Source organism: Arthrobacter sp. ISL-72, assembly GCF_018613755.1.
In the GTDB taxonomy this organism is placed as follows: Bacteria; Actinomycetota; Actinomycetes; order Actinomycetales; family Micrococcaceae; genus Arthrobacter.
In genome coordinates, this window is record NZ_JAGGPP010000004.1 from 168,867 (window position 1) to 224,084 (window position 55,218).

Sequence of the window (55,218 nt, forward strand, 5' to 3'; positions counted from 1 at the left end):
CTTGACTGCCTGCTCCGAGAAGTTCAGTGCAACATGCACGTTTCCGCGCCGGAACCGCAGCCAGCCGTCCTCCTCGCTGTAGTCGACGGCGGTGTCCGTGAACCCCAGCCCCGCGAGTTCGGGGGTGGCACGGCGCAGCGCGGTCAGCGCACGGTAGAGGTCCAGGAGGCGGGCGTGGTGCCCCTCTGCGGACTCGGCCCAGTCCAGTTTTGAACGGCGGAACGTCTCCGGATCCTGGGGATCGGGCACGACGGCGGGATCCCACCCCATGCGCTCGAACTCCTTGATGCGGCCTTCCGCCGTCGCCTTGCCCAGCTCCGGCTCGGGGTGGGACGTGAAGAACTGCCAGGGGCTGGTGGCCCCGTATTCCTCGCCCATGAAAAGCATCGGCGTGAACGGGGACGTCAGCGTGAGGACGGCCGCCACCGCCAGCTGGCCGTAGGACAACGACTGGGAGAGCCTGTCGCCGGTGGCGCGGTTGCCGATCTGGTCGTGGTTCTGGCTGCACACCACCAGGGCGGCCGGGTGCACCAGCCCGGTGTTGATGGGCCGGCCGTGGTGCCGGCCGCGGAAGCTGGAGTAGCTGCCGTCGTGGAAGAACCCGTCGCGCAGGACCTTGGCCAGGGCGCCCAGCGAGTCAAAGTCGCTGTAGTACCCCTCGGTTTCGCCGCTGATGTTCACGTGCACGGCATGGTGGTAGTCGTCGCTCCATTGCCCGGCAAGGCCGTACCCGTTGACGTCCCGTGGGTACAGCAGGCGGGGGTTGTTGAGGTCGGACTCCGCAATCAGGGTGACCGGCCGGCCGGTTTCCGCGGACACGGCGTCGCCCAACGCCCCGAAATCCTCCAGGAGATGGACCGCCCGCTCGTCCTTGAACGCGTGCACGGCGTCGAGCCGCAGCCCGTCCACGTGGTAGTCCCGGAGCCACATGGCCGCGTTGTCGAGGATGAAGCGCCGGACCTCGTCGGATCCGGGGCCGTCAAGGTTGACGGAGTCGCCCCAGGTGTTCCCCTCCCCTGACTTCAGGTAGGGCCCGAACCGGGGAAGATAGTTCCCGCTGGGGCCGAGGTGGTTGTACACCACGTCCTGGATGACACCCAGGCCTGCACCGTGGGCCGCATCCACGAAGCGCTGGTACGCCGCCGGCCCGCCGTATCCTTCGTGGACCGTGTACCAGAGCACGCCGTCGTAGCCCCAGTTGTGGGTGCCGTTGAAGCCGTTAACAGGCAGCAGCTCGATGAAGTCGACGCCCAGGTCCTTGAGGTAGCCCAGCTTTCCGGCCGCGGCCTCCAGTGTTCCCTCCGGCGTGAACGTGCCGATGTGCAGCTCGTAGATGACGGCGCCCTTGAGTTCGCGCCCCTGCCAGTTCCCGTCCGCCCACTGATGGGCGGACGGATCAAAAGTGCGGGAGAGCGAATGCACGCCGGCTGGCTGGCGCCGGGACCGGGGGTCCGGCAGCGGAGTGGTGTCCGTGCCCGGCAGGTAGCCGTAGTCCACTTCGCCGTCCGAGGGGGCATCCGGGGCGGTCCACCAGCCCTCGCCGCGCTGGCTCATCGCGTACTCGGCGCCGCCGGCCACCAGGGTGATGGAACTGACGTCGGGTGCCCAGATGTCGAAGCGCTTGCTTCCTTTGGAGGAATGCGTCATCCGTGGTTCTCCGTTCGCTGGGAAGTGGCAGTGGTGGGAACGAGCAGTGCAACGGGATAGCGTGCCAGGACGTCGGCCACCGCTACGGGACCGGGCCCGAAGCTGCTGCCCGTCAATTCATCGGTCATCGCCGCCGGGAGCGTCACCGACGTGTCCTGCCAGCCGCCGGACTGTTCCAGCCGGCGCGGCAGCCGGGTCGCCAGGGTCACGGCGCCCGGGGACTCACCTGTTCTGCGGCTGAAGCCAACCAGGTGCGCCGCGGCCGGGCCGGTGGCGGCTATCGCGGTGTACCCGGTAAAGAGCTCGGGCCGGTCGCGCCGGAGCCGGAGCGCCCGCGAGGTGACCAGCAGCTTGGCGGTGTCGTCCCGGTACGACGCCGGGCGCTCACCGCCGTCGAGGTCGGCCAGCGCTTTTTGCCGGGCAGCAAAATCAACCGGCCGGCGGTTGTCCGGGTCGGTCAGCGAACGGTCCCAGAACTCGGTGCCCTGGTACACGTCCGGAACCCCGGGCATGGTCAGCTGCACCAGTTTCGCGGACAGCGCGTTCGCGGCACCATAGGGCTCCAGGAGTGCCACGAAGGACTTCAGTTCCGCCCGGACCTCAGGGTTGTCGAAGCAGGAGTCGACGGCGGCGGCCAGCTTCTGCTCGAACGCTTCGTTCGGGTCCAGCCAGTCGGTGGAGTTCCCGGCCTCGCGGGCTGCCTTGGTGGCGTACTGCTGCAGCCGTTCCCGGGAGGCGGGCCATGCTCCGGCGATGGCCTGCCAGAGGAGGCTGGCCAACGGCCCGTCAGGCAGCGGGGCCAGTTCCTGCAGCCTGGTCAGGACCTTGTCCCATTCCGCCACGAACTCCGAGATCACCGAAATCCTGGCACGGGTGTCCTCGCTGCGCTTGGTGTCGTGCGTGCTGAGGGTGGTCATAGACAGCGGCAGTTCGGCTTGCCTGCGCATCATCCGGTGGTGGAACTCGGAAGGGTCGACGGCGAACTCGGTGGGGTCGGCGCCCACCTCGGTCAGGGTGCCCAGGCGGGTGTAGCGGAAGAAGGCCGTGTCCTCCACGCCCTTGGCCATCACCATGCCGGAGGTCTGCTGGAACCGCTGCGCCAGCAGCGACCCGGCGTCCAGGAGCAGGGGCTGCAGGAGGTCCACCGCCGGCGCCAGGTCCGGACGGTTACTTGCTGCCAGCGCACAGGCTTCCTTCAGCACTTCCTCCCCGTGCGGGAGGTAGGTCCGGTAGACCGGGAAGGCGGCGATGATTTCGGACAGCGCGTCCGCGGCCAGTTCGCCATCCAACCCCGTCCCGGCGGGGCCCGTTCCGGCCGGAATCAGCCGGGTCAGCCGCAGAATCTCCGAGTGCAGGATGCCGTCGGTGATGCGGCGCTTGGTTCCGCGGATCATCTCCGCGTAGTCGGCGGGTTCGCCGCCGCGAAGCCTGCCATCGAGCTGGTCGAGTGCCTGCTGCGCCTCGGGATCCACGAAGAGCCGGTCCACGTCCGCCAGTGCGTCGTAGCCGGTGGTTCCTTCGCATTCGAAGGATGCCGGAAGTTCCTCGCCCGGCTCCAGGATCTTCTCGATCAGCAGGTAGCTGCCGCCGGTCGCGCCGCGCAGGCGCCGGAGGTAGCCTTCCGGGTCGGCCAGCCCGTCCGGGTGGTCGATCCGGAGCCCGTCCGCCAGCCCTTCCCGGAACCAGCGGACCACTTCCTCGTGCGCCTCGCCGAACACCCGCGGGACTTCCACGCGCACGCCGGCCAGCGTGTTGACCGCGAAAAAGCGGCGGTAGTTCAGCTCGTTGTCGGCGCGGCGCCAGCCCACCAGTTCGTAGTTCTGGCGGGCGTGGACCTCGCGGGGGTCATCCCCTTCGGTGTAGCTGCCGTCCGCCAGCGGGAACCGGTGGTCGTAGTAGCGGAGTTCGCCGTCGCGGATTTCCAGTTTGTCGAGGTCGTCGTCGCTGCCCAGCACGGGGAGGCGGATCCGTCCGCCGGCGAAGTCCCAGTCGACGTCGAACGCCTCGGCGTAACGGGACTGCTTGCCTTCCTTGAGGAGGGACCACCACCAGGGGTTCTGGTACGGCGAGGCCACTCCCACGTGGTTCGGCACGATGTCCACGAGCACGCCCATGCCGGCGTCGCGGGCGGCGCGGGACACGGCTTCGAGGCCCTCCGGGCCGCCCCGGTCCGAGTCAACAGTGGACGGGTCGGTAACGTCGTAGCCGTGGTCCGAGCCCTTCTCCGCCGTCAGGATCGGGGACAGGTAGATCCAGTCCACGCCCAGCGACTTCAGGTAGGGCACTGTGGCGGCAGCATCCTGGAGCGTGAAGGAGGGGCGGATCTGGAGCCGGTACGTGGAGATGGGAGTCTTCATGAATCAGCCTTTCCCCTCGACCTGACCTTCCTAATCTGCGCCGGTTCCGCGACTGTCGGCGTGGTCAGTGCCGCGGTGTCGCTGGTGCTGGTCTGCGACAGTGCCGCGAGGGATGCTGCCACGGAGTGGTCCGGCTCGGTCTCCGGGACGCTGTGGGCACGAAGGACCACCAGGGACTTCGCGTCAACGGGCAGGACTCCGCCGGCTTCCACCGGTTCGGTGTCGGCGTTGTGTCCCGCGGTGTCGATGATGATGTCCCAGGCGGGAGCGTATTCGTCGGACGGCAGGGTGAACTTCACTTCGTCGTCGTGCGCGTTGAAGTAGAGCACGAAGTTGACGTCGGAGATCCGGCGGCCGCGTTCGTCGCGGCCGCGGATCCCGTCGCCGTTGAGGAACATGCCCACCGACCGGCCGAAGGCGCTGTCCCAGTCCTCCGGCTTCATGGTGGAGCCGTCAACGTCCAGCCATTCGATGTCCGGAAGCCGTTCGCCCTCGCCGCGCAGGACCGGCCTGCCATCGAAGAAGCGGCTGCGCCGGAAGGTGGGATGCTTGTGCCGCAGGGCGTTCACGGCGGCGGTGAATTCCACCAGCGGCTGATCGACGCTGTCCCAGTTGATCCAGGTCAGTTCCGAGTCCTGGCAGTAGCCGTTGTTGTTGCCCAGCTGGGTGCGGCCCAGTTCGTCGCCGTGAAGCAGCATGGGCACGCCCTGCGAGAGCAGCAGCGAGGCAATGAAGTTGCGTTGCTGCCGCGCCCGCAGTGCCAGGACCTTGGCATCATCGGTGGGGCCTTCGGCGCCGCAGTTCCAGGAGCGGTTGTGCGATTCGCCGTCGTTGTTGCCCTCGCCGTTGGCATCGTTGTGCTTCTCGTTGTAGGACACCAGGTCGGACAGGGTGAAGCCGTCGTGGGCGGTGACGAAGTTGATGGAGGCCACCGGGCGGCGGCCGGAGTGCTCATACAGGTCGGCGGAACCGGTGATCCGGGAGGCGAACTCGCCCAGGGTTGCCGGTTCGCCTCGCCAGAAATCGCGGACGGTGTCGCGGTATTTGCCGTTCCATTCCGTCCACTGCGGCGGGAAGTTGCCCACCTGGTAGCCGCCGGGACCAACGTCCCACGGCTCGGCGATCAGCTTGACCTGCGAGACCACCGGGTCCTGCTGGATCAGTTCGAAGAAGGTGGACAGCTTGTCCACGTCATAGAACTCGCGGGCCAGGGTGGAGGCGAGGTCGAACCGGAACCCGTCCACGTGCATCTCGGTGACCCAGTAGCGCAGGGAATCCATGAGGAGCTGCAGGGAGTGCGGGTGCCGGACGTTGAGCGAGTTGCCGGTGCCCGTGTAGTCCATGTAGTGCTTCTCGTCGCCGTCCATGAGCCGGTAGTAGGCGGCGTTGTCGATGCCCTTGAAGGACAGCGTGGGGCCCAGGTGGTTGCCTTCGGCGGTGTGGTTGTACACGACGTCGAGGATTACCTCGATGCCGGCCTGGTGCAGCGAGCGGACCATGGCCTTGAAGTCCTGGACTTGCTGGCCCGTATCACCGGTGGAGCTGTAGGTGTTGTGCGGGGCAAAGAAGCCGATGGTGTTGTAGCCCCAGTAGTTGCTCAGCCCTTTGTCCTGCAGGATGCCGTCGTTGACGAACTGGTGCACCGGCATGAGCTCGATGGCGGTGACGCCGAGCTTCTTCAGGTGTTCGACGACGGAGGGGTGCGCCACACCGGCGTAGGTGCCGCGCTGGTCCTCCGGAACCTCGGGGTGCAGCTGGGTGAGGCCCTTGACGTGGGCCTCGTAGATCACGGACTTGTGGTAGGGGATGCGCGGGTTATGGTCGCCCTCCCAGTCGAAGAACGGGTTGATCACTACGCCCATCATCATGTGCGGCGCCGAGTCTGCGTCGTTGCGGGAATCGGGGTCGCCCATGTTGTAGGAGAACAGCGCCGGGTCCCAGTCGATCTGGCCGTGCACGGCCTTCGCGTACGGGTCCAGCAGCAGCTTGTTCGGGTTGAACCGGTTCCCGGAGTCGGGGTCGTAGGGACCATGGACCCGGTACCCGTATTTCTGCCCCGGCTGGATGTGGGGAAGGTAGCAGTGCCATACGTAGCCGTCTACTTCAAGGAGCTCGATCCGGGTCTCCTTGAGGTCTTCATCGAAGAGGCACAGTTCCACCTTGTCGGCCTTTTCGCTGAACAGCGCAAAGTTCGTGCCAGTGCCGTTAAAGGTGGCTCCCAGCGGGTATGCCGATCCGGGCCAGACTTCCATGTGTACTCCTCGTGCGTGACAAATAAATCTCTAGATAGACTACTAGTAAGTAGGATTACTATTACGGTTCGTGCAGCTTGCGCCAAATCGTTACAGCGTCCGCATCACCTCAGGCAGGTGCGTTGCGATGGCGCCGGCAGTGACTGGACCGCCGGCTGCGGCAAGGGTGCCGGCACGGCCGTGGAGGCTGGCCGCCATGGCGCCGATGGCCGCCCAGCGCTGGTCCGCGGAGATCCCGCAGGCATCAAATCTTTCCTCGTCGTCCGAGCGCTGGGCCAGGAGGGAGCCGAGCGCCCCCGCCAGCACATCCCCGCTCCCTGCGGTGGCCATCCAGGGGGTGGCTTCGGCCTGGCTGAAGACGGGGCCCGACGGCGCGGCCACCACGGTGGTGGCGCCCTTGAGCAGTACCGTGGCTCCGGTTCGTTCGGCCGCCTGGCGCACGGCATCCAGTGTGGCGCCCTCGACGCCCTGCCGTCCCAGGTCAATCCCGTAGCGCTGCAGCGCGTGCGCCAGTTCACCGGCGTGCGGCGTCAGCACCACGTGCGGTGCGAGGATGTCCGGTAGCGCCGGCAGCGCACCGGCGTCGGCCGCCACGGGCAGTCCCGTCTCCACGGCGTCACGTACCCGCTGGAGCTGTTCGTCGTCGCCGTCGGCGATCCCTGATCCCACCAGCCAGGCCTGGACGTGGGCGTCGGCCACGTTGTCCGGTCCGCAGACCACCTCCGGGCACGCCTGCCGGACCAGCCGGGTGGCTTCCGGCGGCCCGAGGTAGCGGACCATTCCGGCGCCGGCGGCCAGGGCGCCGCGGCAGGCCAGGACTGCGGCCCCCGGGTACTGCTGTGACCCGGCCACAATGCCCAGGACGCCGCGGGAGTACTTGTGCGAGCGGCGCGCCGGCGGGGGCAGAAGCCGGGCAAGGTCCGCTGTTTCAAGGCGCCGCAGCACCGGCGACGGCAGTTGGTCTCCAATGCCGATGGGGATGATCAGCACGCGTCCGGCGTGGTCCGCACCGGGGTCGGCGAGCAGGCCGGCTTTCGCACCGCCGAACGTCACGGTGATGTCCGCGGGCAGGACGGGGTCATAGGCTTCCCCGGTATCGGCGTTAACGCCGCTGGGGATGTCGCAGGCCACGACCAACCCGCGAAGTGAAGTCCGGAGCTTCTCAACGAGGGACGCCGATGGTCCGCGGAGTCCGCCCTGCGCGCCGGTCCCCAGCACGGCGTCAATGACGACGTCGGCACTTGCGGCTGCCGCTGCCAGCTCAGCTGCGTTGTGGTCAGTGAGGGTCCTGGCGCGGCCGCCGGCTCGTTCGAAGGCAGCGAGGCCCTCGGGGTGGGCGTCCACGGCGGTGAGCACCGCCGTCGTACGCATTCCGCGGGCCGCCAGCAGCGCGCCGGCGAACAGCCCGTCTCCCCCATTGTTGCCCTTGCCCGCCAGGACGGCAACGCTGGCGCCGTAGGGCCGGATCCCGCGCGCGGCGAGTTCCCGGACCACGGCGTTGGCCAGCCCGTAGGAGGCCCGCTGCATGAGAACAGCGCCCCCACCGGAATCTAGAAGTGGCTTTTCGGCGTCACGAATCTGGGTTCCGGTGTAGGCGCTGATCATCGGTTCAGTCCAATCGGTGCTGGGTCCGCTACGGGCTGTCAGGTGGAGCTTCCGCGCTACCCTTCCGCGAGGACGGTCGCCGTGGCGATTCCGCCGTCGTGGCTCATCGACAGGTGCCAGCGCTTGACGCCCTTGGACTCGGCCACGGCCAGGACCGTGCCCTTGACCTGGATGGTGGGGCCGTTCTGGTCCAGGCCGATCCAGCAGTCCTGCCAGTTCATGCCGGCGGGCGCCCCGAGGACCTTGGCCACCGCTTCCTTGGCCGCAAAACGCGCGGCCAAGGAGCGCGTGTTCAGCTCACGCTCGGCAGGAACGAACAGCCTGTCCCGGAGGCCGGGGGTCCGCTCCAGCTGCCGGCCGAACCGGTCAATGTCTACGACGTCTACGCCAATGCCAACAATCATGCGGCTTATTCTACGGTGACGCTCTTGGCCAGGTTGCGTGGCTGGTCCACGTCGTATCCCTTGGCCGTGGCGAGTTCGAGGGCGAAGATCTGCAGCGGCACGGTGGCCAGCAGGGGCGCCAGGAGGGTGGGTGTCTCGGGGATGTAGAAGACGTGCTCGGCGTACGCCTTGACCGCTTCGTCCCCTTCTTCGGCGATCACGATGGTCTTCGCGCCGCGGGCCCGGACTTCCTGGATGTTGGAGACCACCTTGGCGTGCAGCGAGTTCCGGCCGCGCGGGGAGGGGACCACCACGAACACGGGCTGGCCTTCCTCGATCAGCGCGATGGGGCCGTGCTTCAGCTCACCGGCGGCAAAGCCTTCGGCGTGGATGTATGCCAGTTCCTTGAGCTTGAGCGCGCCTTCCATGGCCACCGGGAAGCCGACGTGGCGGCCCAGGAACAGCACGGACTTGGAGCCGGCCATGGAACGGGCGAGTTCCTTGATCTGGTCCTCGTGGTCCAGGATCTGCTGGATCTTGGCCGGGATCTTGCCGAGGTCGGCCAGGATGTCCTTGATCTCGCCCTGGAACTTGTTCCCGCGCAGCTGTGCCAAATACAGGCCCAGCAGGTACGCGGCGGTGATCTGCGCCAGGAACGCCTTGGTGGACGCCACGGCGATTTCCGGCCCGGCGTGCGTGTACAGCACGGCATCGGATTCACGCGGGATGGTGGAGCCGTTGGTATTGCAGATGGACAGGGTCTTGGCGCCCTGTTCCTTGGCGTACCGGACGGCCATCAGGGTGTCCATGGTTTCACCGGACTGCGAGATGGACACCACCAGGGTGTTCTCGTCCACGATCGGGTCGCGGTAGCGGAACTCGTGGGACAGCTCCACCTCCGTGGCGATCCGGCACCAGTGCTCGATGGCGTACTTGGCGACCTGCCCCGCGTAGGCGGAGGTTCCGCAGGCGAGCACGATGATTTTCGTGATGCCCTTCAGGTGCTCCGGGTCGATGCGCATTTCGTTGAGAGTGAGCTTGCCGTCCAGGTCCGAGCGGCCCAGCAGCGTCTTGGCCACGGCGTCCGGCTGGTCGTGGATTTCCTTCTCCATGAAGGACGGGAAGCCGCCCTTCTCTGCAGAGGACGGGTCCCAGTCCACGTGGTATTCCTTGCCCGCGGCCGGGGCTCCGAAGAAGTCCGTGATTTCCATCGTGTCAGCCGTGATGGTGACGATCTGGTCCTGGCCCAGTTCCACCGCGCGGCGGGTGTACTCAATGAAACCGGAGACGTCCGAGCCGAGGAAGTTCTCCCCTTCGCCCAGGCCCACCACGAGCGGCGAGTTGCGCCGGGCGGCCACGACGACGTCGGGCTGGTCCGCGTGCACGGCCAGAAGGGTGAAGGCGCCTTCGAGGCGCTGGCAGGCAAGCTGCATGGCCCTGGCCAGGCCGCCGTTGGAGGCATCACCGTTCAGCTTGTTCCGGAAGATGTCGCCGATGAGGGCGGCCGCCACTTCGGTGTCGGTCTCGGAGGTGAACGTGGTGCCGCTCTGCTGCAGTTCCAGCTTGAGCTCGGCGAAGTTTTCAATGATGCCGTTGTGGATCAGGGCCAGCTTGCCGCCGTCGGACAGGTGCGGGTGCGCGTTCTGGTCCGTGGGCCCGCCGTGCGTGGCCCAGCGGGTGTGGCCGATTCCGGTGACGGAATCAGGCAGGGGTTTGTCCTCGAGTTCAGCGAGCAGGTTGCTCAGTTTTCCGGACTTCTTCCGGGACGAAATAAATCCGTCCGAGACCACGGCAACGCCCGCCGAGTCATACCCCCGGTACTCCAGGCGGCGAAGCCCCTCCAGGACAACGCTCAACGCGTTGTGCCCACCATTTACCTGGCCCGATGAATGGCCTACGTATCCTACGATTCCACACATAGGACCAAGCTTATATGGCCGGCCGCTGCTGGACAGTCGGACCCGACGTCCTCGAAGGGTCGCGGCGCGTCCGTTTCGTTGATTCCGGGCCCTGCATTTCGCTCTCAGCGTTGCGGAGGGCAGAATCTCTTAACGTGACTTTGCAACGCAATGAGGCGAATGGAGAGGGTGTCTCCCCGTTCGTGGAGCTGGACAGGCAGACCTGGTCCCGGCTCGCAGCCCAGATGGAACAGCCTCTGAATGAAGAGGACGTGGTCCGTCTCCGAGGGCTCGGCGATCCGCTGGATATGAAGGAAGTCCGCGAAGTCTACCTGCCGCTCTCCCGGCTGCTCCACCTCTATGTGGAGGCCGCTGGCCAGCTTCACGCCGCGACCACCACGTTCCTGGGAGAACAGACCCAGCGCACGCCCTTTGTCATCGGCGTGGCCGGTTCCGTGGCGGTGGGCAAGTCCACCATCGCCCGTGTGCTCCGCGAGATGCTCCGCCGCTGGCCCGGTACGCCAAACGTGGAACTCATTACCACCGACGGGTTCCTGTATCCGCTGGCGGAGCTCAAGCGCCGGCACCTCCTGGAACGCAAGGGCTTTCCGGAGTCGTATGACCGCCGCTCCCTCCTCCGCTTCGTGAGCGAGATAAAGGGCGGCGCCGAAGAGGTCCGGGCACCCTGGTACTCCCACGTCACGTACGACATTGTGCCCGGCAAGGAAGTGGTGGTCCGCCGCCCGGACGTGCTGATCGTGGAGGGCCTGAATGTCCTGGCCCCCGCGCGGCCCCGGCATGACGGCAGGCAAGGGCTGGCGCTGAGCGACTTCTTCGACTTCTCCATCTATGTGGACGCCAAGACCTCCTACATCGAGGAATGGTACGTAGACCGGTTCCGCAAACTGCGCACCACCGCTTTCGCCCAGCCGGAGTCCTATTTCCACCGCTACGCGACGCTCTCCGACGAGGAAGCCGAAAGCACCGCGCGCGACATCTGGAAGCGCATCAACGAGCCCAACCTGGAGGACAACGTCCTCCCCACGCGGGGCCGGGCGCAGCTGGTGCTCACCAAGGAAGCCGACCACTCCATCCGCCGCATGCTCCTGCGAAAGGTGTAGCACACGTGTGCCACGACTGTGTTGCGGCCGTTGGAACGGTTGCTGTTGCGGGGCCGGCCCCCGCTGCGGGCTCCGCGCCGAGCAGGCGCTCCGTCGCCCGGCTCCTGGCCATCGGCGCCGGAATGACGGCCCTCGCGGCCTGCACGCCCGACGGCGGAACCCCGCCGCCGTCGTCGGCTTCCCCGTCCGTAACGTCCGCTTCGCCGGCGTCAGCGCCGTCGTCGTCCTCCCCGTCCCCTGCCGCGACGTCCGCCTCCGCGGCCAGTGAACCGGCGACGCCGACTCCCACCGCCTCGCCGGCGCCCACCTCGCCGGCGGCCCGGCACTCCCAGCAGCATTCGTTGACGGACCCCGCCAGCCCGTGGGTGGTGGTGAACAAGCACCGTCCGCTCTCCCCCGCCGACTACGTGCCGGCGGACCTCGTCCAGCCCAACATCACGCTGGCCGTTTCCGGCGAGGCCGCGCAGCTGAACCGGACGACGGCGGCTGCCGCAGAACAGATGTTCGCCGCCGCAGCGCAGGAGGGCGTTACTATGACGCTGACCAGCGGCTACCGCTCCTACGGCACGCAGGTGGCAACGTACAACGGGTACGTTGCATCCCGCGGGCAGGCCGAGGCGGACACGGCATCCGCCCGGCCCGGGTACTCGGAGCACCAAACGGGCTGGGCCTTCGACATCGGCGACGGCGGCGGGGCGTGCAGTTTCCAGCCGTGCTTCGCCGAGCAGCCGGCCGCGGTGTGGGCCAAGGCGAACGGGCACCGCTTCGGTTTCGTAGTGCGGTACCCGTGGATGCTCCACGAGATCACAGGGTACTACTACGAACCGTGGCACCTGCGGTACATAGGAGTGGAGGCCGCCACCGACATGGCCACGCGGGGCGTGGCAACCCTCGAAGAGTACTTCGGGCTGGAAGCGGCGCCGGGGTATTTGTAGGGGACTCTGGGCATCTCTAAAGGGCATGCCACGCGCGGCGGAATTACGTTCTTGTCATGCCATGTTTACAGCACTGCGCTAGCTTGGATCCCATGTTGACCGGATTCAAGAATTTCATCATGAAGGGCAACGTCGTAGACCTTGCCGTCGCCGTGGTCATGGGTGCTGCGTTCGGCGCCGTAGTGACCTCAATCGTTGAAGGCTTGCTGACTCCGCTGATCGGCCGCCTGTTCAGTGCCAAGGGCATGGAAGAAATGCAATGGGAGGGGTTCATGTATGGCTCCGTGATATCCTCCATCATTTCGTTCCTGCTGGTGGCCGCCGCCATCTACTTCGTGGTGGTCATGCCGATGAACCACATGATCGAACGCCGCAACCGTCGGCTTGGCATTGATACCGACGTCAAGGACGAGGCGGCGGAGGATCCCCAGATCGCACTCCTCACCGAGATCCGTGACTCACTCCGTAACGGCAGCCCGCGGGCGTAGTTTCGGGAAGAGACAGCAGTGGTCCGCCTCTTGATGGAGGCGGACCACTTCTTTTTGGTTTCTTTTAGCTGTGTGGCCCGGGGTCAGACCGCCGGCTCGACCGCCAGCCGTTCCTCCACGACAGCTGCCAGCCGCTTGCAGATGCGTTCTGCGGTGGGCATGTCGGCCGCCTCCACCATCACGCGGACCAGCGCCTCGGTTCCGGACGGCCGCAGGAGCACCCGCCCGGTCTCGCCCAGCTCCTCGGACGCCTCTGCCACTGCAGCGAGAACGCCTTCATCGGTGCCGGCACGCGCCTTGTCCACGTTCTTGACGTTGATCATCAGCTGGGGCAGCTTGGTCATCACCGTGGCAAGTTCTTTCAGCGGTCGGCCGGTGAGCGCCACCTGGGCGGCGAGCTGCAGGCCGGTCAGGAGGCCATCGCCCGTCGTGGCGTGGTCGGCGAAGATCACGTGGCCGGACTGTTCGCCGCCGAGGTTGAAGCCGCCGCCGCGCATTTCCTCGAGGACGTAGCGATCCCCCACAGCCGTCTCACGGATGCTGATGCCGGCGTCGCGGAGGGCAATCTTCAGGCCGAGGTTGCTCATGACGGTGGCAACCAGGACGTCGTCCTTGAGCTTGCCGGATTTCTTTAGCGCGAGGGCGAGGATGGCCATGATCTGGTCACCGTCCACCTCGTTGCCTTCGTGGTCGATGGCAAGGCACCGGTCGGCGTCGCCGTCGTGGGCGATGCCCAGGTCGGCGCCGTGTTCCACCACTGCCCGCTGGAGGGCACCGAGGTGCGTTGAGCCCACGCCGTCGTTGATGTTCAGTCCGTCGGGCTCAGCTCCGATAACGACGATCTCTGCGCCGGCGTCGTTGAAGAGCTGCGGTGAACAGCCACTGGCCGCGCCGTTGGCGCAGTCGAGGACCACTTTCAGCCCGTCAAGACGGTGCGGCAGTGTCCCGAGCAGGTGCACAATGTACCGGTCCTCGGCGTCCGCGAAGGTCTGGATGCGGCCAACGTCGCTGCCTGTGGGCCTCAGCGGGTCCTTCCCCAGCTGTACCTCGATGGCGTCCTCCACCTCGTCAGGCAGCTTCTGGCCGCCCTTGGCGAAGAACTTGATCCCGTTGTCCGGCGCCGGGTTGTGGGAGGCGGAGATCATGACGCCGAAGTCTGCCTTGAGGTCAGCTACGAGATAGGCGGCGGCCGGGGTCGGGAGAACACCGGCGTCGTAGACGTCAATGCCTGAACTGGAAAGTCCGGCGGCGACGGCGGCCGATATGAACTCCCCGCTGGCACGCGGATCGCGGGCCACCACGGCACGTGGCCGGGTGCCGGTGTTGTTGCGTTCGGGGGCGAGTACGACGGCGGCCGCCTGCGCCAGTTGCATAGCCAGCTCTGCTGTGAGCAGGCCGTTAGCCAGGCCCCGGACACCGTCTGTTCCAAATAATCTAGACATCGGGTCAAGTTTAGACGATGGTCTTGCCGAGGCTGTCTTTTGCTCGCACGGATTGCGTGGGGGGCTTAAACGGCGGAAGCCCGCCCCGCCAAGTGGCGGGACGGGCTTCCGGTAAGCGGGTTTAGCGCTTGGAGTACTGCTGAGCCTTACGGGCCTTCTTGAGACCGGCCTTCTTACGCTCGATGACGCGTGCGTCACGGGTGAGGTAGCCGGCCTTCTTCAGGGTGGCGCGGTTGTTCTCGACGTCGATCTCGTTCAGTGAACGGGCGATGCCCAGACGCAGTGCACCGGCCTGGCCGGAGGGGCCACCGCCGTGGATGCGGGCGATGACGTCGTAGGCGCCGTCAAGATCGAGGATCTTGAAGGGCTCGTTGACGTCCTGCTGGTGCAGCTTGTTCGGGAAGTAGTTGGCCAGTTCGCGGCCGTTGATGAGCCACTTGCCGGAGCCGGGCACAACGCGAACGCGCGCAACGGCTTCCTTGCGACGGCCAACTGCGGCGCCGGCAACGGTCAGTGCCGGGCGCTCCTTCTTCGGCGCAGCAGCTTCAGCAGCTCCGCTTTCCGAGGTGTAGCTGGTCAGGGTTTCCTCTGCCTCAACGGCTTCGGTGGTCTCTTCGTTCTGAGCCACGGTTCTCCTTGTATAGATAAGTTGTTTGGTGGCCAGGACTACTGGGCGACCTGGGAAATTTCGAAAGTCTTGGGCTGCTGGGCGGCGTGCGGGTGCTCTGCACCGCGGTAAACCTTCAGCTTGCCCAGCTGCTGTGCAGCGAGGGAGTTCTTCGGGAGCATGCCCTTGATGGCCTTCTCCACGGCGCGGACCGGGTTGGATTCCAGCAGCTCCGCGTAGTTGACGGAGGTCAGGCCGCCCGGGTAGCCGGAGTGGCGGTAAGCGCGCTTCTGCTCGAGCTTGGCGCCGGTGAGGGCAACCTTCTCGGCGTTGATGATGATGACGAAGTCGCCCATGTCCATATGGGGAGCAAAGGTGGCCTTGTGCTTGCCGCGCAGCAGGATTGCGGTCTGGCTGGCGAGACGACCAAGGACAACGTCGGTGGCGTCAATGACGTGCCACTGGCGGTTGATATCGCCGGGCTTCGGGGTGTACGTACGCACGGTGTTTGCCTCGTTCTTGTTCTGGCGTTCTTGTTTAGGTGTCACGTAAGCGTGTGCACCTACTATCTATGCGCTACCGGAACAGAGGTGAGGGCTCTATGGATCCAGTGGTCCAGAAGTCTCGAATGTGCCCGAGGAGTAGTTATCCTGCAACCGGATTCTCAGCGGGCACGCATCATCAAGAAAGGACACGCACAACGACTATCAAGAATAGCGGGTCCAGCGGTCACTGGTCAAAATAGGCTCTAACTAGCCAGCCTGCGCCGGTCCTGGTGCTCGGGTCCGGCGTTTTGGACCACGAGCAACTCCGAGCTTAGGTGCCCATTGACTGAAATCCCCCCTGCTTCGCTCCTGATAATCCTCTGTGCAGGTTTGGGGCTCATCGTGGCGCCTCTTGCCCTAGGGGTCGCCCGGCGGCTACTGCCGGCGATCGAACTGGGGCGGGTGCGGTGGCACAGCGCGGTAGGGACCATTGCGACGGCGGCGCTATTTGGAGCGATGGCCTGGCGGTTTGGCTGGTCCTGGCCCCTGCCGGCCTTCCTCTTCCTCTGCGCAGCTGGCGTTGTGCTGTCCAGGATCGACCTGCAGCACAAGTTATTGCCCAACAGAATCGTCGTTCCAGCGCTCGGAATCGGACTTACCCTGCTGCTTTTGGACGCCGGCTTGAACCAGCGATGGGGAAATCTGCTCCTGGCGGTCGTCGGATGCGTCGCAACCTTCATGATTTTCCTGATTTTGGCCCTAATTTCTCCGCGCGGGATGGGCATGGGAGACGTAAAGCTCTCGGCGCCACTTGGTTTGTACTTGGGCTACCTCTCCGTGGGGCATCTGATACTGGGTATAGCCCTTGGCTTTATTGTGGGCGCTGTTACCAGTGTTCTTCTTGTTACAGCCGGAATTGCAGCGCGGAAGACCTCCCTACCGTTCGGCCCGTCGATGTTCACGGGCTGCATGCTGGTCGTGCTTTGGGGCGCCGCGATCGGGCACTGGCTGATGCCCACGGCATTCGCCAGGTAGTGGTTTCCGAGTACACCAAGTAGTCGCGTACTTGAAGGGCCGCCCTATAGCGCTGTGACACCAAGTAGACGAGTGATTTTGCTGTCTAAAAGACGAGTACAGCCACTCATTGTGTGGCTATTTGTTACTCCTGTATTCCTTTGTGTATCGAAGTTCTCGCAACACCAACTCGGGGGAGCGGGAAATTCGAATTCAAATTCAGCACTCACAAAGGAACAAGAAATGAACTCTGTAATGGTCTCCCTCGTTGCTTTTGTCGCCGGCGTCAAGAACCGCCTCACGGGTGAAGAGAAGGGCGCAACGGCTGTTGAATACGGCCTGATGGTCGCGCTCATCGTCATCGCTGCCATCCTCGGAATCACTGCCGTCGGTGCCAACCTCCAGACCCTCTTCGCCGACGTCGCAGGTCGTCTGTAGGCATACGCCGCAACCCAACGCCTGCGTGATGGCGGCTCCCAGGCCATCTGGGAGCCGCCATTAGCTTTTCGAGACATGAGGATCGGAAAATGCGTAATAAAAAGGAAAAAGGTGCGGCTGCAGTCGAATTCGCATTGATATTGCCGGTATTGCTGCTCATATTGATCGGCATCATCGAATTTTCGCTGGCATTCAATGCCCAACTGTCGCTCAATCAGGCTGCCCGCGAGGGGGCCCGTTATATGGCAATTCACAACAACACCGGGGCGGCCGCCACAGCGGCCGGTAACGCGGCCGGCAGGCTCGCTCCAAGCACCGTTACCACGACGTTCGCAGTCACCGGCGGGGGAACGACCTGCGCAGCCGGCAAACAGGTGACTGCGACGACCAGTTACACCCTTACCACGGTCACCGGCTTCCTGGACGCATTCACGGGAACTATCATCCTCACCGGAAAAGGAACAATGCAATGCGGCGGTTGACAAATAACACAGACAAGGAGCGCGGCGCCACTGCCGTCATGGTAGCCCTGATGATGGTGATGCTCCTCAGCTTCGGGGCCATCGCCGTTGATGTCGGTGGAATGTACGCCGAAAAGGCGGTAACGCAGAATGGTGCCGATGCCGCGGCCCTTGCGGTGGCGCAGAAATGCGCCAAGAACGCAGCTGATCCCCTTTGCAACACCGGATCCACGCTTTCGGGCACGCTGGCCAACGCCAACGCCAAGGACAACCTCACCAATGTGGCCTCGACCGTGGTGGATAAAACTGCGGGCAAAGTGACAGTGAATACGAATGCCCAGGATTCCACCGGGGTGCATTTTTCAACCTTCTTTGCACGGATCTTCGGAACCGACACCACAACGATTAGCGCTGAGGCCGTGGCTGTATGGGGCGGCGCCAAAGCAGGGGTGATATCGCTCCCCATCGCGTTCTCGTCATGCGAAGTGGACTCAAGCGTGGCGGCTGACGGGACCACTCAGTTCCTGCTGTCGCACGGATCGGGGGCTGGGAAGAAGGACACGTGCCACGACACGGCTTCCGGTTTGGAAATCCCCGGAGGTTTTGGCTGGCTGGTGACATCAGGATCGTGTGGCGTCAAGGTCGACCTGTCGTCGCCGTGGGTCGACAGCAATACCGGCAACAACCCTGAATCGAACTGCAGCAGCATTTTGCAGCAGTGGAAGGACCAGCTCGTGGCCGGGAAGAAAGTGGTCGCCCTACTTCCCGTCTTCGACAAGACAAGCGGAACCGGAGCTGGCGCGAAATTTCACCTCAAGGCGTTCGCAGCCATCGATCTGATGGGTTGGGACCTGGCCAACCAGGACCCATTCCACTACATGCCCACCGCGGCCCAATCTTTCAAGGACGCCGGCGGCTGGAAATCAAGCGATCTCGGAATTGTCGGGAAATTCATTCGCTACGTTGCACTGGACGAAGCGTTTGATGCCGGCGGTCCCACTACCTACGGCAACACCATCGTTGAACTCACGAAATAAGAAATAAAGGAGAATCCCGTGAAAACCAGGCTGCTGGGGGGCCTAGCAGCATTGCTCTTGGCGATTGTCGGATCTGTACTGATGTTCAATTACGCACAGGCAGCCGACAGCCGAGCACAGCAAGGCTTAGAGCCCGTAGAAGTTCTTGTCGTTCAGAAGGCAGTTACAGCAGGCACCCCGGTGTCCAAGCTTTCCGAATCCGTTAAACTAACGTCACTTCCCGGGACTGCTGTTCCGGCCGATGCGGTGAAATCCCTCAGCGATTTCTCGGACAAGGTCACTGCCGTGGACCTGCAGCCTGGAGAACAACTCCTCAAGGCTCGACTTATTGATCCGAATGCCTTGGCAGCTCCAGGCACTGTCCCTGTCCCGGCTGGGATGGAGGAGGTCTCTGTGCTGCTGGAACCGCAGCGCGTAATCGGCGGCCGTTTGGCCGCAGGCGACACCGTGGGCGTTTACATCTCATACAAACTGGACGAAAAGGTCAGTAGTGATGCACCAGTCAGCAATGACATAAAGGGCTTCAAGGAGTTCACGGGAAAGGCCTTCCACAAGGTGCTCGTCACGAGCGTTCAGCAGGCTCCTCCTGAAACCTCAAAGGATTCAGCACCTGCTGAAGGCCCCGCACTGCCGTCAGGTTCTGTGTACGTCACCCTGGCCCGTGAAGACGTCGACTCCGCCGAAATCGTCTTCGGCGCTGAATTCGGCAAGATCTGGCTCTCCAAGGAGGCCGACGAATCGAAGGATTCCAAGCCCGGCTTGGTGACGCTGGGGAAGGTCGCACAATGAGCCGCTTCGTAGTCATTACAGCTGCGCAGGAATTTCAGCGCAAGGTGCAGTTAGCGGTGCGAGGCGCACTTCACGGCACGGTACAGATCCTCCCCCCGTCGGTGATGCTCGGGGGCCCCCAGGAGCTGTTCGGCCGGCTAACCGGCGAACCGCCGGAAGTCTTGGTCTTGGGCCCTGGACTTCCGGGGGACGAGGCTCTCAAGCTCGCCACGGTGTTCGACTTACAGTATCCAGAAATCAGCCTGGTGCTCGTGGAGGACACGGCTTCTGAACAGGTCATCAGCGCCATGCGTGCCGGCATCCGGGACATCGTCAGCCCGAATGCGGATGTACCTGAACTGCGAATTTTACTGGAACGAGCATGCCTAGCTTCTGCCGGACGCCGGCGGGGATTGGTTTCAGCCGCGGGTCCGGAGCGCCCAGCGGGGCGGGTCATCGCAGTCATGTCGCCAAAAGGTGGGGTGGGCAAGACCACCGTTGCCACCAACCTGGCGATTGGCCTTGGCAAGATTGCGCCGATGGGCGTCGTCATAGTCGACCTGGACGTGCAGTTCGGCGACGTGGGCACCGGGCTTCAACTCGAACCTGAGCACACGCTCAGAGACGCTGTCGGGGGCGCCGCCTTTCAGGATTCCATGGTGCTGAAGGCTTTCCTCACCGTTCATCCGAGCGGGATCTATGCCCTGTGCGCACCCAACACTCCGGGTGAGGCTGACCAGATCAGCGGAGAAGCAGTCAGCCACCTTCTCAATCAAATGGCTGCGGAATTCCAATACGTGGTGGTCGACACAACTCCTGGGCTCGGTGAACACGTGCTCGCAACACTGGAGCAGGCCACGGATGCAGTGTGGGTCTGCGGTATGGACATTCCGAGCATTCGAGGACTGCACACAAGCTTCGAAGTTCTTCGCGAACTGCAACTCTTACCCCAGGGCAGGCACGTCGTGCTTAATTTCGCAGACCGGCGTAGCGGGCTCACAGTTCAGGATGTCGAGGCGACGATCGGCGTCCCGGTGGACACGGTGGTGCCTCGCTCGCGTGCAGTGCCTTTCTCGACAAACAAGGGCGTACCCCTGTTGCAGGAATCCTCTCGCGATGGCGCTGCCCGCGCCTTCGCCAAGTTGGTGGAGCGCTTCGACCCCAAGTGGGCCACCGTTCCTCAGAAGAAAGTACATCGACGGATGGTGGTCTCATGAGCCTCACAGAACGACTGGAAGCGGCCCGCGGCGGAACACCCGCTTTCGGAGCCTCTAGCACCCAAGCTCCAGTCTCAGGTCAGCATGACCCGGTTGCATTCGCGTCCGGGAACCCCTCGGCAACCGCCGGCGCCGCCCCCGTTGACGCACTGGCGGGCCTGAAGCAACGGGCAGGAAAGGCCCTCTTCGAACGCCTGGGAGGACGCCTCACCGATTCTTCGCTGACTGACGAGGAGCTCCGCAAACTAGCACGGGATGAACTGAGCCTGGTCATCGACGAAGAGCAGGTTCCCCTCAGTCCGGAGGAACGTCGTCGCCTTATCCGCGATGTTGGCGACGACGTTCTGGGTTACGGGCCACTCCAGCGTTTTCTTGAGGATCCGTCTATAACGGAGATCATGGTGAACCGGCCGGATCAGGTTTATGTGGAACGCGATGGTCGGCTGCTCCTGACTGACGGCCGGTTCAGTTCAGAGGAACACCTCCGGAAGGTGATCGAGCGGATTGTCGCCAAGGTGGGACGTCGCATCGACGAATCTTCGCCACTAGTGGACGCACGGCTGGAGGACGGGTCCCGTGTGAACGCCATTATTCCGCCTCTTGCGGTCAACGGATCATCACTCACGATCCGAAAATTCAGCAAGATCCCGTTGACGGTCCAGAACCTGATCGACTTCGGAACGTTGACGCCGGAAATGGCTGAGCTCCTGGATGCGTGTGTCCGGGCCAAGCTCAACATCATCGTGTCCGGCGGTACCGGCACGGGAAAGACCACCCTTCTCAACGTACTTTCATCGTTCATTCCCGCTGATGACCGCATCGTCACGATTGAGGACGCTGTGGAACTTCAGCTGCAGCAGAGCCATGTGGTCCGGTTGGAAAGCCGCCCGGCTAATATCGAAGGCAAAGGCGCCGTGACTATCCGCGAACTGGTGAGGAACTCCCTCCGCATGCGCCCGGACAGAATCGTCGTCGGTGAAGTCCGAGGCGGCGAGAGCCTCGATATGTTGCAGGCCATGAATACGGGGCACGACGGCTCGATTTCAACGGTGCACGCTAACTCACCACGCGACGCAGTGGCCCGTCTCGAGACCCTTGTGCTCATGGCCGGCATGGATCTTCCCCTGCGCGCCATCCGAGAACAGGTGTCCTCCGCGGTTAACCTCATCGTTCATCTGTCCAGGTTGCGCGATGGTACCCGACGTGTAACGCACATCACCGAAGTCCAGGGGATGGAAGGCGAAATCGTAACGCTGCAGGACGCCTTCGTTTTCGATTATGCCGCTGGCGTTGACGTGAACGGCAAATTCCTCGGTAAGCCTGTTCCGACTGGGATTCGCCCCCGCTTTATAGATCACTTCGCTGACCTGGGAATTGTTATCTCTCCAGCCGTTTTTGGCGGTCGGCCACTGACTGCTGGAAGGCGATGATTCCGATGACACCTGCCACGTTTGCCATCGGCATGACCCTCTTAGTCGGAGCAGTAGTGGTAATAGTGTTCGTCGTGCTCCGCCCGTCAAACGGCTCTGTGGCTCTAAGCCGCAGGCGTCCGTTCGGCGGGGCCGAACGCTCTGCGCTAACCAAATTCACTGACGCCACAGTGGGCGCAGTGGAAAGGGTTCTAGCCGGCGGCGGCAAAAACCCGGGTGAGCGGGCCACACTGGATCAGGCCGGCCTCAAGATGGCCCGCGCGGACTTCATCGTTCTGGTTGGCGCAGTTACAGTCGTGGCCGGCTTCGTGGGCCTCATCCTGCAAGGGCCGGTGTTCGCTGTGCTCTTCGCCGGCCTTACTCCAATATTGGCCGCGATGTATCTGTCATTCCTGACCCAGCGCCGCCGCGCACGGTTTGAGGCGCAACTGGGCGACACCTTAACCATGGTGTCCGGGGGTCTTCGGGCTGGTCACAGTGTTCTTCGGGCCATTGATGCAGTGGCACAGGAAGCCAGCGAACCCACCGCCACGGAATTCTCCCGGGTGGTCAATGAAACTCGGCTGGGCCGCGACCTACAGGATTCGTTGAATGACGTATCACTCCGAATGAAGAGCGAGGACTTCAACTGGATGGCCCAGGCCATCGAAATCAACCGGGAAGTCGGCGGTGACCTAGCTGAAGTATTTGACCAAGTCGGCGAAACGATCCGTGAACGCTCCCAGATCAAGGGAACGGTGAAGGCACTGAGTGCAGAAGGGAAGCTTTCCGCAATCATCCTCATGGCACTACCGGTACTTCTGTTCATCCTCATTGGGTTGGCCAACCCCAAATACAGTGGACAGCTAACCGGCCATCCTATTGGCTGGATGCTGCTCGGGATCGCCGTGGTGATGATGACCATTGGCGGTCTGTGGATCCGCAAGATCAGCGATCTGAAATTCTAGGAGGTACGGAGATGCAACCGATCGCCTGGGGCATAATCGCCCTCACCGTTTTACCCGCTTCGTATCTTGCCTGGTCCATCATTGTGGCCGATCGAAAATCGCGCCTGATAATCCAAGGCAACCTCAGCAAGGGCCTCGAAAACAGCGGTGCTGCGGCTACGCCGCAGAACATGGATTTCGAGCGGCTGGCCCGAAAGCTCACCCCCACTGGCTACGAGGCTAAACTCGACAGGCTGCTCGCCCTGGCGGGACGTCCAGCGTCGATGCCGCTACCGCGGCTGCTGGTGGCCAAGCCCGCTCTCGCCCTCGTTGTGGCGCTCCTCATGATGCTCATGCTCAGCCGCAACAGTAGCCCCCAAATGATCCTGTTGGCCGTATTCTCAACAGGGCTGGCTTACTTTGTTCCGGATCTCCTCATCCATAGCAGGGGCGCCGAGCGCCAGAAGAAGATCCAGCTGGAGTTACCCAACACACTGGACCAGATGCTGATCGCGGTCGAGGCTGGCCTCGGCTTTGAATCCGCGATGGCGCGAGCTGGCCAGAATGGCAAAGGCCCGTTGGCTGAGGAGCTCGTTCGGACCCTTCAAGACATGCAGGTAGGTCGGTCCCGGAGGGACTCGTATCTCGCACTAGCCGACCGGAGCAACGTACAGGATTTGAGAAGCTTCGTGCGGGCGGTGGTTCAGGCCGACGCGTATGGCATTGCCATTGCCAAAGTCCTTAAAGCCCAAGCACGGGAAATGCGCGTCAAGCGTCGTCAGCGCGCTGAGCAGAAGGCCATGAAGCTCCCGGTGCTCGTGCTGTTCCCGCTCCTGCTTTTTATTTTCCCGGTCATCTTCATCGTGATACTGGGTCCCGCTGTCATCAACATCATCGAAGCCTTCTCGTAAATGAACCGCTGAACCAACCAAGACCTCGGGGTGTTGGCGCCCCGATGCCACCCGGCACGAGTCGCGGGATCTCGAATCGGGAGAAGGCCCTGAGCGAGTGTGAGTGCATGCTCAGGGCCTTCAAGGGGATCAGCCCCTGATCACCAAACCGCTGGCGACACGTAGAACACGCAGACCGGACCCCCTCGTCACCCAGAACCGAGGGGGTCCTCTTGAATGCCAAAGGAACCGAGAGCCGCAGATAAAACGCAGGGAATCCGCAGGTTCGCCGCAGGAAACACTCAAGTTGGGAAGGCTTGGCACAGGATGCGCCAAGCTCCGGTCAAAACCTGGAAAGTGGTTGCTACATTTTTGGCAGAGCTGGTGCAGGACCAGCCCACCCAAACTCGCTCAGGAGTCCCGATGCTTTCTCTTTACACCAACCTTGCAGTTCGTCTTCAGCGCGACGAAAAGGGCGCAACCGCCGTCGAATACGGCATCATGGTTGGCCTCATCGCCGTCGTCATCATTGTCGCTGTAACGCTCCTCGGCGACACGCTGAGCACTATGTTCGAACAAGTAAAGTGCCAGGTTGGTGGCGGCACATGGGCGGCGGTCAAGCAAACCACCACCGCGGCCGCTGGCGGAACCTGCACTCCCTGAGAAGGGGAACACCTTCGAACGCATCACGAGCCGAAGTGGCGGCGGCACCCAAGCCGCCGCCACTTTGGCTGTCACCACATCCCATTTGGCCTGACTGAAAGGCACCACTATGTCCAGGGCATCCGAGCGCGGGGCCGTTGCGGTCGAGTTTGCGATCCTGGCACCTGTCCTCGTCATGCTCCTTCTGGGCATCATGGAGTTCGCCCGGGTATACAACGCCCAGGCTTCCCTCTCCAGCGCCGCCCGCGAAGGTGTGCGGGTTATGGCCATCTCGAACGACAAAACCGCCGCCCGCACCGCCGCCAAGAACGCCGCCCTTTCGCTCAGGCCCGCACTAACGGACGCGAACATCAGCTTCGGCGGTGCCTACTGCACCCCCGGCACTCAGATCACCATCAGCATCAGCTACAACCTGTCCACTATGACCGGCATAGCCGGCCCGTTTCCGATGAAGGGCCAAGGAGCCATGCTATGCGGTGGCTGACACCCCGTTACCGGAAACAGAACGGCAATCACTACGGCGAACGCGGCGCCGTGAGCGTCGTGGTCGCACTTTTGCTGGTGGCATTGCTCGGGTTCGGCGCCATAGCGGTGGACGTCGGAATGCTCTACGCCGAGCGAACGCAGCTTCGCAACGGCGCCGACGCAGCTGCCCTCGCCGTAGCGCAGAAGTGTGCCAAAAACGCCAGCGACGCCGACTGCTCCACCACGTCCGCCCTGGCCCGCAGCTTTGCCAACAGCAACGCCAACGACGGCCTCAGCAACATCAAGTCCACGGTGCTCGACAAGCCCAACCGCACTGTAACCGTCACGGCAGGAGCCCAGGAATCGGGCCACGCTGCGAATGAAGTATCGCTCTTCTTTGCCCGCGTGCTGGGCATGGACTCGGCCGAAGTCAACGCCCCTTCAACAATCAAGTGGGGCAGCCCGCTTGCTGGTCGCACTGCCTTCCCCCTCGCGTTCTCCGTCTGCCAGGTGAAGGACTCCATCGGCGGGGCCCTCCAACTGCTGCAGGATCACGGCAAGAACCTGAATGCGGACTGCTTGTATGGGCCGTCCGGCGCCGCCGTGGAGGGCGGCTTTGGCTGGCTGGTCCAGGACACCGGCGTCTGCGGCGGCACCATCGACCTGGCAGTCAATGAGGGCGGCAGCGACCCCGGCAACGATCCACCCGACAACTGCTCCAGCACCCTGCAGAAATGGGTGGACGAAATCTCGGCCGGCCGGGACATAACGGTCCTTTTGCCGGTATACGACGCAGTCACGGGATCCGGCAAGGGAGCCATTTACCACCTCATAGCCTTTGCGGCGTACAAAGTGAAGGGCTGGAAGTTCGGCGGTAACAGCAGTGCTCCCAACACATTCCAGAACAAGTTCACTGGCACCAGCGCCGCACTCACCTGCGATAACAACTGCCGCGGCATCATCGGCAGCTTCGTCAAATACACGTCCTTGGCGGACGGCTACACCCTCGGCCCCGTCGATGCCTACGGCGCCACCATCGTCCGTATCTCCAAATAGTCCGTCCGAGTAAACAGGAGCAGTCAGTGAAGTCACGTTTGTTGGCAGGTGTTGCAGCAGTCCTGCTGGCCATCGTGGGGGCGGTCCTCGTCGTCACCTACGCCCAAGGGGCTGACCAGCGTGCCGTCAAGGACCTGGATCCGGTGGTAGTCCTCGTGGTCACCAAGGCCGTACCGGCGGGCTCATCGGTGGACACCGTCAAAGCATCGGTTGCCCTGGAGCACGTGCCGGGAACCGCCGTCGCAAAATCCGCGTTGGACACCCTTGACGACTCCGCCGGAAAAGTCGCCGCTGCCGACCTCGTGCCCGGCGAACAGCTCCTGGCCGAGAAGCTCGTCGCCCCGGAAGACCTCCAAACCTCCGGCTCGGTGAAGGTGCCGGCTGGCCTGCAGGAAGTCTCCTTCCAGCTTGAGCCTCAGCGTGTCGTCGGCGGCCGCCTGGCACCCGGCGACCATGTAGGCATCTTCATCTCCATGAAAGAGGGCGGCATCGAGTCAAAATCCGACAAAGAGACCACGCAACTCTCCATCCACAAAGTCCTGGTCACCGCCGTCCAGCGCGCCCCCGAGGGAGCTGCCAACCCGGCACCGACGGCGAGCGCCGGAACAGAACCTGACCCTCGCGACGTGAATCTTCCCACCGGATCCTTGATGATCACCGTGGCGGTCAACGACATCAATGCGGGCAAAGTCGTGTTCGCCTCCGAGTTCGGTGATGCTATCTGGCTCAGCCGGGAACCGCTCGACGCCGAAGACAATGGACCGCGCATCATGATCCGGCCGGACGTCTACAAATGAGCCGCTTTATCCTTATCACGCCCGACGCCGACTTCGACGGCCGTCTTCGCCAGGCCGTTGCCGGCGGCCTTCATGGCAGCGTCCAGACCTTCTTCACCAGCTTGCTGCCCGCCGATCCGAACGATCTGTTTGCCCACCTGAACGCCTCCGGGCTGAATCCCGAACAGCCCGAGGTGCTCATCCTGGGACCGGGAGTCCCCGCGGAGGAAGCACTGCGGCTCGCCACGATCATGGCTGTCCGGTTCCCGGAGCTCAGCGTCATTCTGGCCAGCGAACCGGATCCCGACGTCATCCTCCAAGCCATGCGGGCCGGCATCCGGGACATCCTCTCCCCCGACTCCAATGCGGCACAGATCAGGGTCCTGCTGGAGCGCGCCAGCCAGTCGTTTTCCAGCATGCACCGAGTACTTGCACCCCCGCCAATGACGGAAAGCAACAAGGGCCTGGTCATCGGCGTCTTCTCCCCCAAGGGCGGAGTGGGCAAGACCACTATCGCGACGAACATCGCGATCGGCCTCGGCAAGATCGCACCGATGAGCGTGGTGATCGTGGACCTGGACCTGCAGTTCGGGGACGTCGCGTCCGCGCTCTACCTAGACCCGCAGCACACGGTCACCGACGCGGTCTCCCCCGCGGCGAGCCAGGATTCCCTCGTCCTCAAGGCCTTCCTCACGGTCCATCCGGGAAGTATTTACGCCGTGTGCGCTCCGCTGACTCCCGTTGATGCCGACGAGATCACCCCGGAACAGGTCGGCCGGCTGCTGGAACAGCTTTCCGAGCAGTTCCAATACGTGGTGGTTGATACGGCTCCGGGCCTTCCCGAAATCGGACTCGCCGCCATGGAACAGTGCACGGATGTGGTGTGGGTCAGCGGCATGGACATACCCAGCGTCCGTGGCCTGCGCTCCGGCTTGGACGTCCTGCGCCAGCTGGATATCCTCCCGGAGACCCGGCACGTGGTGCTGAACATGGCCGATTCCAAGCTCGGGCTGACGGTCCAGGACCTCGAATCGACCATTGGGGCGCCTGTCGACGTGAGCATTCCACGCTCCCGGGCCATCGCCCTGTCCACCAACCGCGGCATCCCGGTCCTCCAGCAGTCAGCCAAGGACCCCGCAACCAAGGGACTGAACCAGCTCGTCAACCGCTTCAACCCGGCCTGGCGGGCCAAATCGCAACGCAAGCTGCACCGAAGGGTAGTGGTCTAGATGAAACTTTCAGAGCGCATCGGTGCTGTCCAGGCCAGAACGCAGCCAGGCACGCAAACCGCCTCCACGCCGTCGGCGGCCCCCCGGTCATCAACCGCAACACTGCAGCTGGAACGCCCGGAGCAGCCCGCCCCGCAGCCGGATCCGTGGGGTGCGCGGCGCCCGGAAAAGCGGACACCGACGGCGGCACCGGCTGCCGCCGTCGTCCTCCCTTCAGCGGGAACAGACCGCCCGGAAGAGGCGAAACCGAAAGCCCAGCAGCCCGTGGACGCCTTTGCAGCACTTAAAGAGCGGGCAGCCACCGCGTTGTTCGAACGCATGGGTTCGCGTTTCAACGACTCCGCGATCACCGAGCACGAACTCCGGACCTCCGCACGGGAGGAGCTCACGCGCATCATCGACGCCGAGCAGGTCCCGCTGTCCGCGGAGGAGCGAACCCGCCTGGTCCAGGACGTCGCCGACGACGTGCTGGGCTATGGCCCGCTGCAGCGTCTACTCGACGATCCCGCCGTCACCGAGATCATGGTCAACCGGATGGACCAGATCTACGTGGAGCGCAAGGGCCACCTCACCCTGGCCGACTCCCGCTTCAGCTCGGAGGCACATCTGCGCAAGGTCATCGAGCGCATCGTGTCGCAGGTTGGCCGCCGCATTGACGAGTCCTCGCCCATGGTGGATGCGCGGCTGGAGGACGGCTCCCGCGTCAACGCAGTGATCCCGCCGCTGGCCGTCGGCGGATCGTCGCTGACCATCCGTAAATTCAGCAAGGTGCCCCTCACTGTCCGGAACCTCATCGACTACGGAACTCTCACCCCAGAGATGGCCGAGCTTCTGAACGCGTGCGTCAAGGCCAAGCTCAACATCATCGTTTCGGGAGGAACGGGTACGGGAAAGACCACCCTGTTGAACGTCCTTTCGTCGTTCCTGCCGGCGGATGAACGAATCGTCACCATCGAGGATGCCGTGGAGCTGCAGATCCAGCAGGAACACGTGGTCCGGCTGGAAAGCCGCCCGCCTAACACCGAAGGCAAAGGCGAAGTGACTATCCGCGAGCTCCTCCGAAACTCACTGCGTATGCGCCCTGACCGCATCGTGGTGGGCGAGGTCCGCGGCGGCGAGTCACTGGACATGCTCCAGGCCATGAACACGGGACACGATGGTTCGCTGTCGACCGTTCACTCCAACTCGCCGCGTGACGCCGTCGCCCGTCTCGAAACATTGGTGCTCATGGCAGGGATGGACCTGCCCCTCCGGGCCATCCGGGAGCAGATCGCCTCAGCCGTGAACCTGATCGTCCAGATTTCACGCCTGCGTGACGGCAGCCGCCGCATCACCCATGTGACCGAGGTACAGGGCATGGAGGGTGACATCGTGACCCTCCAGGACGCCTTCGTCTTTGACTATTCCGCAGGCGTCGACCCCCACGGCCGTTTCCTCGGACGACCGGTCGCCACGGGGATCCGCCCGCGCTTCATTGACCGCTTCGAGGACCTCGGAATCCACGTCTCACCCGGGGTCTTCGCCACCCCCGCCGCGCCAGCCACGCCTGCTGCGGCCCCCGGCCGGGGAACGGCGTAGCAATGCTGATAACAATCGGAGCGCTACTGCTCCTGATCGCGCCGATCCTGTTGGCTGCGGCGATACTGATACCCGGAACGCCCGGGATTGCCCTCAACCGACGCCGCCCCTTTGAGTCCGACCCGAGCTCACAGCTGACCCGCCTGACCGGCATCACAGTTGGGGCGCTGGACCGCTTCCTGGCCGCCAGGAACGTCCGGCTCTACAATCGTGATTCCCTGGAAAACGCCGGCGTGCGGCTCAGCCAGACCGAGTTCATCATCATGGTCATTGCCGGCGGCATCGTCGGCGCCCTTGTGGGGCTTGTGATCGGCGTGCCGATTCTCTCCGTCCTCCTCGTCATCCTGGCGCCGGTTGTGGGGCATCTGGTGCTCGGCTTCCTGGCCGGAAAACGGCGGGCCAAATTCGACCAGCAGCTCGGCGACACGCTCCAATTGCTGGCCGGTGGCCTGCGGGCCGGCCACAGCATCCTCCGCGCCATCGACGCGGCAGCCGCCGAATCCCAAAGCCCGACGTCGGAAGAGATGCGCCGCGTCATCACGGAGACCAGCCTGGGCCGCGACCTGCTGGCCTCATTGACCGACACCTCGGAACGCATGAAGAACGAGGACTTTGTCTGGATAGCACAGGCAATCCAGATCAACCGCGAGGTCGGCGGGAACCTGGCGGAGGTTCTCGACCAGGTGAATGAGACCATCCGGGAGCGTTCCGAGATCAAGGGCCACATCAAATCCTTGGCCGCGGAAGGCAAGTTCTCCGCGTACATCCTGATCGCGATGCCGATTGGAATCGTGGTGATGCTGATGATGGTGAACCCCGGATATATGGATCCGATGTTTACCCACCCGCTGGGGTGGGGCATGATGGCCGGGTCTGTCATCCTCATGAGCATCGGCAGCCTCTGGATGCGCAAAATCATCGATCTGAAGTTCTGAGATGCCAATGAATCCCGTGGTCCTTTCCTCGCTCCTCCTGGTATGCCTCCCCATTGGCTATCTGGCCTGGTCCGTCCTGTCCGTGGACCGCAAGGCCCGGACTGCGACGGTGGCCATCCTGACCCGCGGCAGAAGGTCGGCCGAAGTCGCGGAAGCAAAGCAAGGCGGCCTCCTCGACAGGATTGGCTATCGGCTGACCCCCGCTTTCTATGTCCGCAAACTCGACAGGCTGCTCTCCCTGGCCGGCAGGCCGGGGGCGTGGCCGTTGGGCCGCATTCTCGCGGCAAAGCCCGTCCTGGGACTGGTGGGGGCATCCCTTTTCATCCTCGTCAGCATGAGCAGCCCCAAGCCGATCATCAAGCTTGTTGGCCTGTTCCTACTATTTCTTGGCTACTTCATCCCGGACCTGCTCCTCTACAGCAAAGGGAAGGAACGCCAGAAAGCCATGCAGCTGGAACTCGCCAACACCCTCGACCAGATGCTCATTTCCGTGGAAGCCGGCCTCGGCTTCGAAGGTGCCATGGCCCGTGCAGGGGAAAACGGAAAGGGCCCCCTGGCCGACGAACTCGTCCGCACACTGCAGGACATGCAGGTAGGGCGCAGCCGCCGGGAGTCCTACCTTGCCCTTGCCCAGAGGACCAACATTCCGGAACTCCGCAGCTTTGTCCAGGCCATTGTCCAGGCAGACACGTACGGCATCGCCATCAGCCGCGTCCTCAGGATCCAGGCGAAGGTAATGCGTGTGAAGCGCCGCCAGCGCGCCGAGGAGAAGGCCATGAAGCTTCCGGTCATGATCCTGTTCCCCCTCCTGTTCTTCATCTTTCCGGTCCTTTTTATCGCGATTCTTGGCCCTGCCGTGATCAACACCGTTGTCACGTTTAGCGGTCAATGACGTCATGCGTCGCGCCCGAGGTCCCTCCCAGTCAACGAAACCGCAAGGTTTCCACAGGATTGGACGAAGTCATGCGAATTGACAGTTTCAGGAAGTAGCGTTGTCATATGTCCATCTCAGGTAGCTCCAGCGGCGTCGGAGGCGCGGGTCCCGCCCACACGCCTCCACAGTCCGCGGCTGCCCCCAGCCCTGTATCAAATCGGATTGATGCTGAGCTTCCCCTCGTGGACCTTGCAGTGCTGCAGGACCTTTCAGACCAGTTGGCACATCCGGCCGTAGCACAGAATTTTGCACGGGATTATGCGACACTTTGGAGCCAGCGCTACCAGAAGCTGGCAGCAGCCGTGGATCGCCAGGATGTTGCCGCAGCCCTGGACGCGGTCATAAGCATGAAGATCGCTTCAGCCATGGTGGGAGGGCTGCGGCTGGCCCGGCTAGCGGAACAACTGGAGGGGTTTATCCGAAATGGAGACCTCCAAAACGGACATGCCCTCATCGCCGCTGTGGAACTCCACGGGAGCGCGACCGTAAAGGAACTTCAGGACACATATATTCTGGCGGATGAATAGCTACCGCTGTTCCTGCACCTCTTGCCGTTCACGCTCGACCGGCGTCAGCCTATACCCCACGCCGCGCACGGTTTGCAGCCATCGTGGGGATTGGGGATCTTCGTGCAGCTTCCGCCGGAGATTTCCGATATGGACCTCAACGGCCCTCTCATCGGATTCGCTGACGTAAGTATCGTCGCGATCTTCCTCGCCCCTGACCACGCGAACCAGGTCAGTCTTCGTGCAAACAGCCCCACCCACACGCAACAGCTCCTGAAGGAGATCGAACTCACTTCGGGTTAAGGGAAGGGTGTCTCCATGGACAACAACTGACCTGGTCTTGCGATTCAGCGCCAAGCCATTATGCCGGAGCACCGTTTCCTCAGCGAGTCCCCCACCGGACGACGAGGCGGACGAAGGGGCGGGGGCCGGGGCGGGCGCAGGCGTCCGACCTTGCAGAGACCGTGGCCGGGGCCTGCGCAGCATTGCCGCCACGCGCGCCCTCAGCTCCAATGGACGGAATGGCTTCGTGATGTAGTCGTCGGCTCCAGAGTGCAGCGCCGTTAGCAGGTCCGGTTCCTCCGTCCTGCCCGTGAGCATGACAACGTAGGCGTCGCTAAACTGCCGGATTTGCCGCAGCACCTCGTAACCGTCGATGTCGGGCAGACCCACGTCCAGGGTGACGACATTTGCGCCATGGTCGCGAACCACCTCGACGCCCTTCCGTCCGGCCGCAGCTGAGTAGACCTCAAACCCGGCCTGACTCAGCACGGCCTCCAACAGATTCCGCACATCTGCGTCATCCTCAACAACCACTGCAACCCCAAGATCACCCATGGACTCCCCAGCCTGACGAATTCTCGGAATATGCCCATCACATATGCGAAATTCGCCACCACAAATTCACGTTACAACGCAGGAGCCAAATCGTCATCACTTTTTTCCCTATGACCCCGCGGATCACTTTGCTTACTATGACACCAAGGGTAACTTCTGCTTCCCAAAAGTCGGAGATCGGTAGGCAGCGCTGCTTGCATCCAACTTTCACTGCAGGCGAAACGAGCGATTTGGCCCAACGTAAGGAGTGGCTTCAATGAGCGAGCGTTTTCTGGCACGGAAGGCGGAGCGCTACTTCACCGGCCTCCGGCCACGGGCGCAGGTTATTCTTTGCCAGTTGCCCCTGACAGTTTTCATTGCTGCTCTGGTCATCGCCGCGCCCGCCGTTTGGGCAGGGGTATTCACCAGCGGACTTTTCCTGGCCGCCCTAGTACTTCACGCCATTATTTTCGCAGCCTGCGTCCTTGTGCCTTGGGAGAAACTGGGACCCAATGCACCCCTCTTGATACCGGTGCTGGACCTCGTTGCAATCTGGTTTACCCGCAACGGGGCCGCCGCAAATCTTCAGGGACTGGGAGTGCTGGCACTATTTCCGGTCATCTGGCTTTCCGCATCCGCGATTTCAGCCAGGACAAGCCTCATCCTCAGCTTTTTCGGCCCGTTGCTCATTGCATTACCGACCTTGTTTACGAAGATGCCAAACATTACGGCAGCCGACGTCACGTCCATCGTGCTGCTGCCGTTAATGATGTTCTCCGTTTCGCTCGCCATACGTTTTGCCAGCGTTCATATGCGACTTCAGCAACGCAGACTTGAAGCCAAAGACATTGAACTTCAGGCACTCCCGGCAGAAAGCAAAGAGCGCGAGCGACTCTTGAACATCATCCTGGAAACAGTCGACGTCGGAATAATTGCTGTCGATGACAATGGCGAACGCCTGCTCTCCAACCACCAGCAGTCCCTTTTTGAGGTGACCGCCAGTCCAGAGGGTTTGCCAGGACACTCCCAGGAGTCGTTGCTGGTGGTCACAGGCCATGATCGAAAGACACCGGTTCCACCGGACAGACGCCCTGTATCCCGCGCTGCCCGTGGCGAAACCTTTGCCGACTATCTGGTTTGGTTAGGCGAAGGTGCGCAACAGCGCGCCGTATCCACCGCAGCGCGTCCCCTGAAGGACGACGACGGCGAGTTCGACGGCGCGGTAGTCGTCTTCAATGACGTCACAGGGCTCGTGGAGGCAATTTCGGCCAAGGACGACTTCCTTTCGAACGTGTCCCACGAGCTCCGAACGCCACTGAATTCAGTGATTGGGAACCTCGACCTTGTGCTCGACGGCGAACAAGGGCTTCCGCCTTTGGCTGTCCAGCGGTTCGAGGTGGCCCAACGCAACACCGAACGGCTCCTCACCCTGGTTTCCGACCTGCTGGTGTCGGCATCAGAGGCCTTACATGTGCACCCACGCAGAACGGATCTTGCCGGCGTGGTTGAGGCGTCCATCGGATCGGCCCGGGCCCAGGCCGAGACATCGAAGGTCTCACTGCTGATGGACGTTCCCACACCGCTGTGGGCGCAGGTTGACCCGCTCCGGATAGGCCAGGCAATGGACAATCTGGTTTCGAACGCCATCAAGTACTCCCCTGACGGCGGGACGGTGAGGGTTTCGGCGCGGGCAGAGGATGGCCTGATCCGCCTTCAGGTGGAGGATGCCGGCATGGGCATGACCACAGGGGATATCGCCAAGGTCTTCACACGGTTCTACCGTAGCCCGGCGGCCCTCGAAGCTGACATCCCCGGCGTTGGACTTGGGTTGTCCATCACCAAGGCCATCGTTGAGCGCCACGGCGGCGGCATTTCCTGTGCAAGCCGACCAGGCCACGGCAGCACGTTTACGGTGTCGCTGCCGGCCGACGGACCTCCCCCGTCCTTTTAGCTACGGCCCACGCCCACGCATGCACCCTACTTCCGAAGCGCCCTGGTCAGTTCGGCCCGTGCCAGAAGCTCGCTGTCCGACGGATAGGCGACTTCCTCGAGCACCAAGGGGTGCGGGGCGGACAACACGGACTTTGCGTCCCGCTTCTGCTCGAGCAGCCGCTCATAGAGCCACCCCGGCTGCTCCTCTCCGGACCCCACGTACAAGGCCGATCCCACCAGGGCCCGCACCATGTTGTGGCAGAACGCGTCGGCCTGCACCGTGGCAACGATGACGCCGTCACTCCCCCGGGCGAACTCAAAGCGCTGCAGCTCCCGGATGGTGGTGGACCCCTCCCGTGGCTTGCAGTAGGAACGGAAGTTCTGCAGGCCCAGCAGCTTGGACGCCCCTTCATTCAACAGCGCCACGTCGAGCTGTTCCTTGTGCCACAGCGTGGAATACCTGCCCAGCGGGTCCCACAGGGCGGGGCCGTCCGCAATGCGGTAGCTGTACCGGCGCCACAGCGCCGAGAACCGCGCGTCGAATCCTTCCGGGGCCACGGCGACGATGTGCACCTCGATGGCTCCGGTCAGGTCGCCCAGGCCCCGGCTGAGTGCCCCGCGCAGGCGCCGCAGAAGGGCGACGGCGGGATCCAGTTCAGCGCCGCGGTTCAGCCCGCGCCACTCGCCTTCGCTGAGATCCAGATGGACCACCTGGCCGCGGGCGTGCACGCCGGCGTCCGTGCGGCCGGCGACCGTCACCCGCACCTTGCGCCGGATCAGGAGTTCCAGGGCATCCTCGAGGACGCCCTGGACTGTCAGCAGGCCGGGCTGCATTGCCCACCCGCTGAAAGGGCCGCCGTCGTACGCCAGGTCCAAACGGATACGCAAAAACCCGCCGCCCCCCAAAACGGGGGCAGCGGGTTTCTGGTGGTTCATAGACTTAAGTCTATGCGAAGGATTTAGCGAATTACTTCGCGTCCTTTGCAGACTCGTCGGCCTCGTCAGCAGCTTCCTCAGCGGCCGGAGCCTCGTCGGTTGCAGCCTCAGCCTCGGGAGCCTCAGCAGCTTCGGTCTCAACGATCTCTGCCTCGGGAGCTTCCTCAGCGGCCGGAGCGGCCTTAGCGGCAGCCTGAGTAGCCTCGGCTACGACAGCCTGCTTGGCGGAAACCGGGTCAAGCACCAGTTCGATGACAGCCATGGGAGCGTTGTCGCCCTTGCGGTTGCCGATCTTGGTGATGCGGGTGTAGCCGCCATCGCGGTTCTCCACTGCCTGTGCAATGTCGGTGAACAGCTCGTGGACGACGCCCTTGTTGCTGATCAGGCCGAGTACACGACGGCGGGAAGCGAGGTCGCCGCGCTTGGCGAAGGTCACCAGGCGCTCTGCGTACGGCTTCAGGCGCTTGGCCTTGGTCACCGTGGTGGTGATCCGCTTGTGCTCGAACAGTGCTGCTGCCAGGTTCGCGAGCATCAGGCGCTCGTGAGCCGGGCCGCCTCCGAGGCGCGGACCCTTAGTGGGGGTAGGCATAATTGTTTCTCCTCATATGGAAGCCGGTGGGCTGCGCACACCATGGTGCATCCAGCCAGCCGGCCAAGATCTGCTTGTTAGAGCTCGTCGTCGCTGAACGCGGCGTCGTCCTCTTCGATGGCTGCGGCGCGTGCTGCCAGGTCGAAACCGGGAGGCGAGTCCTTGAGGGACAGACCCAGTTCAACCAGCTTGGCCTTGACCTCGTCGATGGACTTCGCACCGAAGTTGCGGATGTCCATCAGGTCAGCCTCGGAGCGGGCAACGAGTTCACCCACGGTGTGGATGCCCTCACGCTTGAGGCAGTTGTAGGAACGGACGGTGAGGTCCAGATCCTCGATCGGCAGGGCCATGTCAGCTGCCAGGGCAGCGTCAGTCGGCGACGGGCCAATCTCGATACCTTCAGCTGCAGTGTTCAGCTCGCGGGCCAGACCGAACAGTTCCACCAGGGTGGTGCCTGCGGAAGCAACGGCATCGCGCGGGGCGATGGCCTGCTTGGTCTCGACGTCGACAATCAGCTTGTCGAAGTCGGTGCGCTGCTCAACACGGGTGGCTTCCACGCGGAAAGTAACCTTCAGCACCGGCGAGTAGATCGAGTCGACCGGGATGCGGCCGATCTCGGAGTCGCCGGACTTGTTCTGAGCTGCCGAAACGTAGCCGCGGCCGCGCTCGATGGTCAGTTCGAGTTCGAACTTGCCCTTCGAGTTCAGCGTGGCAAGGTGCAGATCCGGGTTGTGGAATTCGACGCCGGCCGGCGGAGCGATGTCCGCGGCGGTGACGACTCCCGGGCCCTGCTTGCGCAGGTAAGCAACAACCGGCTCGTCGTGCTCGGAGGAAACCGACAGGCTCTTGATGTTCAGGATGATCTCGGTGACATCTTCCTTGACACCCGGAACCGTGGTGAACTCGTGCAGCACGCCATCGATCCGGATGCTGGTTACAGCAGCGCCCGGGATGGAGGAGAGCAGGGTACGGCGGAGGGAGTTTCCGAGAGTGTATCCAAAGCCCGGCTCCAGCGGTTCAATGATGAAACGGGAGCGGTTTTCGGAGACGACCTCTTCAGAGAGGGTGGGGCGCTGTGCAATGAGCACTTAGGTTTCCTTTCGGCGAGCATCCGCTATATGACGCAACACAGGTGGTGGAAATTCGGTCTGAAGACTTAACGCGGCTGGGCTTGCCCGGACCGTGACGGTCCGGGCAAGCTCCGGCTGGTGAAAAGCCTTAGACGCGGCGGCGCTTCGGCGGACGGCAGCCGTTGTGGGCGCTGGGGGTTACGTCCTGGATGGACCCAACCTCGAGGCCAGCGGCCTGCAGTGAACGGATTGCGGTCTCGCGTCCGGATCCCGGTCCCTTGACGAATACGTCAACCTTGCGCATACCGTGCTCCTGCGCACGCTTTGCAGCAGCTTCGGCAGCCATCTGGGCAGCGAACGGGGTGGACTTACGTGAGCCCTTGAAGCCAACCTCACCTGAGGAAGCCCAAGAGATAACAGCACCGTTCGGGTCCGTGATGGACACGATGGTGTTGTTAAAGGTGCTCTTGATGTGCGCCTGGCCCAGCGCGATATTCTTCTTGTCCTTCTTACGCGGCTTGCGAACCGCGCCACGAGTCTTCGGGGGCATTATTTCTCCTACAGAAAGTTTATTGGGGGAAAGCCAACGCTATTTTTAGCGTCCGGCCTTCTTCTTGCCGGCGACGGTACGCTTCGGGCCCTTGCGGGTACGTGCGTTGGTCTTCGTACGCTGACCGCGTACGGGCAGGCCCTTGCGGTGACGCAGGCCTTCGTAGCTGCCGATTTCAACCTTGCGGCGGATGTCAGCGGCCACTTCGCGGCGAAGGTCACCCTCAACCTTGTAGTTGCCTTCAATGTAGTCACGCAGCTCAACCAGCTGCGCGTCCGTCAGGTCCTTGACCCGAACGTCAGCGCTGATGCCGGTAGCAGCCAGGGTTTCGTGTGCACGGGTCTTGCCCACGCCGTAGATGTAAGTAAGCGCAATTTCCAGCCGCTTTTCGCGGGGAATGTCTACGCCAGCGAGACGAGCCATAGTGGCGTACTCCTTGTATAAACCGGAGGTCGTAGGCAGTACACCCGCACTTTCAGTGCGGCCCCAGCCTCCGACCGGGGGTTAGCTGTCCGGACTCTTTCGAGCTCAATGTTCCAGATCAGCTTGTGCTGCCTTTATTTACTTGCGTGGGTTAGCAACCCCAGGGTTTCCCGTGAAGGAAATTAGCCCTGGCGCTGCTTGTGGCGCGGGTTCTCGCAGATCACCATGACCCGGCCATTACGGCGGATCACTTTGCACTTTTCGCAGATCTGCTTGACGCTCGGCTTGACCTTCATGGCGTTCCTTTGCGTGTTGCAGTTGGTCTACTGGCCCGGCCTTCGGCTGTTGCTCTGGCCGCCCAGTGTTTACTTGTAGCGGTAGACGATACGACCACGTGTGAGGTCGTACGGGCTCAGCTCCACCACTACCCGGTCCTCAGGGAGAATCCTGATGTAGTGCTGGCGCATTTTTCCAGAGATGTGCGCCAGAACGATGTGCTTGTTGGTGAGCTCAACGCGAAACATCGCATTAGGCAGCGCCTCAGTCACAACGCCCTCGATCTCAATGACCCCGTCCTTCTTGGCCATACCCTCCGCTAACTGTTGTTGTCACAGCCTTCCGATTGGCACCGGACATGACTGCGAACGTTTTTGATTGATTGGCTTCCGCCTTACGACCGCAAAAGGGCGCAAACAGGGCAGACAACCAACAGACAACACTACGCCATCTTGGCAGGAATGTTAAATCGGACCATGGTAGCGCACTACCGGGCCGTACGCAGCAATCTCCCCCGCCGGAGTTGTGACACTTCCAGCCCGGGACACGCCGTCCAGGATGGCTTCGGTCACGACGTCGGCTGCCGCGCTCTGCAATGAAATGAGGTCGAACGGCCGGGGCAACCCGCTGCCCAGGTCCAGTTCGACGGCGCCCGTGGCCAGGCAGAATACGGTGTCCCCGTCCGCCAACGTATGGGACGGATTCAGCGCCCGGGCAAGGCCGGCATGGGCGGCCGAGGCGGTCCGCTTGCAGTCCGCCTTGCTCAGGACGGCATTGGTAGCGACGACGACGAGGGTTGTGTTGAGGGGTGTGCCCTCTGCTGCTTCCGCCGCAACAGCCGAAACCCTCGGCGTGCTCGCTCCTTCGTCGCTTAGACGCACGCTGCCGGGTTCCGCCCGTGGCGTCGATGTGCCCAAAGGTAACCCCAGGGCGTTTACCACTGCCAGGGCTCCGATAGTTATCCCGTTTTCCAAGGTGATGGAGGCCGTGCCGACTCCACCTTTGTATTTTCCCCGGCCGATGACCGCTCCGGTGCCGGCTCCCACGTTGCCGCGTTCGACGTCGTGACCTTCCGGTTGGGCGGCAGCGGCGGCAGTTGCCGCGTAGCCCATCTCCTCGTCCGGGCGGGCGGAAAAGTCACCGCCGCGACCCAGGTCGAAGATGCCCGCCGCTGGGACGATCGGCACGAGGCCACCTAGGACCGGGAAGCCCCTGCCGTCCTCCTCGCACCACCGCTGGGCACCACGCGCTGTGACCAGCCCAAAGGCACTACCGCCGGTGAGCACCACGGCGTCCACGCGCTGCGAGAGCGTGGTGGGATCCAGGGCGTCGGTTTCGAATGTAGCCGGACCGCCGCCGCGGACGTCCACGGAACCCACGGTCCCGGGCGGCGGCAGCACGACGGTCACTCCGGTGAGCCACCCGCCGTCGGACTTCTGCTGGTGCCCCACCCGGATGCCTGGCACGTCGGTGATCTTTCCCTGCGCTCCCATGGCTCCCATTGTGGTGCCTCGCTACGGGACCGGAACCGGCACCACGCCCAGGGGCGCAAGGCGCTCCGCACCGCCGTCGGGAGCGGAAAGCACCCAGATGCCCTTCTCATGGACGGCCACCGAGTGCTCCCACTGGCACGAGCGCTTGCCGTCGGTGGTCACCACGGTCCATTCGTCGTCGAGCACGGCCGTCTCGATGCTGCCGCGGACCAGCATGGGCTCGATGGCCAGGCACAGCCCGGGGCGGATCTTGGGGCCGCGATGGCTGGTGCGGTAGTTCAGCACGTCCGGTGCCATGTGCATCTCCGAGCCGATGCCGTGGCCCACGTAGTCTTCGAGGATGCCCAGCGGTTTGCCCTGCACGGAGGAGACGTAGTCGTCCACGGCGTTGCCGACGTCCCCCACGAATTTTCCGGTGGCAAGCGCGGCGATGCCCCGCCACATGGCTTCCTCCGTGACCTCGGACAGCCGGACGTCCTCCGGGTCCGGGGTCCCCACAATGACGGTGCGGGCCGAATCGGAATGCCAGCCGTCCACGATTGCGCCGCCGTCGATCGAGATGATGTCGCCGTCCTGGAGCACACGGTCACCCGGGATCCCGTGGACCACTTCCTCGTTGACCGATGTGCAGATGGTGGCCGGGAACCCGTGGTAGCCCAGGAAGTTGGACTTGGCGCCCGCTTCATCCAGGACTGCACGGAAGACCGCGTCCAGCTGGGCTGTGGTGGTGCCGGGAGTTGCCGCCGCAACAGCAGCGTCCAGGGCCCGGCTCAGGACAAGGCCGGCCTCGTGCATGGTGCGCATTTGGGCGTTGGTCTTGTATTCGATGCGGGGCTGTCCGAATGCCATGTATACCTCAGTACTTCGTCTTGCGGGCGGGATGCGCTGATCCCAGGTCTCCTATCCATTGTCCCGCACCTGCGAAGCTGCTCTGGACGGGATCAATTCCGAGCTCCTCCCGCAGCCGGCGCGTGCAGTAGGTGCGCTCGAAGCCGAGCTGGCTGACGGCGTAGCGGGTGAGGCGCGGCTGCTTCCGCGTTACGCCGGCCACCGCGTCGAGCGACGCCGCCAGCGCCATTGCTGCGCGCACCGGAATAAAGCCGAGTTCGACGTCGGCCCGGCCGGTGGCGTCCAGGACCTCCCGCAGGACTGCGCCCAGGGCGACGGGACGGCGGTCGGCCACATTCACGGGGCCGGTGATGTCCGACGTGCAGGCGGCAAGCACTGCCCCCACAAGGTTGCCGATGGACGTGAGCTGGTGCCGGACGTCCGGGCCACCGACGCTCAGGAGCCGGCCATGGTTCACGTTGCTGATGAGGCGGGGCAAAAGCGTCCTGTCGCCCGGCCCGTAGACGCCGTGCGGCCTGAGGATCAGTGCATTTCCATGCCGGAGTGCTGCGGCCTCAGCAAGCGCCTTCGAACTGGCGTAGGCGTTCAGATACCGGCCCGCCGCCGGTTCCTCCGGACGGTCCACGCACGGCTGCCACCAGGGATAGATGCTGGAACTGGAAATGTGCACCAGACGGACACGCGGGAAGGTCGCGGCCACAGCTTCCGTTCCGTGCACGTTGACGCGGTGGAACAGTTCAGCGGGACCCCAGTCCGCGACGTGCGCAGCGGCATGCACGACGGCGTCGACGTCCGGCGGCGACGGCGGTTTTCCGGCGCCAAGGTCCCACACACTGAGTCCCGGCAGGGGGCGCCGGCCATACCCGAGCACCTCCCAGCCACGTTCCTCGGCTGCCGCGGCCACCGCTCCACCCACAAAACCGCTGGCCCCGGTCACTGCGATCCTCATCCGTGCGCGCCCGGCTGACCGGCGAACAGTGCCCGCAGGGCAACCCGGTCCGGCTTGCGGTGCCTGCCCGCGGCCGGAAGCTTGGCCATGATTTCTATCCGGTCAGGCAGGGCGGATTCGTCGATGAGTTTGGGGAGACTCCTCTGGAGCGTCCGCAGCAATGCCGCGTGCCCCTGGCCGGGCAGCGGTTCGACGGCAAGCCACATGGCTTCGTCCCCGATGCCGTCCGGGACGCCCACCATGACGGCCTGGCCCACGCCCTCGATGCCGGTGATCACGGGCTCGTACAGGCCAGGATAGATGTTGGTCTTCCCGCGGATGATCATGTCCTTCTTGCGCCCGAGCAGGACCAGGCGCGGAGTTCCGGCCGGGCTGCCGGCGCCAGCTGTGCCGGCCGTGGCGCCCGGGGAGCCCGTGGCGCCGGGGGCAGAGTCCACCCGCACCAGGTCTCCGGTGGCGTGCTCGTCCATCGTGTCCTCGCCGAGGTAACCCAGGCACATGTTCGGTCCGGAGACGATCAGTTCGTGGTCGTCAGCTACACGGTACCCGACGCCGGGAAGGGGCTCGCCCAGGTAGTCTCCCTCCCCCGATCCATCGGGTGCCCTGAACTCCGCCGTACGGCCGGAGGCGAAGTCCAGCTTCTCCCGGCCGTCTGCAATGGCGATGGGCAGCACCTCCGTCATGCCGTATATGCAGTGGAAGCGGACCCCGGACAGAAGCCGGGAAGCCCGGCCGAGGAAGGAGGCCAGGACGGGGGCGGCACCGAGCATCACGGTGGTCAGGGTGGCGGGCCATGAGAGCCGGCCCGCTTCGACGGCGTCGAGGATCGGCGCCAGCTGCGAAGGGACAAGGAAAACATGCGTGGCGGCCCCATGCCCCTTCGATGCTCCAAGCTCGGCCGCAAACCGCAGCGGATCGATCGTGGCGGACAGACCATATGAAGGCATGGTCCAATGGGCGCCCGCGATCAGCGCAGGCAGCCCCATCATCAGTTGCTCCGAATGGATCCGGTTACCGGCGGCGAAAGTGCAGCGGGTGCTGAGCTGGCTGAAGCCGGCCGCCAGGGTCCCACGGCTGTGCACCACACCTTTCGGCTGGCCGGTGGTGCCGGAGGTGAAGATGATCACCGCTTCCTGGCCGGGCGCCGCCTCCACCGGCGGCATGGCACCGTGATCCCTGTCTGATTCGGCGCCGCGCAGGGACCGGATATTCGCGGATTTCAGCGGGACACCCGGCAGCCAGGGACCGGAATGGTAATGCCGGACCTCCATCGCGGCGTAGTCCGGCAGCAGCAGGCCGCGCCGGCGGGCCAGCGGCCGGAGCGGGCCCCGGGCGCTGAGCGCATAGAGAAGCGACTCAGACGCGGCCCACCGCGGAGATGCCAGCGCCGTCCTGTTCCTGAAGAGCTCCGGTCCCACCCCCGGATCGATGAACACGATGGCGCCGCCTGCCCGTACGGCGGCCAGCGCCAGGGTAAACGCGGCCGGACCGGGCCGGACGGAAAACAGGAGCCGCTCCCCCGGCCCGAAACCGTCCTTCCGCAGGCCCGCGGCTGTGGATTCGATCCCGGCGGCAAGTTTCCGGTAACTGATGGTCTTGCCCGGCCTGCCGTTGCGCTTGCCGGGTGCGGTGACCGCAGGATAGTCCGGGTACTTGGCCGCGGCATCGTAAACGGCGGCGATCAGGTCCTGTCCGCTGTCAGTTCCCACGGGTCAGCTCCAACGCCCGGTAGTGCGGGATGAGCACGTTCCGGCCAACCGTGCGGGAACGGATGTGCCAGGGTCCGCGCGTGTACTCGTCCAGGAGCACCGTCAGGGCACAGTTGATTTCGGCCATGGCCAGCGGCATCCCGATGCAGAAGTGCGCCCCCGCGCCGAACCACAGCTGCCGCGCGGCCGCCGGGATGGGAGTTGCCGGATCGAAACCGCCCAGGCTCTTGGCCGCGTGCACTGTCGACAGCAGGATCCTGTCCCCCGGCCTGATCCTGACACCGCCCAAACGGCCCGCCGCCGTCGCTTCCCGCAGCATCATCGGCGAGGGCGCCGTGTATCGCAAGCCCTCGTTGACGGCGTCCGGGAGGCCGCGGCGGTCATCTGCCAGGCGCGGAAGCCTGCCGCCGTCGAACAGCATTGCCGTTAGCCGCGGAACGTAGGACACCAGCGTTTCCGTTCCGGCGATCACAAAGGCGCTGACAATGCCCACGGCTTCGTCCTCGCTCAGCCCGAGGGTCCGGAGACGGCCGGGAAACGTGGAGGAGTCGTCACCGCGGTAGGCGTGGCGCACGGGGCCGGCCAGGATTTCGACGGCGGACTTCGCCTTTGCCACCTGCGGCACCGTCAGCTGCGGCCGGCCCAGCCGGACCAGCGAGGTGATGGAGGTGCCAAGGTTGAACAGTTCGGTGTCCGGCAGGCGGCCCGGAGCATCGTCCCGGACGCCAAGCAGCCTGCTGATCACTCCCCCGGACAGTTCCTTCACCAGCCCCACAAACTCCACTGAGCCCCCGTTGTCCAGGCCCGCGGCGAGGCGCCCGCGCAGCCGCTCGGCAGCAGGCGCCACAATTGCTTCAACAGCCCGCGGCGTGAAGAGGCCGTTGAGCCGGCGACGCAGCTCCAGATGCTCTGCACCGTGCATGTTCAGCAGGACCCGGGGGCCCACCACAGGAGTCCACAGGGCGCCGGATGCCTTGGCTCCCGATTTCGAATAGCTGGAATCCATGAGGACTTGGCGCACCAGCGATGCTTCGCTGACCAGTACACCGAGCCCCGGCAGCCGCACCACGGGCCGGAATTTCCCGAGGCCGCGGATCATCGGATACGCCACGGGGTGGGCGGCCGTATGCAGGCGCCGCTCCCAGCTGGCCAGGTCGCCTGCCAGGTCGCGTGGTGCCGCGCCTTGTTCGACGAGGGCCTTCAACGGATGTCCACGTGCTCGGGACGGTACCGGTGGTCCGCGTACCAGGCCAGGGTGTTGGGCAGGCCCCAGGCCTTTACCCGGCGGGAGGACCCGAACACCACCACGTCACGCCGGAGGGCATAGGCGCGGGTGAGCTTGCGGACGCGGTTGGACAGGGCACGGTCCTCATGCAGGTCCTCGATGCTGGTGCGGGGGAACCCGCCCGCGCGCAGGTACAGTTCCGCTGTGATGGCCATGTTGCAGCCCGGCAGCATTTGATAGGGCCCGAGGTAGCCTTCCCCCTTGTTGCCGGGACGGATGCGGCCAAAGAAGGAGGCAACCTCGACGGCGAGGAGCATCACCCAGCGGCTGCCCCGGCCCAGGCCTTCGTCCAGGCGCGGATTCAGTTGCCCGGCGATCATTTCCAGGCCGTCGTCGAACGCCTCCATGATGCGCAGCGTCCAGTCCGGGGCCGGCAGGCAGTCCGCGTCGGTGCGGGCGAGCCAGCGGGCGCCGTTCAGGGCACCGAAGCGCATTCCGGTGTCCGCAGCGGCACCGGTCCCCTTTTGCGCTTCGTGGATCAGCCGGACATCCATGGCCGGATGCAGCCGGGCAAACTCTGCCACGATGTCCAGGGTGGCGTCGGTTGAGCCGTTGTCCACCACCACCAGGGTGAAGTCCTTGTGCTCCTGGGCAGCCAGTGCGTGCAGGGACTGCCCGATGAGCTTCTCTTCGTTCAGCACGGGCATCCCCACGCACAGGGAGCGGACGGGCACGCTCACAGCCGCACCACGGCGATGCCCAGGCTCACGCCGCCGGCCAGCCCCACCAGCGCCACAAGGTCGCCGGGTCCGCAGCGGCCCAGGTCCTGCGCGAGCTTCAGCTGCAGCGCAAGGCTCACGGATGCCATGTTGCCGAAATCCTCCACGGTCTTGACCAGCTTTTCCTGCGGCACACCTGCCCCGCGGGAAAAGATGTCCCGGTAGGGTGCGCTCACCTGGTGCACACAGACGACGGCGAAGTCCTGCCAGGTGAGGCCCAGCCCGCCGAGCGTCTCGTCCAGGATGCCCCGGCCCAGATCCAGGAAGGCATCCTTGAGCTTTTCGCCGTCCATGTTGAAGTACGTGGCCTCAGGATCGCGCGGGGCCACGGAGCCGCCGGTAGCCAGCGTTCCCACCGCCCAGTGGCTGCTCTTGGCGGAAAAGCCCAGGCCGAGCAGGCGGGACCCGCCGTCGTCCTCGGGGTCGGCGGGCTCCAGCAGCAGCGCGCAACCGGCGTCGCTCATGGTGTACCCCGGGAAGGCGGCGGCGAAGGTCTCCTGGTCGGGAACCGACCACCGCACGGCGCGCGACGGCGATTCGCCGCTGACCAGCAGCACGCGCCGGTAGCGGCCGGTGCCGATCAGGGCGTCGGCAACCTCGAGCCCGTTGAGGAGGCTGTTGCAAGCATTCTTGACGTCCATTACCGGGCAGGCCAGTCCGAGCTTCGCGGCCACCATGTGGCCGGTGGCCGGTTCCACCATGTCCTGGCTTGCCGAGGCGAAGAGGAGGAGGTCGACGTCGGCCGGCTGGAGTCCGTGGTCGGCCAGCAGTTTGGCGGCGGCAACCGCGGCCAGGTCGGAGGCCTGCTCAGTGCTCGCCATCACCGAACGCGTCCGGATCCCCGTCAGCCTGCCGATCAGTCCAACCGGTACGCGGAAGGCAGGGCTGGACGCTGCCAGCTGCTGCTCCAGTTGCTCCGTGCCCAGACGGGCCGGCGGCACATAGACCTCAAGGCCGGCGATCCTCGCCGCCCCCGCACGGGCTTGGTTCATGCTGTATCTCCCCACAGACAAAGCGGTCTCCCCAAAGACAAAGCGGCCGGAGCCCTGTTCCGGTCCTGGGCGCTTACGGCGACCGACGCTCCAAAACAGGAAGGGCGCGTCCCGTACTCGATGGTACGGGACGCGCCCTTCACGGCACTGGAGGCAGGCCGCGGACTGCTGTCAGTCCGGAACCTCCGGCAAGTCCTGGATCAGGCCGCCTGTGCTGCCTTGATCGCCTGCATGACGCGGTCGGTGACCTCGTCGATGCCGCCGATGCCGTCAACCTGGGTCAGGATGCCGCGCTCGGCATACTTGGCCACGACGGCTTCGGTCTGCTCGTGGTAGAGGTCCAGCCGGTGGCGGATGACGGCTTCATTGTCGTCGCTGCGGCCGGTTTCCTTGGCACGGCCCAGGAGGCGGTGCACCAGTTCCTCATCATCGGCGGTCAGCTGCAGGACGACGTCCAGCTTCTGCTCACCGGTGGCGAGGATCTCATCGAGGTAGTCCACCTGCGCGGTGGTGCGCGGGTAGCCGTCCAGGAGGAAGCCGTTTTCGACGTCGTCCTCGCTGAGGCGGTCGCGCACCATCTTGTTGGTGACGCTGTCCGGCACGAAATCGCCGGCATCCATGTACTTCTTGGCCTCGACGCCCAGCGGCGTCTCACCCTTGACGTTGGCGCGGAAGATATCGCCGGTCGAAATCGCAACGACGCCCAGGCGGTCGGAAATCCGATCCGCCTGCGTTCCCTTGCCGGAACCCGGAGGTCCGATAATCAACATTCTCGTCATCGCAAAAGCCCTTCGTAGTGACGTTGTTGTAGCTGTGCGTCAATCTGCTTGACCGTTTCCAGGCCCACGCCCACCATGATCAGGATCGAAGTGCCGCCGAACGGGAAGTTCTGGTTGGCATTGATCAGGACCAGGGCGACCAGCGGGATCAGTGCCACGAAGCCCAGGTAGAGGGCGCCGGGCAGGGTGATCCTGGAAAGGACGTACTGCAGATAGTCCGCCGTCGGCTTACCGGCCCGGATGCCCGGGATGAAGCCGCCGTACTTCTTCATGTTGTCGGAAACCTCTTCAGGATTGAAAGTGATTGCGACATAGAAGTAGGTGAAGAAAACAATCATGGCGAAATAGAGTGCCATGTAGATGGGGTGGTCACCGCGGGTGAGGTTGTTGTTGATCCACTCAACCCACGGCTGCATCTGTTCGCCCTGCTTCGGCTGGTTGAACTGCGAGATCAGGCCCGGCAGGTACAGCATCGAGGAAGCGAAGATGACGGGCACGACGCCGGCCATGTTCACCTTGATGGGGATGTACGTGCTGGTCCCGCCCACGGTCCGCCGGCCGATCATGCGCTTGGCATACTGCACGGGGATGCGGCGCTGGGACTGTTCCACGAACACCACGAGTGCCACGGTGAGCAGCCCGATGGCCAGCACCATGAAGAAGGTTCCGGGGCCCTGCGAAGTCCAGATGGCTCCGAGCGAGGTGGGGAAGCTGGCGGCGATGGAGGTGAAGATGAGCAGCGACATGCCGTTGCCCACGCCCTTCTCCGTGACCAGCTCGCCCATCCACATGATCAGGCCGGTGCCGGCAGTCAGGGTGATGACGATGAGGATGGTCGTAATAACGCTCGCATCCGGGATGATGTCCAGCTGGCAGTTCGGGAGCAGCTGGCCGGAACGGGCCAGGGAAACCAGGGTCGTGGCGTTCAGCAGGCCCAGTGCGATGGTCAGGTAGCGCGTGTACTGGGTCAGTTTGGACTGCCCCGAGGCGCCCTCTTCGTAGAGCTGCTGGAACCGGGGAATGACCACCCGGAGCAGCTGCACGATGATGCTCGCCGTAATGTACGGCATGATGCCCAGGGCGAAGATGGATACCTGCAGCAATGCGCCGCCACTGAACAGATTGACGAGCTGGTAGATGCCGCCCGAGGTCTGACCCGACTGCAAGCATTGCTGGACATTCTGGTAGTTCACACCAGGCGAGGGGATGAAGGCACCCAAGCGGAAGATTGTGATGATTCCCAGCGTGAACAACAACTTGCGTCGCAGATCAGGCGTGCGAAAGGCCCGGCCAAATGCGCTAAGCAAGCGTCCTCCTGATTGGTTTATAAAGTCATGTGAGATAGGTCAATAAACCCAACAACCGAGTCTAGCGGGTCCATGCGCCCGGCGAACAATCGGTGCGGGTCCTTCTGCGGCGGGCGGCAGGAAAAAATCGTCCGGTGGATGTGAAAAAAACTCCCGGTACGCGGGGCCTGGGCCCCGGGTACCGGGAGTTCTCACAACGGGCGTCTGCCCCGCCGTCCCCTGTTAGAGGGCGGTGGTGCTGCCGCCTGCTGCCGCGATCTTTTCTGCGGCGCTGGCCGAGAATGCGTGGGCGGTGACGTCAACCTTGACGGTGATGTCGCCGGTGCCCAGCACCTTGACGGGCTGGTTCTTGCGAACGGCACCCTTTTCGACCAGGTGCTCCACGGTGACAGTGCCACCTTCCGGGAACAGCTCGTTGAGCTTGTCCAGGTTAACAACCTGGAACTCAACCCGGAACGGGTTCTTGAAGCCGCGCAGCTTCGGCAGGCGCATGTGCAGCGGCAGCTGGCCGCCGGCAAAGCCAGCCTTGATCTGGTAGCGGGCCTTTGTACCCTTGGTACCGCGACCAGCGGTCTTACCCTTGGAACCTTCACCACGACCAACACGGGTCTTGGCGGTCTTGGCACCCGGGGCGGGACGCAGGTGGTGAACCTTCAGTGCGCTCTGCTTCTCAGCAGCGGCGTCCTGTGCCTTCTCGGCGGTGTTCTTCTCTGCCATTTACTTCGCCTCCTCTACCTTTACCAGGTGCGGAACCGTGTTGAGCATACCCACGGTCACGGCGTCGGCGGTGCGGACAACGGTGTGTCCGATCCGCTTCAGGCCGAGGGACCGCAGCGTGTCGCGCTGGTTCTGCTTGCCGCCAATGGCGGACTTGATCTGAGTGATCTCCAACTGACCGTCGGAGGGAATCAGGTTCTTAGCCATGACTCAGACACCTGCCTTCTGGTTCATGAGAGCCTTCACCAGGGCCGGCGGAGCGATCTCGTCAAGCGGCAGGCCGCGGCGTGCTGCCACTGCTGCCGGCTCTTCGAGGCGCTTCAGGGCATCAACGGTCGCGTGAACGATGTTGATGGCGTTGGAGGAACCGAGCGACTTGGAGAGGATGTCGTGGATGCCCACGCACTCCAGTACTGCACGGACCGGACCACCGGCGATAACACCGGTACCGGCGGAAGCCGGACGCAGCATTACGACGCCTGCAGCGGCCTCACCCTGAACACGGTGCGGGATGGTGTTGCCAACGCGCGGAACACGGAAGAAGGACTTCTTGGCCTCTTCAACGCCCTTCGCGATTGCGGCAGGAACTTCCTTAGCCTTGCCGTAGCCAACGCCGACCATACCGTTGCCGTCACCGACAACGACGAGGGCGGTGAAGCTGAAGCGACGACCACCCTTGACGACCTTGGAAACGCGGTTGATGGTTACAACGCGCTCTACGAACTGGCTCTTTTCGGCTTCGCGGCCACCGTCGCGGCCACCACGGCCACCACGGTCGCCACGGCCCTGGCCGCGGTCGCCACGCTCGCCACGACGAGCGCCGCGGCGGTCGTCAGTGGTAGCAGGCGCAGCGGTCTCAGTTGCCGGAGCAGCTACAGCTTCAGTCACCTGAATGTCCTTTTCGTTATTTTCGGTCACAGTGCAAGCCCACCTTCACGTGCGCCGTCAGCGACGGCGGCGATCCGGCCGTGGTACTTGTTACCACCGCGGTCGAAGACAACAGCTTCGATACCGGCAGCCTTGGCACGCTCGGCGACCAGTTCGCCAACGCGCTTGGCCTTGGCGGTCTTGTCACCGTCGAATGCACGAAGGTCGGCTTCCAGTGTGGAGGCGCTCGCTACGGTCAGGCCCTTGGTGTCATCGACAACCTGGACGAATACGTGGCGTGCGGAGCGGTTGACCACCAGGCGGGGGCGAACAGCCGTTCCGGAGATGCGCTTGCGGATACGAAGCTGGCGGCGGCTGCGCGAAGCAGACTTGCTCTTGTTCGTACGCTTCTTGTTAATTGCGATGGCCATGGTTACTTACCAGCCTTTCCGACCTTGCGGCGGATGACTTCGCCGGCGTAGCGGATGCCCTTGCCCTTATAGGGGTCCGGCTTCCGCAGCTTGCGAATGTTGGCAGCAACCTCGCCGACCTGCTGCTTGGAGATACCTGAAACAGAGAGCTTGGTCGGGGACTCCACTGCAAAGGTGATGCCGTTCGGTGCCGAGACGTTAACCGGGTGGCTGTAGCCCAGAGCGAACTCCAGGTCAGAACCCTTGGCCTGGACGCGGTAACCGGTACCGACAATCTCAAGCTTCTTCTCGTAGCCTGCGGTGACACCCTGGATCATGTTGGCGATCAGGGTGCGGGTCAGGCCGTGCAGCGAACGTGAGGCGCGCTCGTCGTTCGGGCGGGCGACAGTCAGGGTGCCTTCTTCCAGGGTGACCTCGATCGGGCTGGCCACAGTGTGGTTCAGCTCGCCTTTGGAACCCTTGACGCTGACGACAGAGCCGTCAACCTTGACCTCAACGCCGGCAGGAACGGTGATGGGGAGACGTCCAATACGTGACATTATTCTCTTCCTTTCCCGTTACCAGACGTAAGCGAGGACTTCGCCGCCCACGCCCTTCTTGCCGGCCTGCTTGTCAGTCAGGAGGCCGGAAGAGGTGGACAGGATTGCGACACCCAGGCCACCGAGCACGTGCGGCAGGTTGGTGGACTTCGCGTATACGCGCAGTCCCGGCTTGGAAATACGACGAACGCCAGCGATGGAACGCTCGCGGTTCGGACCGAACTTGAGCTCGAGGGTCAGCTTCTTGCCAACCTCAGCGTCTTCTTCTTTCCAGGAGGCGATGTAACCTTCGGCCTTCAGGATGTCGGCAACGCGTGCCTTGAGCTTGCTGTACGGCATAGACACGGTGTCGTGGTATGCCGAGTTTGCGTTGCGCAGACGCGTAAGCATGTCTGCGACGGGATCTGTCATGGTCATGTTGGGCTCTTGCCCTTCCTCATAACGGTTTCCGCCTTGCCATCCCCTGAGGGAAGCGGCAAGGCCGGACCTTCTATGTAGCTAGATTAAGCTTCGGTCTTGAACGGGAAACCAAGCGCCTTGAGCAGCGCGCGGCCTTCGTCGTCGGTCTTGGCGGTGGTCACAACCGTGATGTCCATACCGCGAACGCGGTCGATGGAATCCTGGTCGATCTCGTGGAACATAACCTGCTCGGTCAGACCGAAGGTGTAGTTGCCGTTGCCATCGAACTGCTTGCCACTGAGGCCCCGGAAGTCACGGATACGCGGCAGTGCCAGCGTGACCAGACGGTCCAGGAATTCCCACATGCGGTCCCCACGCAGAGTTGCATGTGCACCGATGGGCATGCCTTCGCGCAGCTTGAACTGTGCGATCGACTTGCGGGCCTTGGTTACCTGCGGCTTCTGACCGGTGATCAGGGTGAGGTCGCGGACGGCGCCGTCGATCAGCTTGGAGTCCTTAGCGGCATCTCCAACACCCATGTTCACAACGACCTTGACCAGACGGGGAACCTGGTTGACGTTTTCGTACTTGAATTCCTCGATGAGCGTGCTCTTGATGGAATCGGCGTACTTGGTCTTCAGACGAGGAACGATCTTCGTTGCCGGAGTCTCGAGAGTCTCAGTCATTAGATGTCCTTCCCGGAGCTCTTGGCCACGCGTACGCGCACTTCGCGCTTCACGCCATTGCGCTCAACGGTCTCGGTGCGGAAACCGACACGGGTGGGCTTCTTGGTGGAGGGGTCAACCAGAGCCACGTTGGAGATGTGGATTGAAGCCTCGACGACCTCGATGCCACCGGTCTTGGTGCCGCGCTGCGACTGACCGACCTTGGTGTGCTTGGTTACGCGGTTGATGCCTTCGACCAACACGCGGTTGGTCTCCGGGAATACGCGCAGAACCTTGCCCTGCTTGCCACGGTCGCCGCCGCGCTCAGCCTTGGCGCCAGTGATGACCTGAACGAGGTCACCCTTTTTGATCTTAGCCATGGACTAGAGCACCTCCGGAGCCAGAGAAACGATCTTCATGAACTTCTTGTCACGCAGTTCACGACCAACCGGTCCGAAGATACGGGTACCGCGGGGGTCACCGTCGTTCTTCAGGATCACAGCTGCGTTCTCGTCAAACTTGATGTAGGAACCATCCGCACGGCGGCGTTCCTTCTTGGTACGGACGATGACAGCCTTGACGACGTCGCCCTTCTTTACGTTGCCGCCCGGAATTGCGTCCTTGACGGTAGCGACGATGACGTCGCCAATGCCTGCGTAGCGACGGCCAGATCCACCGAGAACGCGAATGGTAAGGATTTCCTTAGCACCCGTGTTGTCGGCGACCTTGAGTCGCGACTCCTGCTGAATCACTATTTACTCCTTGCGTCGCGCTGGTTCTCAGACCGAAAATCTTCCTACGGAATGAGCCTTGCGGAACGGTTGATCGGGGTGTCTCTTGACCTGCCTGGATTTTGCCAGACCAGGCCTAAACTCCCGTGCCACCAGCATTTGCTTCCCAGGCGATTCCGACGGATCGGGGCGCAAGGGGGCACTATGCCGTGGCACGATTGTTTACGAGGTTGATGACGGCGCACGAAAGGCGCCATACAAACTCAAAATCTTAGCACGTTTTGGGCCAATCCCCATATCACAGCCGTGCCCGGTCCGCCTAGACGGAGAAACCCCCGCTCCCACAAGGGGAACGGGGGTTTCTCGCACAAACAACTTGGCAGCGCAGCTGCCGGTGTTACTTGGCCTTCTCGAGGATCTCCACCAGGCGCCACCGCTTGGTAGCGGACAGCGGGCGGGTCTCGGCGAGGAGAACGAGGTCGCCGATGCCGGCGGTGTTCTCTTCGTCGTGAGCCTTGATCTTCGTGTTGCGGCGGATGACCTTGCCGTAAAGGGCGTGCTTCACGCGGTCTTCGACCTGGACAACGATGGTCTTTTCCATCTTGTCCGAGACGACGTAGCCGCGCTTCGTCTTACGGTAACCGCGCTCGTCAGCCTTGGCTGCGTCGGAAACAGTTTCCGTCACGTTCTCGTCCTTTTCACTCACTTGGCATCCTCCTCGGTCTCAACCGTTTCAGCCTTTTCAGCCTTCTTGGTTGCAGCCTTCTTGGATTTCTTCTCTTCCTTGGCTTCCACAACCGGTGCGGCAACCTCGACACGAATGCCCAGCTCGCGCTCACGGAGAACGGTGTAGATGCGTGCGATGTCCTTCTTTACCGCACGCAGGCGACCGTGGTTCTCCAGCTGACCGGTGGCGGACTGGAAACGCAGGTTGAACAGCTCTTCCTTGGACTTGCGGAGTTCTTCAACGAGACGCTCGTTGTCGAAACCGTCCAGCTGTGCGGGTGCGAGATCCTTCGACCCTACTGCCATTTCTATTCACCACCTTCGCGACGCACAATGCGTGCCTTCAACGGGAGCTTGTGGATTGCCAGGCGCAGGGCCTCGCGAGCTACCTCTTCATTGACACCGGAGAGTTCAAAGAGAACCCGGCCCGGCTTGACGTTTGAGACCCACCATTCCGGAGAACCCTTACCGGAACCCATGCGGGTTTCGGCAGGCTTCTTCGTCAGCGGACGGTCCGGGTAGATGTTGATCCAGACCTTGCCGCCACGCTTGATGTGGCGGGTCATCGCGATACGGGCAGATTCGATCTGACGGTTGGTGACGTATGCCGGGCTCAGAGCCTGGATACCCCATTCACCGAAGGAGACCTGGGTGCCGCCCGTAGCAGCGCCGGAACGACCCGGGTGGTGCTGCTTACGGTGCTTTACTCGACGTGGGATAAGCATTTAAGCCTGTCCTCCTTCTGCAGCAGCAGGTGCTGCCTCAGCTGCCGGAGCCTCTGCAGCAGGTGCTGCCTCGGCGGCCGGGCGGTCGGTACGACGACGGCGGTCACCGCGGTCAGCGCCACCCGGGCGGCCCGGGCGGTCGCCGGAACGTCCGCGGGACGGAGCAGCAGCTGCCTGCTGGGCCAGTTCCTTGGACGTGACGTCGCCCTTGTAGATCCAGACCTTCACGCCGATGCGGCCGAAGGTGGTCTTGGCTTCGTAGAAGCCGTAGTCGATGTTCGCGCGGAGGGTGTGCAGGGGCACACGGCCTTCGCGGTAGAACTCCGAGCGGGACATTTCAGCGCCACCAAGACGGCCCGAGCAAGCGATACGGATACCCTTGGCACCGGCGCGCTGTGCGGACTGCATGGCCTTCTTCATTGCACGGCGGAATGCCACGCGGGAAGTCAGCTGCTCTGCAACGCCCTGGGCAACAAGCTGGGCTTCCATCTCGGGGTTCTTGACCTCGAGGATGTTCAGCTGGACCTGCTTGCCGGTGAGCTTTTCGAGCTCGCCGCGGATGCGGTCTGCTTCTGCACCGCGGCGGCCGATGACGATGCCCGGACGTGCCGTGTGGATGTCCACGCGGACACGGTCGCGGGTGCGCTCGATCTCAACCTTGGCGATGCCGGCGCGCTCCATGCCCGTGGACATGAGCTGGCGGATACGGATGTCTTCGCGAACGAAGTCCTTGTACCGCTGGCCGGACTTGGTGCTGTCAGCAAACCAGTGCGATACGTGATCGGTGGTGATGCCGAGTCGGAACCCGTGCGGGTTTACTTTCTGTCCCACTTAGCGAGCCTCCTCTTTCTCCGGGGTAGCGACTACCACGGTGATGTGGCTCGTGCGCTTCTTGATCTGAAATGCACGACCCTGGGCACGCGGCTGGAACCGCTTCATGGTCGGGCCTTCATCAACAAACGCTTCGCTGATGATGAGGTCACCTTCGTCAAACGCCAGGCCGTCGCGGTCCGCGAGGACCCGGGCGTTGGAGATTGCCGACTGAACTACCTTGAATACCGGCTCCGAAGCTGCCTGGGGGGCAAACTTCAGAATTGCCAGAGCCTCGTTCGCTTGCTTACCACGAACAAGGTTGACGACGCGCCGGGCCTTCATAGGCGTTACGCGGATGTGACGCGCAATTGCCTTGGCTTCCATTGCT

Annotated in this window: 62 protein-coding genes (1 of these 62 cut by a window edge); 22 read left to right on the forward strand and 40 right to left on the reverse strand. The window is 63.7% G+C overall.

The features are described from left to right. From treZ to glmS, 6 genes are all read right to left on the reverse strand, one after another. A protein-coding gene (gene treZ, locus J7I92_RS03715) for a malto-oligosyltrehalose trehalohydrolase (protein WP_214837502.1) crosses the window boundary here: on the reverse strand, positions 1-1,647 show its 5' portion. The gene continues 108 nt to the left of window position 1, outside the view; the window shows 1,647 of its 1,755 coding nt (coding positions 1-1,647); its start codon is at positions 1,645-1,647; its stop codon lies off the left edge, out of view. After that, entirely contained in the window at positions 1,644-4,004 is a 2,361-nt protein-coding gene (treY, locus tag J7I92_RS03720) for a malto-oligosyltrehalose synthase (protein WP_214837505.1), read from the reverse strand. Before treY ends, treZ begins: the two co-directional genes overlap by 4 nt. Further along, positions 4,001-6,256, reverse strand: coding sequence for a glycogen debranching protein GlgX (glgX, locus tag J7I92_RS03725; RefSeq protein WP_214837507.1), 2,256 nt, complete (start codon positions 6,254-6,256; stop codon positions 4,001-4,003). The genes treY and glgX overlap by 4 nt, the downstream gene beginning before the upstream one ends. Positions 6,257-6,346: 90 nt before the next feature. Further along, the gene (locus J7I92_RS03730; RefSeq protein WP_214837510.1) at positions 6,347-7,861 is read right to left on the reverse strand and encodes an NAD(P)H-hydrate epimerase; all 1,515 of its coding nucleotides are present in this window, start codon (positions 7,859-7,861) and stop codon (positions 6,347-6,349) included. A gap of 56 nt (positions 7,862-7,917) precedes the next feature. After that, complete coding sequence (locus J7I92_RS03735) at positions 7,918-8,265, reverse strand: holo-ACP synthase (RefSeq protein ID WP_214837513.1); 348 nt, start codon at positions 8,263-8,265, stop codon at positions 7,918-7,920. A 5-nt stretch (positions 8,266-8,270) separates the two neighbouring features. After that, positions 8,271-10,163, reverse strand: a complete 1,893-nt coding sequence (gene glmS, locus J7I92_RS03740; protein ID WP_214837517.1) for a glutamine--fructose-6-phosphate transaminase (isomerizing) — start codon at positions 10,161-10,163, stop codon at positions 8,271-8,273. Between the two features lie 134 nt (positions 10,164-10,297). Between glmS and coaA the strand changes: the two genes are divergently transcribed. The 3 genes from coaA (at position 10,298) to mscL (ending at position 12,686) form a co-directional block, all read left to right on the forward strand. Beyond that, a complete protein-coding gene (gene coaA / locus J7I92_RS03745) occupies positions 10,298-11,263 on the forward strand; it encodes a type I pantothenate kinase (protein WP_214837520.1) in 966 nt (321 codons plus the stop codon). Positions 11,264-11,268: 5 nt separating this feature from the next. Further along, positions 11,269-12,198 carry a D-alanyl-D-alanine carboxypeptidase family protein gene (locus tag J7I92_RS03750; protein WP_396020346.1) on the forward strand — a complete coding sequence of 310 codons (930 nt, stop codon included), beginning with the start codon at positions 11,269-11,271 and terminating at the stop codon, positions 12,196-12,198. Between the two features lie 92 nt (positions 12,199-12,290). Continuing rightward, positions 12,291-12,686 carry a large conductance mechanosensitive channel protein MscL gene (gene mscL / locus J7I92_RS03755; protein ID WP_214837523.1) on the forward strand — a complete coding sequence of 132 codons (396 nt, stop codon included), beginning with the start codon at positions 12,291-12,293 and terminating at the stop codon, positions 12,684-12,686. An 83-nt stretch (positions 12,687-12,769) separates the two neighbouring features. Here mscL and glmM read toward each other — a convergent pair whose 3' ends face one another. From glmM to rplM, 3 genes are all read right to left on the reverse strand, one after another. Next, positions 12,770-14,128: a phosphoglucosamine mutase gene (gene glmM, locus J7I92_RS03760; protein ID WP_214837526.1), complete on the reverse strand. Its 1,359-nt coding sequence runs from the start codon at positions 14,126-14,128 to the stop codon at positions 12,770-12,772. Positions 14,129-14,249: 121 nt separating this feature from the next. Continuing rightward, on the reverse strand, positions 14,250-14,756 hold the full coding sequence (gene rpsI / locus J7I92_RS03765) for a 30S ribosomal protein S9 (RefSeq protein WP_214837529.1): 507 nt from the start codon (positions 14,754-14,756) through the stop codon (positions 14,250-14,252). A gap of 38 nt (positions 14,757-14,794) precedes the next feature. Then, entirely contained in the window at positions 14,795-15,238 is a 444-nt protein-coding gene (gene rplM, locus J7I92_RS03770) for a 50S ribosomal protein L13 (protein ID WP_011692756.1), read from the reverse strand. A gap of 324 nt (positions 15,239-15,562) precedes the next feature. On the opposite strand from rplM, the gene J7I92_RS03775 reads away from it, so the two are divergent. The 18 genes from J7I92_RS03775 (at position 15,563) to J7I92_RS03860 (ending at position 31,564) form a co-directional block, all read left to right on the forward strand. Further along, on the forward strand, positions 15,563-16,255 hold the full coding sequence (locus tag J7I92_RS03775) for an A24 family peptidase (protein WP_214837532.1): 693 nt from the start codon (positions 15,563-15,565) through the stop codon (positions 16,253-16,255). 222 nt (positions 16,256-16,477) lie between these two features. Then, positions 16,478-16,672: a Flp family type IVb pilin gene (locus J7I92_RS03780; RefSeq protein WP_251039411.1), complete on the forward strand. Its 195-nt coding sequence runs from the start codon at positions 16,478-16,480 to the stop codon at positions 16,670-16,672. Between the two features lie 89 nt (positions 16,673-16,761). Further along, positions 16,762-17,154, forward strand: a complete 393-nt coding sequence (locus J7I92_RS03785) for a TadE family protein (protein ID WP_214837535.1) — start codon at positions 16,762-16,764, stop codon at positions 17,152-17,154. Continuing rightward, complete coding sequence (locus tag J7I92_RS03790) at positions 17,142-18,170, forward strand: pilus assembly protein TadG-related protein (RefSeq protein ID WP_214837538.1); 1,029 nt, start codon at positions 17,142-17,144, stop codon at positions 18,168-18,170. Before J7I92_RS03785 ends, J7I92_RS03790 begins: the two co-directional genes overlap by 13 nt. Before the next feature lie 18 nt (positions 18,171-18,188). Continuing rightward, entirely contained in the window at positions 18,189-18,959 is a 771-nt protein-coding gene (locus J7I92_RS03795; RefSeq protein WP_214837541.1) for a Flp pilus assembly protein CpaB, read from the forward strand. Continuing rightward, positions 18,956-20,155 carry an AAA family ATPase gene (locus J7I92_RS03800; protein WP_214837544.1) on the forward strand — a complete coding sequence of 400 codons (1,200 nt, stop codon included), beginning with the start codon at positions 18,956-18,958 and terminating at the stop codon, positions 20,153-20,155. Before J7I92_RS03795 ends, J7I92_RS03800 begins: the two co-directional genes overlap by 4 nt. Beyond that, positions 20,152-21,585 (forward strand): CpaF family protein, encoded by a 1,434-nt coding sequence (locus J7I92_RS03805; protein ID WP_214837547.1) that lies wholly within the window; start codon positions 20,152-20,154, stop codon positions 21,583-21,585. The genes J7I92_RS03800 and J7I92_RS03805 overlap by 4 nt, the downstream gene beginning before the upstream one ends. A gap of 5 nt (positions 21,586-21,590) precedes the next feature. After that, positions 21,591-22,532 (forward strand): type II secretion system F family protein, encoded by a 942-nt coding sequence (locus tag J7I92_RS03810; RefSeq protein ID WP_311380085.1) that lies wholly within the window; start codon positions 21,591-21,593, stop codon positions 22,530-22,532. 11 nt (positions 22,533-22,543) lie between these two features. Then, positions 22,544-23,422, forward strand: coding sequence for a type II secretion system F family protein (locus tag J7I92_RS03815; RefSeq protein WP_214837553.1), 879 nt, complete (start codon positions 22,544-22,546; stop codon positions 23,420-23,422). Between the two features lie 402 nt (positions 23,423-23,824). Next, positions 23,825-24,064 carry a Flp family type IVb pilin gene (locus J7I92_RS03820; RefSeq protein WP_214837555.1) on the forward strand — a complete coding sequence of 80 codons (240 nt, stop codon included), beginning with the start codon at positions 23,825-23,827 and terminating at the stop codon, positions 24,062-24,064. A 109-nt stretch (positions 24,065-24,173) separates the two neighbouring features. Further along, on the forward strand, positions 24,174-24,548 hold the full coding sequence (locus J7I92_RS03825; protein WP_214837558.1) for a TadE family protein: 375 nt from the start codon (positions 24,174-24,176) through the stop codon (positions 24,546-24,548). After that, positions 24,536-25,585 carry a pilus assembly protein TadG-related protein gene (locus tag J7I92_RS03830; protein ID WP_214837561.1) on the forward strand — a complete coding sequence of 350 codons (1,050 nt, stop codon included), beginning with the start codon at positions 24,536-24,538 and terminating at the stop codon, positions 25,583-25,585. Before J7I92_RS03825 ends, J7I92_RS03830 begins: the two co-directional genes overlap by 13 nt. A gap of 26 nt (positions 25,586-25,611) precedes the next feature. Then, on the forward strand, positions 25,612-26,382 hold the full coding sequence (locus J7I92_RS03835) for an RcpC/CpaB family pilus assembly protein (protein ID WP_214837564.1): 771 nt from the start codon (positions 25,612-25,614) through the stop codon (positions 26,380-26,382). After that, positions 26,379-27,590, forward strand: a complete 1,212-nt coding sequence (locus J7I92_RS03840; RefSeq protein WP_214837566.1) for an AAA family ATPase — start codon at positions 26,379-26,381, stop codon at positions 27,588-27,590. Before J7I92_RS03835 ends, J7I92_RS03840 begins: the two co-directional genes overlap by 4 nt. After that, positions 27,591-29,168 (forward strand): CpaF family protein, encoded by a 1,578-nt coding sequence (locus J7I92_RS03845; RefSeq protein WP_214837569.1) that lies wholly within the window; start codon positions 27,591-27,593, stop codon positions 29,166-29,168. 2 nt (positions 29,169-29,170) lie between these two features. Further along, on the forward strand, positions 29,171-30,103 hold the full coding sequence (locus J7I92_RS03850) for a type II secretion system F family protein (RefSeq protein ID WP_214837571.1): 933 nt from the start codon (positions 29,171-29,173) through the stop codon (positions 30,101-30,103). Between the two features lie 7 nt (positions 30,104-30,110). Next, on the forward strand, positions 30,111-30,995 hold the full coding sequence (locus tag J7I92_RS03855; protein ID WP_214838175.1) for a type II secretion system F family protein: 885 nt from the start codon (positions 30,111-30,113) through the stop codon (positions 30,993-30,995). Positions 30,996-31,219: 224 nt separating this feature from the next. Further along, positions 31,220-31,564, forward strand: a complete 345-nt coding sequence (locus J7I92_RS03860; protein ID WP_311380086.1) for an Hpt domain-containing protein — start codon at positions 31,220-31,222, stop codon at positions 31,562-31,564. Here J7I92_RS03860 and J7I92_RS03865 read toward each other — a convergent pair whose 3' ends face one another. Continuing rightward, complete coding sequence (locus tag J7I92_RS03865) at positions 31,565-32,380, reverse strand: response regulator transcription factor (RefSeq protein ID WP_214837573.1); 816 nt, start codon at positions 32,378-32,380, stop codon at positions 31,565-31,567. A gap of 256 nt (positions 32,381-32,636) precedes the next feature. On the opposite strand from J7I92_RS03865, the gene J7I92_RS03870 reads away from it, so the two are divergent. Then, complete coding sequence (locus J7I92_RS03870; protein ID WP_214837575.1) at positions 32,637-34,310, forward strand: cell wall metabolism sensor histidine kinase WalK; 1,674 nt, start codon at positions 32,637-32,639, stop codon at positions 34,308-34,310. Positions 34,311-34,336: 26 nt separating this feature from the next. On the opposite strand, the gene J7I92_RS03875 is transcribed toward J7I92_RS03870, so the two are convergent. From J7I92_RS03875 to rplV, 30 genes are all read right to left on the reverse strand, one after another. Beyond that, entirely contained in the window at positions 34,337-35,227 is an 891-nt protein-coding gene (locus J7I92_RS03875) for a tRNA pseudouridine(38-40) synthase TruA (RefSeq protein WP_214837578.1), read from the reverse strand. A 31-nt stretch (positions 35,228-35,258) separates the two neighbouring features. Beyond that, the gene (gene rplQ, locus J7I92_RS03880) at positions 35,259-35,816 is read right to left on the reverse strand and encodes a 50S ribosomal protein L17 (protein WP_214837580.1); all 558 of its coding nucleotides are present in this window, start codon (positions 35,814-35,816) and stop codon (positions 35,259-35,261) included. Between the two features lie 77 nt (positions 35,817-35,893). After that, positions 35,894-36,904, reverse strand: a complete 1,011-nt coding sequence (locus tag J7I92_RS03885; protein ID WP_214837582.1) for a DNA-directed RNA polymerase subunit alpha — start codon at positions 36,902-36,904, stop codon at positions 35,894-35,896. 130 nt (positions 36,905-37,034) lie between these two features. Continuing rightward, on the reverse strand, positions 37,035-37,436 hold the full coding sequence (gene rpsK / locus J7I92_RS03890) for a 30S ribosomal protein S11 (RefSeq protein ID WP_018773682.1): 402 nt from the start codon (positions 37,434-37,436) through the stop codon (positions 37,035-37,037). A gap of 45 nt (positions 37,437-37,481) precedes the next feature. Next, complete coding sequence (gene rpsM, locus J7I92_RS03895) at positions 37,482-37,859, reverse strand: 30S ribosomal protein S13 (protein WP_011692780.1); 378 nt, start codon at positions 37,857-37,859, stop codon at positions 37,482-37,484. 182 nt (positions 37,860-38,041) lie between these two features. Beyond that, positions 38,042-38,155, reverse strand: a complete 114-nt coding sequence (gene rpmJ / locus J7I92_RS03900; protein WP_009358722.1) for a 50S ribosomal protein L36 — start codon at positions 38,153-38,155, stop codon at positions 38,042-38,044. 69 nt (positions 38,156-38,224) lie between these two features. Further along, positions 38,225-38,446, reverse strand: a complete 222-nt coding sequence (gene infA / locus J7I92_RS03905) for a translation initiation factor IF-1 (protein ID WP_009358723.1) — start codon at positions 38,444-38,446, stop codon at positions 38,225-38,227. Between the two features lie 153 nt (positions 38,447-38,599). Beyond that, positions 38,600-39,628 carry a P1 family peptidase gene (locus J7I92_RS03910; RefSeq protein WP_214837584.1) on the reverse strand — a complete coding sequence of 343 codons (1,029 nt, stop codon included), beginning with the start codon at positions 39,626-39,628 and terminating at the stop codon, positions 38,600-38,602. 21 nt (positions 39,629-39,649) lie between these two features. Beyond that, positions 39,650-40,477: a type I methionyl aminopeptidase gene (gene map / locus J7I92_RS03915; RefSeq protein ID WP_214837586.1), complete on the reverse strand. Its 828-nt coding sequence runs from the start codon at positions 40,475-40,477 to the stop codon at positions 39,650-39,652. Between the two features lie 7 nt (positions 40,478-40,484). Next, on the reverse strand, positions 40,485-41,426 hold the full coding sequence (locus J7I92_RS03920; protein WP_214837588.1) for an NAD(P)-dependent oxidoreductase: 942 nt from the start codon (positions 41,424-41,426) through the stop codon (positions 40,485-40,487). Then, on the reverse strand, positions 41,423-43,135 hold the full coding sequence (locus tag J7I92_RS03925) for a class I adenylate-forming enzyme family protein (protein WP_214837590.1): 1,713 nt from the start codon (positions 43,133-43,135) through the stop codon (positions 41,423-41,425). Before J7I92_RS03925 ends, J7I92_RS03920 begins: the two co-directional genes overlap by 4 nt. Next, positions 43,125-44,339 carry a cytochrome P450 gene (locus J7I92_RS03930; protein ID WP_251039412.1) on the reverse strand — a complete coding sequence of 405 codons (1,215 nt, stop codon included), beginning with the start codon at positions 44,337-44,339 and terminating at the stop codon, positions 43,125-43,127. The genes J7I92_RS03925 and J7I92_RS03930 overlap by 11 nt, the downstream gene beginning before the upstream one ends. Then, entirely contained in the window at positions 44,336-45,100 is a 765-nt protein-coding gene (locus tag J7I92_RS03935; RefSeq protein WP_311380090.1) for a glycosyltransferase family A protein, read from the reverse strand. The genes J7I92_RS03930 and J7I92_RS03935 overlap by 4 nt, the downstream gene beginning before the upstream one ends. Then, a complete protein-coding gene (locus tag J7I92_RS03940) occupies positions 45,097-46,131 on the reverse strand; it encodes a 3-oxoacyl-ACP synthase III family protein (protein WP_214837592.1) in 1,035 nt (344 codons plus the stop codon). The genes J7I92_RS03935 and J7I92_RS03940 overlap by 4 nt, the downstream gene beginning before the upstream one ends. Positions 46,132-46,331: 200 nt before the next feature. Then, complete coding sequence (locus J7I92_RS03945; RefSeq protein ID WP_214838187.1) at positions 46,332-46,901, reverse strand: adenylate kinase; 570 nt, start codon at positions 46,899-46,901, stop codon at positions 46,332-46,334. Positions 46,902-46,906: 5 nt separating this feature from the next. After that, positions 46,907-48,217 (reverse strand): preprotein translocase subunit SecY, encoded by a 1,311-nt coding sequence (gene secY, locus J7I92_RS03950; RefSeq protein ID WP_214837594.1) that lies wholly within the window; start codon positions 48,215-48,217, stop codon positions 46,907-46,909. Positions 48,218-48,439: 222 nt separating this feature from the next. Then, a complete protein-coding gene (gene rplO, locus J7I92_RS03955) occupies positions 48,440-48,934 on the reverse strand; it encodes a 50S ribosomal protein L15 (RefSeq protein ID WP_214837596.1) in 495 nt (164 codons plus the stop codon). Beyond that, positions 48,935-49,141, reverse strand: a complete 207-nt coding sequence (gene rpmD, locus J7I92_RS03960) for a 50S ribosomal protein L30 (RefSeq protein WP_214837598.1) — start codon at positions 49,139-49,141, stop codon at positions 48,935-48,937. Between the two features lie 3 nt (positions 49,142-49,144). Continuing rightward, positions 49,145-49,822, reverse strand: coding sequence for a 30S ribosomal protein S5 (gene rpsE, locus J7I92_RS03965; RefSeq protein WP_214837600.1), 678 nt, complete (start codon positions 49,820-49,822; stop codon positions 49,145-49,147). Between the two features lie 26 nt (positions 49,823-49,848). Then, positions 49,849-50,232 carry a 50S ribosomal protein L18 gene (gene rplR, locus J7I92_RS03970; RefSeq protein WP_214837602.1) on the reverse strand — a complete coding sequence of 128 codons (384 nt, stop codon included), beginning with the start codon at positions 50,230-50,232 and terminating at the stop codon, positions 49,849-49,851. 2 nt (positions 50,233-50,234) lie between these two features. After that, positions 50,235-50,771 carry a 50S ribosomal protein L6 gene (gene rplF / locus J7I92_RS03975; RefSeq protein ID WP_214837605.1) on the reverse strand — a complete coding sequence of 179 codons (537 nt, stop codon included), beginning with the start codon at positions 50,769-50,771 and terminating at the stop codon, positions 50,235-50,237. Between the two features lie 18 nt (positions 50,772-50,789). Continuing rightward, entirely contained in the window at positions 50,790-51,188 is a 399-nt protein-coding gene (gene rpsH / locus J7I92_RS03980) for a 30S ribosomal protein S8 (protein ID WP_137323512.1), read from the reverse strand. Positions 51,189-51,274: 86 nt separating this feature from the next. Next, entirely contained in the window at positions 51,275-51,856 is a 582-nt protein-coding gene (gene rplE / locus J7I92_RS03985; protein WP_214837608.1) for a 50S ribosomal protein L5, read from the reverse strand. Beyond that, a complete protein-coding gene (rplX, locus tag J7I92_RS03990; RefSeq protein ID WP_056626626.1) occupies positions 51,856-52,215 on the reverse strand; it encodes a 50S ribosomal protein L24 in 360 nt (119 codons plus the stop codon). The genes rplE and rplX overlap by 1 nt, the downstream gene beginning before the upstream one ends. A 3-nt stretch (positions 52,216-52,218) precedes the next feature. After that, positions 52,219-52,587 carry a 50S ribosomal protein L14 gene (gene rplN, locus J7I92_RS03995; RefSeq protein ID WP_003803789.1) on the reverse strand — a complete coding sequence of 123 codons (369 nt, stop codon included), beginning with the start codon at positions 52,585-52,587 and terminating at the stop codon, positions 52,219-52,221. 376 nt (positions 52,588-52,963) lie between these two features. After that, entirely contained in the window at positions 52,964-53,272 is a 309-nt protein-coding gene (gene rpsQ, locus J7I92_RS04000; protein WP_104172035.1) for a 30S ribosomal protein S17, read from the reverse strand. Next, a complete protein-coding gene (gene rpmC / locus J7I92_RS24180) occupies positions 53,269-53,598 on the reverse strand; it encodes a 50S ribosomal protein L29 (RefSeq protein ID WP_214837610.1) in 330 nt (109 codons plus the stop codon). The genes rpsQ and rpmC overlap by 4 nt, the downstream gene beginning before the upstream one ends. 2 nt (positions 53,599-53,600) lie before the next feature. After that, positions 53,601-54,017 carry a 50S ribosomal protein L16 gene (gene rplP, locus J7I92_RS04010; RefSeq protein ID WP_090950930.1) on the reverse strand — a complete coding sequence of 139 codons (417 nt, stop codon included), beginning with the start codon at positions 54,015-54,017 and terminating at the stop codon, positions 53,601-53,603. Further along, positions 54,018-54,848: a 30S ribosomal protein S3 gene (gene rpsC, locus J7I92_RS04015; RefSeq protein WP_214837613.1), complete on the reverse strand. Its 831-nt coding sequence runs from the start codon at positions 54,846-54,848 to the stop codon at positions 54,018-54,020. After that, on the reverse strand, positions 54,849-55,214 hold the full coding sequence (gene rplV, locus J7I92_RS04020) for a 50S ribosomal protein L22 (protein WP_214837616.1): 366 nt from the start codon (positions 55,212-55,214) through the stop codon (positions 54,849-54,851). Between the last annotated feature and the right edge of the window lie 4 nt (positions 55,215-55,218).

What these genes read in the sequence shown, in the direction of transcription:
- treY (WP_214837505.1), bottom strand. Translation starts at nt 4,004, where the DNA reads ATGAAGACTCCCATCTCCACGTACCGGCTCCAGATCCGCCCCTCCTTC.
- glgX (WP_214837507.1), bottom strand. Translation starts at nt 6,256, where the DNA reads ATGGAAGTCTGGCCCGGATCGGCATACCCGCTGGGAGCCACCTTTAAC.
- J7I92_RS03730 (WP_214837510.1), bottom strand. Translation starts at nt 7,861, where the DNA reads ATGATCAGCGCCTACACCGGAACCCAGATTCGTGACGCCGAAAAGCCA.
- J7I92_RS03735 (WP_214837513.1), bottom strand. Translation starts at nt 8,265, where the DNA reads ATGATTGTTGGCATTGGCGTAGACGTCGTAGACATTGACCGGTTCGGC.
- glmS (WP_214837517.1), bottom strand. Translation starts at nt 10,163, where the DNA reads ATGTGTGGAATCGTAGGATACGTAGGCCATTCATCGGGCCAGGTAAAT.
- mscL (WP_214837523.1), top strand. Translation starts at nt 12,291, where the DNA reads ATGTTGACCGGATTCAAGAATTTCATCATGAAGGGCAACGTCGTAGAC.
- glmM (WP_214837526.1), bottom strand. Translation starts at nt 14,128, where the DNA reads ATGTCTAGATTATTTGGAACAGACGGTGTCCGGGGCCTGGCTAACGGC.
- J7I92_RS03780 (WP_251039411.1), top strand. Translation starts at nt 16,478, where the DNA reads ATGAACTCTGTAATGGTCTCCCTCGTTGCTTTTGTCGCCGGCGTCAAG.
- J7I92_RS03785 (WP_214837535.1), top strand. Translation starts at nt 16,762, where the DNA reads ATGCGTAATAAAAAGGAAAAAGGTGCGGCTGCAGTCGAATTCGCATTG.
- J7I92_RS03790 (WP_214837538.1), top strand. Translation starts at nt 17,142, where the DNA reads ATGCGGCGGTTGACAAATAACACAGACAAGGAGCGCGGCGCCACTGCC.
- J7I92_RS03800 (WP_214837544.1), top strand. Translation starts at nt 18,956, where the DNA reads ATGAGCCGCTTCGTAGTCATTACAGCTGCGCAGGAATTTCAGCGCAAG.
- J7I92_RS03805 (WP_214837547.1), top strand. Translation starts at nt 20,152, where the DNA reads ATGAGCCTCACAGAACGACTGGAAGCGGCCCGCGGCGGAACACCCGCT.
- J7I92_RS03810 (WP_311380085.1), top strand. Translation starts at nt 21,591, where the DNA reads ATGACACCTGCCACGTTTGCCATCGGCATGACCCTCTTAGTCGGAGCA.
- J7I92_RS03815 (WP_214837553.1), top strand. Translation starts at nt 22,544, where the DNA reads ATGCAACCGATCGCCTGGGGCATAATCGCCCTCACCGTTTTACCCGCT.
- J7I92_RS03820 (WP_214837555.1), top strand. Translation starts at nt 23,825, where the DNA reads ATGCTTTCTCTTTACACCAACCTTGCAGTTCGTCTTCAGCGCGACGAA.
- J7I92_RS03825 (WP_214837558.1), top strand. Translation starts at nt 24,174, where the DNA reads ATGTCCAGGGCATCCGAGCGCGGGGCCGTTGCGGTCGAGTTTGCGATC.
- J7I92_RS03830 (WP_214837561.1), top strand. Translation starts at nt 24,536, where the DNA reads ATGCGGTGGCTGACACCCCGTTACCGGAAACAGAACGGCAATCACTAC.
- J7I92_RS03840 (WP_214837566.1), top strand. Translation starts at nt 26,379, where the DNA reads ATGAGCCGCTTTATCCTTATCACGCCCGACGCCGACTTCGACGGCCGT.
- J7I92_RS03845 (WP_214837569.1), top strand. Translation starts at nt 27,591, where the DNA reads ATGAAACTTTCAGAGCGCATCGGTGCTGTCCAGGCCAGAACGCAGCCA.
- J7I92_RS03850 (WP_214837571.1), top strand. Translation starts at nt 29,171, where the DNA reads ATGCTGATAACAATCGGAGCGCTACTGCTCCTGATCGCGCCGATCCTG.
- J7I92_RS03855 (WP_214838175.1), top strand. Translation starts at nt 30,111, where the DNA reads ATGAATCCCGTGGTCCTTTCCTCGCTCCTCCTGGTATGCCTCCCCATT.
- J7I92_RS03865 (WP_214837573.1), bottom strand. Translation starts at nt 32,380, where the DNA reads ATGGGTGATCTTGGGGTTGCAGTGGTTGTTGAGGATGACGCAGATGTG.
- J7I92_RS03870 (WP_214837575.1), top strand. Translation starts at nt 32,637, where the DNA reads ATGAGCGAGCGTTTTCTGGCACGGAAGGCGGAGCGCTACTTCACCGGC.
- J7I92_RS03875 (WP_214837578.1), bottom strand. Translation starts at nt 35,227, where the DNA reads ATGAACCACCAGAAACCCGCTGCCCCCGTTTTGGGGGGCGGCGGGTTT.
- rplQ (WP_214837580.1), bottom strand. Translation starts at nt 35,816, where the DNA reads ATGCCTACCCCCACTAAGGGTCCGCGCCTCGGAGGCGGCCCGGCTCAC.
- rpsK (WP_018773682.1), bottom strand. Translation starts at nt 37,436, where the DNA reads ATGCCCCCGAAGACTCGTGGCGCGGTTCGCAAGCCGCGTAAGAAGGAC.
- rpsM (WP_011692780.1), bottom strand. Translation starts at nt 37,859, where the DNA reads ATGGCTCGTCTCGCTGGCGTAGACATTCCCCGCGAAAAGCGGCTGGAA.
- rpmJ (WP_009358722.1), bottom strand. Translation starts at nt 38,155, where the DNA reads ATGAAGGTCAAGCCGAGCGTCAAGCAGATCTGCGAAAAGTGCAAAGTG.
- infA (WP_009358723.1), bottom strand. Translation starts at nt 38,446, where the DNA reads ATGGCCAAGAAGGACGGGGTCATTGAGATCGAGGGCGTTGTGACTGAG.
- J7I92_RS03910 (WP_214837584.1), bottom strand. Translation starts at nt 39,628, where the DNA reads ATGGGAGCGCAGGGAAAGATCACCGACGTGCCAGGCATCCGGGTGGGG.
- map (WP_214837586.1), bottom strand. Translation starts at nt 40,477, where the DNA reads ATGGCATTCGGACAGCCCCGCATCGAATACAAGACCAACGCCCAAATG.
- J7I92_RS03920 (WP_214837588.1), bottom strand. Translation starts at nt 41,426, where the DNA reads ATGAGGATCGCAGTGACCGGGGCCAGCGGTTTTGTGGGTGGAGCGGTG.
- J7I92_RS03940 (WP_214837592.1), bottom strand. Translation starts at nt 46,131, where the DNA reads ATGAACCAAGCCCGTGCGGGGGCGGCGAGGATCGCCGGCCTTGAGGTC.
- J7I92_RS03945 (WP_214838187.1), bottom strand. Translation starts at nt 46,901, where the DNA reads ATGTTGATTATCGGACCTCCGGGTTCCGGCAAGGGAACGCAGGCGGAT.
- rplO (WP_214837596.1), bottom strand. Translation starts at nt 48,934, where the DNA reads ATGGCAGAGAAGAACACCGCCGAGAAGGCACAGGACGCCGCTGCTGAG.
- rpmD (WP_214837598.1), bottom strand. Translation starts at nt 49,141, where the DNA reads ATGGCTAAGAACCTGATTCCCTCCGACGGTCAGTTGGAGATCACTCAG.
- rplR (WP_214837602.1), bottom strand. Translation starts at nt 50,232, where the DNA reads ATGGCCATCGCAATTAACAAGAAGCGTACGAACAAGAGCAAGTCTGCT.
- rplF (WP_214837605.1), bottom strand. Translation starts at nt 50,771, where the DNA reads ATGTCACGTATTGGACGTCTCCCCATCACCGTTCCTGCCGGCGTTGAG.
- rpsH (WP_137323512.1), bottom strand. Translation starts at nt 51,188, where the DNA reads ATGACCATGACAGATCCCGTCGCAGACATGCTTACGCGTCTGCGCAAC.
- rplE (WP_214837608.1), bottom strand. Translation starts at nt 51,856, where the DNA reads ATGACTGAGACTCTCGAGACTCCGGCAACGAAGATCGTTCCTCGTCTG.
- rplX (WP_056626626.1), bottom strand. Translation starts at nt 52,215, where the DNA reads ATGGCTAAGATCAAAAAGGGTGACCTCGTTCAGGTCATCACTGGCGCC.
- rpmC (WP_214837610.1), bottom strand. Translation starts at nt 53,598, where the DNA reads ATGGCAGTAGGGTCGAAGGATCTCGCACCCGCACAGCTGGACGGTTTC.
- rplP (WP_090950930.1), bottom strand. Translation starts at nt 54,017, where the DNA reads ATGCTTATCCCACGTCGAGTAAAGCACCGTAAGCAGCACCACCCGGGT.
- rplV (WP_214837616.1), bottom strand. Translation starts at nt 55,214, where the DNA reads ATGGAAGCCAAGGCAATTGCGCGTCACATCCGCGTAACGCCTATGAAG.